This window comes from Leisingera sp. NJS201 (assembly GCF_004535885.1).
Classification (GTDB): domain Bacteria; phylum Pseudomonadota; class Alphaproteobacteria; order Rhodobacterales; family Rhodobacteraceae; genus Leisingera.
The window spans coordinates 2,288,867-2,345,868 of the sequence record NZ_CP038234.1; the positions used below are offsets into that span (position 1 = coordinate 2,288,867).

The 57,002-nt window shown below is 61.5% G+C and carries 46 protein-coding genes, 2 tRNA genes and 9 pseudogenes (2 of these 57 running past the window's edge); 26 read left to right on the forward strand and 31 right to left on the reverse strand.

The annotated features are described in order from the left end of the window. A pseudogene (locus ETW23_RS11275) lies at positions 1–605 on the forward strand (IS3 family transposase); it begins 587 nt to the left of the window's first position. A 196-nt stretch (positions 606–801) separates the two neighbouring features. On the opposite strand, the gene ETW23_RS11280 reads toward ETW23_RS11275, so the two are convergent. Continuing rightward, positions 802–1,931, reverse strand: a protein-coding gene (locus tag ETW23_RS11280) for an IS3 family transposase (RefSeq protein ID WP_134830046.1) whose coding sequence is annotated in 2 segments (ribosomal slippage) — positions 802–1,688 and positions 1,688–1,931 — 1,131 coding nt in all. Because the reading frame shifts where the segments join, the coding sequence is not laid out codon by codon here. 190 nt (positions 1,932–2,121) lie between these two features. Between ETW23_RS11280 and ETW23_RS11285 the strand changes: the two genes are divergently transcribed. Next, complete coding sequence (locus ETW23_RS11285; RefSeq protein ID WP_134830047.1) at positions 2,122–2,451, forward strand: hypothetical protein; 330 nt, start codon at positions 2,122–2,124, stop codon at positions 2,449–2,451. Positions 2,452–2,550: 99 nt separating this feature from the next. Here ETW23_RS11285 and ETW23_RS11290 read toward each other — a convergent pair whose 3' ends face one another. From ETW23_RS11290 to ETW23_RS11300, 3 genes are all read right to left on the reverse strand, one after another. Next, on the reverse strand, positions 2,551–3,492 hold the full coding sequence (locus tag ETW23_RS11290; RefSeq protein ID WP_134830048.1) for a hypothetical protein: 942 nt from the start codon (positions 3,490–3,492) through the stop codon (positions 2,551–2,553). Then, positions 3,492–3,614, reverse strand: coding sequence for a hypothetical protein (locus ETW23_RS26770; RefSeq protein WP_368075831.1), 123 nt, complete (start codon positions 3,612–3,614; stop codon positions 3,492–3,494). Before ETW23_RS26770 ends, ETW23_RS11290 begins: the two co-directional genes overlap by 1 nt. Positions 3,615–3,940: 326 nt before the next feature. Then, positions 3,941–5,260, reverse strand: coding sequence for an ATP-binding protein (locus tag ETW23_RS11300; protein ID WP_129371157.1), 1,320 nt, complete (start codon positions 5,258–5,260; stop codon positions 3,941–3,943). An 83-nt stretch (positions 5,261–5,343) separates the two neighbouring features. Between ETW23_RS11300 and ETW23_RS11305 the strand changes: the two genes are divergently transcribed. Then, entirely contained in the window at positions 5,344–6,261 is a 918-nt protein-coding gene (locus ETW23_RS11305; protein ID WP_134830049.1) for an MBL fold metallo-hydrolase, read from the forward strand. A 69-nt stretch (positions 6,262–6,330) separates the two neighbouring features. Beyond that, positions 6,331–6,405 (forward strand) — tRNA-Asn (locus ETW23_RS11310). A 722-nt stretch (positions 6,406–7,127) separates the two neighbouring features. Here ETW23_RS11310 and ETW23_RS11315 read toward each other — a convergent pair. Both ETW23_RS11315 and ETW23_RS11320 read right to left on the reverse strand, forming a co-directional pair. After that, positions 7,128–7,202: transfer RNA gene (locus ETW23_RS11315), tRNA-Asn, on the reverse strand. Between the two features lie 195 nt (positions 7,203–7,397). Continuing rightward, positions 7,398–8,330: a LysR substrate-binding domain-containing protein gene (locus ETW23_RS11320; protein ID WP_134830050.1), complete on the reverse strand. Its 933-nt coding sequence runs from the start codon at positions 8,328–8,330 to the stop codon at positions 7,398–7,400. 104 nt (positions 8,331–8,434) lie between these two features. On the opposite strand from ETW23_RS11320, the pseudogene ETW23_RS25930 reads away from it, so the two are divergent. The 4 genes and pseudogenes from ETW23_RS25930 to ETW23_RS11340 all read left to right on the forward strand — a co-directional run bounded on the left by ETW23_RS25930 (position 8,435) and on the right by ETW23_RS11340 (position 13,116). Beyond that, a pseudogene (locus ETW23_RS25930) lies at positions 8,435–9,441 on the forward strand (ornithine cyclodeaminase family protein). Position 9,442: 1 nt separating this feature from the next. After that, a complete protein-coding gene (locus ETW23_RS11330) occupies positions 9,443–10,972 on the forward strand; it encodes an aromatic amino acid ammonia-lyase (protein ID WP_134830051.1) in 1,530 nt (509 codons plus the stop codon). 329 nt (positions 10,973–11,301) lie between these two features. Further along, positions 11,302–12,001 (forward strand): annotated as a pseudogene (locus tag ETW23_RS11335) (IS5 family transposase); the annotation flags it as partial. Between the two features lie 66 nt (positions 12,002–12,067). Next, positions 12,068–13,116, forward strand: a pseudogene (locus tag ETW23_RS11340) (IS5 family transposase). 208 nt (positions 13,117–13,324) lie between these two features. On the opposite strand, the gene ETW23_RS11345 reads toward ETW23_RS11340, so the two are convergent. After that, positions 13,325–15,808, reverse strand: a complete 2,484-nt coding sequence (locus ETW23_RS11345) for a PAS domain-containing hybrid sensor histidine kinase/response regulator (protein ID WP_134830052.1) — start codon at positions 15,806–15,808, stop codon at positions 13,325–13,327. Between the two features lie 25 nt (positions 15,809–15,833). Further along, positions 15,834–16,331, reverse strand: coding sequence for a molybdopterin-dependent oxidoreductase (locus tag ETW23_RS11350; protein WP_134830053.1), 498 nt, complete (start codon positions 16,329–16,331; stop codon positions 15,834–15,836). A 322-nt stretch (positions 16,332–16,653) separates the two neighbouring features. On the opposite strand from ETW23_RS11350, the gene ETW23_RS11355 reads away from it, so the two are divergent. Continuing rightward, positions 16,654–17,268, forward strand: a complete 615-nt coding sequence (locus ETW23_RS11355) for a response regulator transcription factor (RefSeq protein ID WP_134831302.1) — start codon at positions 16,654–16,656, stop codon at positions 17,266–17,268. Between the two features lie 36 nt (positions 17,269–17,304). Here ETW23_RS11355 and ETW23_RS11360 read toward each other — a convergent pair whose 3' ends face one another. Beyond that, on the reverse strand, positions 17,305–18,534 hold the full coding sequence (locus ETW23_RS11360; protein WP_134830054.1) for a cytochrome P450: 1,230 nt from the start codon (positions 18,532–18,534) through the stop codon (positions 17,305–17,307). A gap of 163 nt (positions 18,535–18,697) precedes the next feature. On the opposite strand from ETW23_RS11360, the gene ETW23_RS11365 reads away from it, so the two are divergent. The 3 genes from ETW23_RS11365 (at position 18,698) to ETW23_RS11375 (ending at position 19,775) form a co-directional block, all read left to right on the forward strand. Next, positions 18,698–19,027, forward strand: a complete 330-nt coding sequence (locus ETW23_RS11365) for a TfoX/Sxy family protein (RefSeq protein WP_134830055.1) — start codon at positions 18,698–18,700, stop codon at positions 19,025–19,027. Positions 19,028–19,096: 69 nt separating this feature from the next. Further along, a complete protein-coding gene (locus ETW23_RS11370; protein WP_129371167.1) occupies positions 19,097–19,267 on the forward strand; it encodes a YqaE/Pmp3 family membrane protein in 171 nt (56 codons plus the stop codon). Then, positions 19,260–19,775, forward strand: coding sequence for a DUF4112 domain-containing protein (locus tag ETW23_RS11375; RefSeq protein WP_134830056.1), 516 nt, complete (start codon positions 19,260–19,262; stop codon positions 19,773–19,775). The genes ETW23_RS11370 and ETW23_RS11375 overlap by 8 nt, the downstream gene beginning before the upstream one ends. A gap of 53 nt (positions 19,776–19,828) precedes the next feature. Here the strand turns inward: ETW23_RS11375 and ndk are convergent, their stop codons facing one another. Further along, positions 19,829–20,251, reverse strand: a complete 423-nt coding sequence (gene ndk / locus ETW23_RS11380) for a nucleoside-diphosphate kinase (protein ID WP_019298521.1) — start codon at positions 20,249–20,251, stop codon at positions 19,829–19,831. A 271-nt stretch (positions 20,252–20,522) separates the two neighbouring features. Between ndk and ETW23_RS11385 the strand changes: the two genes are divergently transcribed. From ETW23_RS11385 to ETW23_RS11395, 3 genes are read left to right on the forward strand one after another with little or no spacing between them, the layout of a single operon-like run. Next, complete coding sequence (locus ETW23_RS11385; RefSeq protein ID WP_134830057.1) at positions 20,523–22,382, forward strand: ABC-F family ATP-binding cassette domain-containing protein; 1,860 nt, start codon at positions 20,523–20,525, stop codon at positions 22,380–22,382. Then, positions 22,379–22,999 (forward strand): MarC family protein, encoded by a 621-nt coding sequence (locus tag ETW23_RS11390; RefSeq protein ID WP_129371170.1) that lies wholly within the window; start codon positions 22,379–22,381, stop codon positions 22,997–22,999. The genes ETW23_RS11385 and ETW23_RS11390 overlap by 4 nt, the downstream gene beginning before the upstream one ends. A 44-nt stretch (positions 23,000–23,043) precedes the next feature. Continuing rightward, complete coding sequence (locus ETW23_RS11395) at positions 23,044–23,625, forward strand: TIGR02281 family clan AA aspartic protease (RefSeq protein ID WP_129371171.1); 582 nt, start codon at positions 23,044–23,046, stop codon at positions 23,623–23,625. A gap of 106 nt (positions 23,626–23,731) precedes the next feature. Here ETW23_RS11395 and ETW23_RS11400 read toward each other — a convergent pair whose 3' ends face one another. The 3 genes from ETW23_RS11400 to ETW23_RS11410 form a co-directional block, all read right to left on the reverse strand. Further along, positions 23,732–24,283 (reverse strand): CHAP domain-containing protein, encoded by a 552-nt coding sequence (locus ETW23_RS11400; RefSeq protein ID WP_134830058.1) that lies wholly within the window; start codon positions 24,281–24,283, stop codon positions 23,732–23,734. A 159-nt stretch (positions 24,284–24,442) separates the two neighbouring features. Beyond that, entirely contained in the window at positions 24,443–24,901 is a 459-nt protein-coding gene (locus ETW23_RS11405; protein ID WP_134830059.1) for a DNA polymerase III subunit chi, read from the reverse strand. A 6-nt stretch (positions 24,902–24,907) separates the two neighbouring features. Beyond that, positions 24,908–26,383 carry a leucyl aminopeptidase gene (locus tag ETW23_RS11410; RefSeq protein ID WP_134830060.1) on the reverse strand — a complete coding sequence of 492 codons (1,476 nt, stop codon included), beginning with the start codon at positions 26,381–26,383 and terminating at the stop codon, positions 24,908–24,910. A gap of 195 nt (positions 26,384–26,578) precedes the next feature. On the opposite strand from ETW23_RS11410, the gene lptF reads away from it, so the two are divergent. The 6 genes from lptF to rsmA all read left to right on the forward strand — a co-directional run bounded on the left by lptF (position 26,579) and on the right by rsmA (position 34,099). Then, positions 26,579–27,697, forward strand: a complete 1,119-nt coding sequence (gene lptF, locus ETW23_RS11415; RefSeq protein ID WP_134831303.1) for an LPS export ABC transporter permease LptF — start codon at positions 26,579–26,581, stop codon at positions 27,695–27,697. Then, on the forward strand, positions 27,694–28,797 hold the full coding sequence (gene lptG, locus ETW23_RS11420) for an LPS export ABC transporter permease LptG (protein ID WP_129371175.1): 1,104 nt from the start codon (positions 27,694–27,696) through the stop codon (positions 28,795–28,797). Before lptF ends, lptG begins: the two co-directional genes overlap by 4 nt. Next, positions 28,781–30,961 carry an LPS-assembly protein LptD gene (lptD, locus tag ETW23_RS11425; protein ID WP_205879893.1) on the forward strand — a complete coding sequence of 727 codons (2,181 nt, stop codon included), beginning with the start codon at positions 28,781–28,783 and terminating at the stop codon, positions 30,959–30,961. Before lptG ends, lptD begins: the two co-directional genes overlap by 17 nt. Positions 30,962–31,088: 127 nt before the next feature. After that, positions 31,089–32,204, forward strand: a complete 1,116-nt coding sequence (locus tag ETW23_RS11430; RefSeq protein ID WP_254695008.1) for a peptidylprolyl isomerase — start codon at positions 31,089–31,091, stop codon at positions 32,202–32,204. Beyond that, positions 32,201–33,172: a 4-hydroxythreonine-4-phosphate dehydrogenase PdxA gene (gene pdxA, locus ETW23_RS11435; RefSeq protein ID WP_134830061.1), complete on the forward strand. Its 972-nt coding sequence runs from the start codon at positions 32,201–32,203 to the stop codon at positions 33,170–33,172. The genes ETW23_RS11430 and pdxA overlap by 4 nt, the downstream gene beginning before the upstream one ends. 84 nt (positions 33,173–33,256) lie before the next feature. Further along, positions 33,257–34,099 carry a 16S rRNA (adenine(1518)-N(6)/adenine(1519)-N(6))-dimethyltransferase RsmA gene (gene rsmA / locus ETW23_RS11440; protein ID WP_134830062.1) on the forward strand — a complete coding sequence of 281 codons (843 nt, stop codon included), beginning with the start codon at positions 33,257–33,259 and terminating at the stop codon, positions 34,097–34,099. Between the two features lie 182 nt (positions 34,100–34,281). Here rsmA and ETW23_RS11445 read toward each other — a convergent pair whose 3' ends face one another. The 6 genes and pseudogenes from ETW23_RS11445 to prfA form a co-directional block, all read right to left on the reverse strand. Then, positions 34,282–35,757 carry a hypothetical protein gene (locus tag ETW23_RS11445; protein ID WP_134830063.1) on the reverse strand — a complete coding sequence of 492 codons (1,476 nt, stop codon included), beginning with the start codon at positions 35,755–35,757 and terminating at the stop codon, positions 34,282–34,284. 493 nt (positions 35,758–36,250) lie between these two features. Further along, positions 36,251–37,610, reverse strand: a pseudogene (locus ETW23_RS11455) (IS3 family transposase). A gap of 70 nt (positions 37,611–37,680) precedes the next feature. Then, a pseudogene (locus ETW23_RS11460) lies at positions 37,681–38,487 on the reverse strand (transposase); the annotation flags it as partial. A gap of 386 nt (positions 38,488–38,873) precedes the next feature. Continuing rightward, positions 38,874–39,574, reverse strand: a pseudogene (locus tag ETW23_RS11465) (DUF4167 domain-containing protein). Positions 39,575–39,787: 213 nt separating this feature from the next. Then, positions 39,788–40,639 carry a peptide chain release factor N(5)-glutamine methyltransferase gene (gene prmC / locus ETW23_RS11470; RefSeq protein ID WP_205879894.1) on the reverse strand — a complete coding sequence of 284 codons (852 nt, stop codon included), beginning with the start codon at positions 40,637–40,639 and terminating at the stop codon, positions 39,788–39,790. 2 nt (positions 40,640–40,641) lie between these two features. Beyond that, a complete protein-coding gene (gene prfA / locus ETW23_RS11475) occupies positions 40,642–41,697 on the reverse strand; it encodes a peptide chain release factor 1 (RefSeq protein ID WP_134830065.1) in 1,056 nt (351 codons plus the stop codon). Between the two features lie 60 nt (positions 41,698–41,757). On the opposite strand from prfA, the gene ETW23_RS11480 reads away from it, so the two are divergent. Next, complete coding sequence (locus ETW23_RS11480) at positions 41,758–42,057, forward strand: hypothetical protein (RefSeq protein WP_129371182.1); 300 nt, start codon at positions 41,758–41,760, stop codon at positions 42,055–42,057. Positions 42,058–42,292: 235 nt separating this feature from the next. Here the strand turns inward: ETW23_RS11480 and ETW23_RS11485 are convergent, their stop codons facing one another. From ETW23_RS11485 to ETW23_RS11505, 5 genes are all read right to left on the reverse strand, one after another. Then, positions 42,293–42,694, reverse strand: a complete 402-nt coding sequence (locus tag ETW23_RS11485; protein WP_134830066.1) for a hypothetical protein — start codon at positions 42,692–42,694, stop codon at positions 42,293–42,295. A gap of 341 nt (positions 42,695–43,035) precedes the next feature. After that, entirely contained in the window at positions 43,036–43,476 is a 441-nt protein-coding gene (locus ETW23_RS11490; RefSeq protein WP_134830067.1) for a DUF1499 domain-containing protein, read from the reverse strand. A gap of 72 nt (positions 43,477–43,548) precedes the next feature. Further along, positions 43,549–44,496: an agmatinase gene (gene speB / locus ETW23_RS11495; protein WP_129371185.1), complete on the reverse strand. Its 948-nt coding sequence runs from the start codon at positions 44,494–44,496 to the stop codon at positions 43,549–43,551. Continuing rightward, positions 44,489–45,457 carry an agmatinase gene (speB, locus tag ETW23_RS11500; RefSeq protein WP_134830068.1) on the reverse strand — a complete coding sequence of 323 codons (969 nt, stop codon included), beginning with the start codon at positions 45,455–45,457 and terminating at the stop codon, positions 44,489–44,491. Before speB (ETW23_RS11500) ends, speB (ETW23_RS11495) begins: the two co-directional genes overlap by 8 nt. A gap of 78 nt (positions 45,458–45,535) precedes the next feature. Further along, a complete protein-coding gene (locus tag ETW23_RS11505; RefSeq protein WP_134830069.1) occupies positions 45,536–46,702 on the reverse strand; it encodes a M20 aminoacylase family protein in 1,167 nt (388 codons plus the stop codon). A 64-nt stretch (positions 46,703–46,766) separates the two neighbouring features. Between ETW23_RS11505 and mazG the strand changes: the two genes are divergently transcribed. Then, entirely contained in the window at positions 46,767–47,582 is an 816-nt protein-coding gene (gene mazG / locus ETW23_RS11510; protein WP_129371188.1) for a nucleoside triphosphate pyrophosphohydrolase, read from the forward strand. A 72-nt stretch (positions 47,583–47,654) separates the two neighbouring features. Here mazG and ETW23_RS11515 read toward each other — a convergent pair whose 3' ends face one another. Then, positions 47,655–48,209 (reverse strand): hypothetical protein, encoded by a 555-nt coding sequence (locus ETW23_RS11515; protein ID WP_129371189.1) that lies wholly within the window; start codon positions 48,207–48,209, stop codon positions 47,655–47,657. 269 nt (positions 48,210–48,478) lie between these two features. Between ETW23_RS11515 and ETW23_RS11520 the strand changes: the two genes are divergently transcribed. Together ETW23_RS11520 and ETW23_RS11525 are read left to right on the forward strand one after the other, a co-directional pair. Further along, the gene (locus ETW23_RS11520; RefSeq protein WP_134830070.1) at positions 48,479–49,420 is read left to right on the forward strand and encodes a nucleoside hydrolase; all 942 of its coding nucleotides are present in this window, start codon (positions 48,479–48,481) and stop codon (positions 49,418–49,420) included. Then, entirely contained in the window at positions 49,417–49,866 is a 450-nt protein-coding gene (locus ETW23_RS11525) for an N-acetyltransferase (protein ID WP_134830071.1), read from the forward strand. The genes ETW23_RS11520 and ETW23_RS11525 overlap by 4 nt, the downstream gene beginning before the upstream one ends. Positions 49,867–50,425: 559 nt before the next feature. Here ETW23_RS11525 and ETW23_RS11535 read toward each other — a convergent pair. The 5 genes and pseudogenes from ETW23_RS11535 to ETW23_RS11555 all read right to left on the reverse strand — a co-directional run bounded on the left by ETW23_RS11535 (position 50,426) and on the right by ETW23_RS11555 (position 54,465). Continuing rightward, positions 50,426–50,881 carry an MEKHLA domain-containing protein gene (locus ETW23_RS11535; protein WP_247676813.1) on the reverse strand — a complete coding sequence of 152 codons (456 nt, stop codon included), beginning with the start codon at positions 50,879–50,881 and terminating at the stop codon, positions 50,426–50,428. A 50-nt stretch (positions 50,882–50,931) separates the two neighbouring features. Further along, the gene (locus ETW23_RS11540) at positions 50,932–51,420 is read right to left on the reverse strand and encodes a hypothetical protein (RefSeq protein ID WP_134830072.1); all 489 of its coding nucleotides are present in this window, start codon (positions 51,418–51,420) and stop codon (positions 50,932–50,934) included. 74 nt (positions 51,421–51,494) lie between these two features. Continuing rightward, a complete protein-coding gene (eno, locus tag ETW23_RS11545) occupies positions 51,495–52,772 on the reverse strand; it encodes a phosphopyruvate hydratase (protein WP_129371193.1) in 1,278 nt (425 codons plus the stop codon). Positions 52,773–52,956: 184 nt separating this feature from the next. After that, positions 52,957–53,849: pseudogene (locus tag ETW23_RS11550) on the reverse strand (DMT family transporter). A 202-nt stretch (positions 53,850–54,051) separates the two neighbouring features. Further along, the gene (locus ETW23_RS11555) at positions 54,052–54,465 is read right to left on the reverse strand and encodes a Fur family transcriptional regulator (RefSeq protein WP_129371195.1); all 414 of its coding nucleotides are present in this window, start codon (positions 54,463–54,465) and stop codon (positions 54,052–54,054) included. A gap of 349 nt (positions 54,466–54,814) precedes the next feature. Here ETW23_RS11555 and ETW23_RS11560 point away from each other — a divergent pair, with 349 nt between their 5' ends. Then, the gene (locus ETW23_RS11560) at positions 54,815–56,134 is read left to right on the forward strand and encodes a DEAD/DEAH box helicase (RefSeq protein WP_237454670.1); all 1,320 of its coding nucleotides are present in this window, start codon (positions 54,815–54,817) and stop codon (positions 56,132–56,134) included. Positions 56,135–56,424: 290 nt separating this feature from the next. On the opposite strand, the pseudogene ETW23_RS11565 reads toward ETW23_RS11560, so the two are convergent. After that, positions 56,425–57,002, reverse strand: a pseudogene (locus tag ETW23_RS11565) (endonuclease/exonuclease/phosphatase family protein) (it continues 126 nt past the right edge of the window).

Consider the following 57,002-nt stretch of genomic DNA (forward strand, 5'->3'; position numbering starts at 1 on the left):
GCAGCACATGCAAAGCATGTGCGAGAGGGGGCAGGGCTGCGAAGGGGCACAAGACCTACCCCTATCTGCTGCGTGGTCTGCGGGTGGGGCGCCCGAACCAGGTCTGGGCGGCAGACATCACCTATCTGCCAATGCGCAAGGGGTTCCTGTATCTGGTGGCGATCATTGACTGGCACACGCGCAAGGTGCTGGCCTGGCGCATCTCGAACACGCTGGAAGCGGACTTCTGTGTCGAGGCGCTGAACGAGGCCATCCACAAGTTCGGCCCGCCCGAGATCATGAATACAGATCAGGGCAGCCAGTTCACGTCCTTCGCCTGGACGGACAGGCTGTGGCGATCCGGTGTGCGCATCTCGATGGATGGCAAAGGCCGGTTCCTCGATAACATCTTCGTCGAGCGGCTTTGGCGGAGCCTGAAATACGAATGCGTCTACTTGCATGCTTGGGAGACCGGATCAGAGGCGAAGGTCGGCGTCGGAAAGTGGATCGAGTTCTACAACCGAAAACGCCCACATTCCGCCCTTGGCGGCAAACCCCCGGCCGTGGTCTATTGGCCGAGAAAACACAAAACCCAACCCGATCAGCAGGAGCAGAGAGTAGCTTAAATTACGCCAGAACCTGTCCAACAATTGGGGAGTAGCTCAGTACTGCTCGATTTTCTGAAGCTCTGCGACGGCAGTATCCAATTTGGACGTCATCAGCTCCAGTTCTCGCAATTTAAATTCACCCAAAGGAAAACTCCTTTTCTGAACTCAGGCCAGTCTGGACCTGTCGCGTTTTCGTGCCGCCCCAAGTGCTCGTTTAAGCCACTTTCCGTTCAAACGCGACAGGGCTTTTCCAGCCCAATGCTGAGTGACGGCGGCGCGGATTGTAGAAGCCGTTGATGTATTCGAAGATCGCCATTTCAGTCTGCCGCCGTGTTTCCCAAGACCGTCGCCAGATCAACTCAGCCTTGATGGTCTTGAAGAACGTCTCAACAGCGGCGTTGTCATAGCAATTTCCCTTCCCACTCATCGATACCTTGAACCCGTGTTGGCGCAGGATCTTCTGATAGTCGTGAGAACAATATTGCGATCCACGGTCCGTGTGGTGAATGCAGCCCTTCGGCGGTGTCCGGAACGCAGTTGCCATGTTCAACGCACGGATCGCCAGGTCACGTTTCATGCGGTTTCTCACGGCCCAGCCAATGACGCGCCGAGAGTGCAGATCAAGGATCACAGCAAGATACAGCCAACCCTCGCGCGTCCAGATATAACTGATGTCGCCAGCCCATTTCTGGTTGGGTTGGCTGGCTGCGAAGTCCCGGTCCAGCAGGTTTGGCGCAATGTTGAACTTGTGGTCACTATCTGTCGTGCCCTTGTGTTTACGTGTGCGCACAACAGATATGCCGTTCAGGCGCATCAACCTGCCCACACGGCGGTGGCCGACATCCAAACCGATCTCTTTCAGCTCCTCTGTCATGCGCGGGCGACCATAGCTGCCAAGGCTGAGACGGGATTGCTCTTTGATATGGGCCAATGTCACCATATCAGACCGCTGCCTGCGGCTTGCTGGGCGACGACGGAAAGCCCTCAAGCCACGCGTGCTGACTCCGACAACATCGCACAGCCGGTTGGCTGGAAAGTGGCCCCTGTGTTCTTCGACGAACCTAAATCTCATTGCTTTAGGCCCGCAAAGAACTGGGTGGCCTTTTTTAGGATCTCCCTCTCCTCCTTCAAGAGACGGTTCTCACGTCGAAGTCGGTCATTCTCTTGGGCGAGACTCAAATCCTCTTTCGAAACCACGTCAGTATCTCGATGTGCCGTGATCCACTTGTTCAGCGTCGACATTCCGACACCCAAATCGTCAGCCACCTGTTTACGCGTAAGCCCACTGGTCAGCGCGATACGCACCGCATCCTGCCGAAATTCGTCCGTCCGTTTCAGTCCCATAGTCAGTCTCCTTTGTTGCGGTAAATGCTATCAAAGGAGCGGCATCAAACCGCGACAGGTCCATCTGGAGACCTATAAGGCGAAGCTCAAGAACATCGACCTGGAGATTGCGGGCCTCGGCAAGGAGCTGAACAAGCTGCTGGATAAGCAGGGCAAGCTCGACAAGGAGATCGAGAAGAAGCTGGACAAAATGGCCAAGGACCGGGGCTACAAGAGCAAGAAACTGGACGGGCTGTTTACAGCCATGGAAGCGGCCCGCAAGGCCACGGCCAAGCTGATCAAGGATATCGAGGCTTATCATGTCAGCATCAAACCGGCCGAGAAATTCCGCGACAATGCACAGAAGGCCGTTGATGCCTTGCGCCACAAGGACCCGGTCTGGACCAAATGGGCAATCTGGATCGGCAGCCTGGGCCTTACGACCGCAGTGACCAGCATCGCATCGGGCGGAGAAAACCTGATCAAGGCAGCCTCGGCCATTGAACAGGGTTTCACCGCACTGTCCAAGGAACTTGCCTGAACCTGGCAGCACGCTTGCGGGCCGCTGAAGACAGCGGGCCGCAAGCAGCCTGTCCAGACCAGCCCTGGCAAGATATTGCACCCCCAGCCCCGCCCACGGTCATACCCCGCGCTTGCTATTGAGCCAGGCAGTCAGGCCTGCCGTCTCCGCTGCCGTCAGCGCCCTGTTGACCACACCATAGGCGTAAAGCTTTTGGCTGACCGGCAAATCCCGCAGCCCCGCGGCGATGGTCAGACCGCCGCTGATCACCACACCGGTTTCATCTGCGCGCCATTCTGTGGCCTGCGTTCCCAGATCCGGCAGCGGTACCGTCAAACGATCGTCAACCAGGTCGTGTGACAGATACCAGGCGCTGCTGGAGGGCTCCTGCATCAGCAGCGGCCTGAAACTGTCCCCTCCCTCCTGCAACGCATGGAGGCCGGGGACATTGCGCACCGCAACATTGCGCACCGATCCTTGGGTCGCGGGTGTGCCCTCGATCCAGAAGTTGCCGCCGGAACCGTCGCCGCGCAGCAGAACCTCAACCGTGCCATTGGTGACCTGCCAGGGGCCAATCCCTGTATCATCCGCACTGGTCCCCACCCTGGCGCGGAAGCCCCCCGACAGAAAGCCGAAGACTTCGTAAGAGACGAGATACCAGTCCCCCACCGTGATCCCGGCCCCATCCTTGTAGACATAGGACGTGCCGGAACCATCACCGGTGCAAGTAAAGCTGCCGTCGCCGTTGTCCGCGAATTTCCTGGTGGTTGAGAACGGTGCCGCGAACAGCTCCGTCCCCTGCCCGCTGAGGCGCTGCGCCAGCGGCCCGGCGCCCGCAGCGGCCATTACACCCTGTGCGCCATCCAGTATCAGCGCCACCGGATCGCCCGGGCCGGCCACCGGCACCCGGCCTTTGAGGTCCTGGAACATCCTGCCGGTGCTGGACGGATCCCAATAGCCGCCAAGCGCGCCGGGCGCGGCAAACAAGGCAGCGGGCGTGAACGGGTGCTGTGCAGCCGCCAGACCGGTCAGCCTGGTGGCGGAATGCCCCAGCCCCAGCATCAGTACCACCCAGCCACGGATGCGGTCGTACCGGTCGCTTCAATGCCCGCGGCGGAAAACCCGATGGTTTCACCGGCGGTAACCACATAGGTGATGATTGTGCCCGCCTCATCGCGCAGCACCAGATCCCCGAGGCCAGCACCCGCAGCACCCGCGGCCGGACCGGCAGGTCGGTGCCGTCCTGCGGCGTGATCACCATGTGATGAGCAGCAGGGCTTTCCAGCCCGCGGCGGTGGTTGGAAAACGGATCAATCTGAGGCATGAGAGCTCTCCCAACAGTGTTTCTTTCCCGGACAAGCTGCCCGGGGCCCGATTGATAGCTGCAAAGAAAGAAGATTGGGAAAAGCAGGCGTGCGCTTCAGGCCGCCACCGCGCAACACCTGACGGCATTCAGGCGCCCGCCCCGCGCGGCGGCCAGTTCGGTTTAGCGGCCAGTTCGGCTTAGCGGTCAGCGCGCAATTACGATGTCAGCCTTCAGCCCGCCCAGATCCGTGCTTTCGCCCAGCCGCAATGTGCCGCCATGGGCACGTGCTATGTCCGCCACAATCGCCAGCCCCAGACCAACACCAGACCCGCGGTCCTGGTTGCGGGCCGGATCCAGCCGGGTGAAGGGGCGGATGGCATCGCCGCGCTGGCTGGCTGGTATGCCGGGGCCGTCATCCTCGACCCGGATCCGCATGGAGCGTTCGGTCATCGCCACAGAAACCCGCGCTTGGGAGCCATAGCGCACGGCATTGGATATCAGGTTCTCCACTGCCCGCCGCAGCGGCTGGCGGCGCAGCATCACCTCTCCTTCGCCGGACATCTCTCCCAGCGCCACCTGTTTTTCCTGGCGCTGCCAATCGCTGATGATGGTGCGGACCAGCTCTTGCGGGTCCACCGGCTCCGGTTCGCTTATCGTCGCCCCCCGGGAAAAATCCAGAAATGCGTCCAGCAGCGCTTGCATCTCATCCACGTCGCGCAGCATCGGCGCGGCGTCCTCCTCGTCCAGCATCGCCAGCTCCAGCTTCATCCGCGTCAGCGGCGTGCGCAGATCATGGCTAACCCCCGACAGCATCAGCGTGCGCTGCTCGATCTGGCGCTCCAGCCGGGCCCGCATGTCCAGAAAGGCGCTCCCGGCTGCCCGCACCTCCAGCGCGCCGGCGGGCGAATAGGGCACTGCCCGGCCGCGCCCGAAAGCCTCAGCCGCATTGGCCAGCCGCTTGATCGGGCGCAGCTGGTTGCGCATGTAAAGGAAGGAAATCAGCATCATCAGAAAGCCGAACAACAGCATGGTGACAATCAGCTGATGCGGTGCTGCGGCGGTTACCCGGCGGCGGTCAAAGCTGAGTTCCATCAGCCCATGCGCCGAGCCGAAATAGACCTGCACCCTGCGGTCCGCCGGGAACCGCGCCGCGAGAAACCCCGGAAACGTCTTTTCCAGCTCTTCGCGCACCACCCGGCCGGAAAACTCAATCAGGCTGAACTGATCCTCCGGCAGCGGCGCACCGGGCGGCAGAAACCGCGCCTGCATTTTCAGCGGCTGCAGCAGCGGCCCCATCTGCGCCAATGCGGCCTCCTGATCCGGTGCCGTATCCGCCACCTGGCGCAGCAGCTCGAACTCACGCTGGAGGGTTGCCGTCATCTGCACGGTCACATCCTCCAGGTCGCGTTTGATGAACACGACGGACACCACTATTTGCAATGCCACAATGGGCACCACCAGGATCAAAGCCGCACGGGCATAAAGACTGCGCGGCATATATCGTTTGAGCCATTTGAAGAACATGGGCTAAGCCTATAGGGCGGTTGGAAAAGAGGAAAGACGATCCAGGCGCGCACCGGCCAGGAAAACAGCAGCGGAGCAAGACCATGCAGGCACCGGATGAATTCAACCCGCAGGCAGGCCGGGCCGAGGAACTGGAGCCAGGCCTGCGCCGCATCCTGGCACCGAATCCCTCGCCGATGACTTATCGCGGCACCAATACCTATATGATCGGGACCGGCGGCCTGGCCGTCATTGATCCGGGGCCGGACTCTGCGCCGCATCTTGCCGCGATCCTGGCCGCCGTGCAGCCGGGCCAAATGATCACCCACATCATCGTGACCCACAGCCATCTGGACCACTCCCCGCTGTCCCGGGCGCTGGCCCAGGCAACCGGCGCGCCGGTCTATGCCTTTGGCGGCCCCGCAGCCGGGCGCAGCGCAGTCATGTGCCAGCTGGCCGCCGACGGGTTGGCCGGCGGCGGCGAGGGCATCGACAGCGGATTCTCTCCAGACATCACCGTCGGCGACGGCGAAATGATCCGCGGCGACGGCTGGGAACTAGAGGTCATCCACACACCCGGCCACCTTGGCAATCACATTGCGCTGGCTTGGGGCGACGCCTGTTTCACCGCCGATCATGTGATGGGCTGGGCCAGTTCGCTGGTGTCGCCGCCGGATGGCGACCTGACGGAATTCATGGCCTCCTGCCGCCGCCTGCGCCAGCGCGGCTGGCGTGTTTTCCACCCAGGCCACGGCGCCCCGGTCCACGATCCTGCCGGAAGGCTGGACTGGCTGACCGCCCACCGCGAATCCCGCGAGGCCGCAATTCTGGACGCGCTTCAAATTGCGCCGGCCAGCGCAGCCTCTTTGGCCCGGCAGATTTATACCGAGACCCCGCCGGCTTTGCTAAAGGCTGCTGAGCGCAACGTTTTCGCTCACCTTGTTGACCTCACCGGCCGCAAGTTGGCCGCGCCGCAAGGCGTCCTTTCTGCCACCGCTGTATTCGAACAGCGCGGCGGTTGATTTTTTTCGAAAAAGTCCTCCGAACCCTCTGGACGCCTGATCCCGAGGGCGCTATACGGCACGGACCGTTCCGGCGTAGCTCAGCGGTAGAGCAGTTGACTGTTAATCAATTGGTCGTAGGTTCGATCCCTACCGCCGGAGCCAAAGAATTCAAGGACTTAGCGATTGCCCGCTAGGTCCTTTTTCTTTTCAAGCACAGAATAAGCACAGAAAACACTGCCCGGATCGGTGACATCGGATCTTTTGTCATCCATTTGCACATGTACGTCCTAACCATTGGCCTGCAAACGCTTTTTCTCCTCCGCCGCATATTGAAGGAGCGGCTTGCCCTTTTCCTTAGCTGTTGCAAACACGCATGGTTTCGGCACCATCGGCAAAGACCTTGGTGGCTACACCTCTGGGCCGCACGAACGTGTTTTTTGACGAATACTCAGTCATCAGATACTCCCCCGGCCTCCTGTGGCGTCCCCTGGACTGCTTCGGCATCAATCGTGTCGTGTCGCATAGACCATGTAGTCAGGTGATTGGTCGATGGGGTGCGCCGTTTGATCATTGACCTATAAAGCGAGTTGATCGCCGAGATCAGAGGCGTTCTCGACTTTGAGGTTTGCCGTGCTGTTCAAAACCGTGACTGTGACGGCTGCGGTCGCCCCGCCGGTAGAGGCGGAGAACGTCATGGCGTTCCTTTCATGGTGTTGCGCGCCCAAGAGCCAAGCCAGTCGAACCCGCCTTGAGTTTGATCTTCTCAATGCTCCGGCTCCCGCAGGGTGGGGGTAATCGGATGTGACAGAGAATGTGCCCAGAACGACAAAAGCGCCCCGGAATGGAGCGCTTTGTCGTTTAATTCCAACTCCTTAAGGGGAAGTTGGCTCCGGCGGTAGGGATCGAACCTACGACCAATTGATTAACAGTCAACTGCTCTACCGCTGAGCTACGCCGGAATACGAGATGCGGTATAGGAATAACTCCAATGGACGTCCAGAGGGAATTTGCGGTTTTGAACAACTTTTTTCGCCCCCGCTTGAGGGGCCGTTTTTGCCGGGAAGAACCGCAAGTCCTCCAAGGCCTGCCAACCTCCAATCAGCCGCCGGGCAGGCCCCCGAATTGCACGCGCAAGACTGATGCCTGCGGTACGGCTAGTGCGTATCTTCAGGTGCATCCTTCGGGAACAATTCCTCCAAAAACGCCTGCAGCGGCGGGTTCTTTTCAGCCGCACCGGTTTGCTGAGCAGCAGAATGCGGCACGATAGCAAAATAAGCGTACGGCAGCGGCAGGCCAGGTTCACCAACCACGACGCCAAGATTGGCGGGGTGTTTTGCCTGCGCCAGCATCTTTGGCACCAATGCAATGCCTGCCCCCTGTCTGGCGAGTTCCAGGGCAACCGCAGCGCCGCCGACACGCAGGCCTTTGCGCATGTTCGGGTTTCTGGCCAGGCCAGCGGCCCGGAACCAGTTTGCCCAGGTCGGATGCGACGCATACTGCTCTCCCCAATCAGTATGAATCAGCAAAGCGTCCGGCACTGCGGCAATTCCGGATCCCGCCACATGGCAGTCGTAAAACGCTTGTGTGCAAAACGGATGGGCGACGTCTTTGAACAATGGCAGCTGGGTGTGCTGCGGATAAAGATGGCTCTCATACGTAATCCTAAGATCGGTACGCGTATTCAACAGATCGACCGGATCAGCTTCGATCCGCAGCTCGATCCCGGTGCCGGGAAACGCCTCCCGAAAGCGCGAAATGGCGGGGGCAACCCAGTTTTCTGCCAAAGACTGGATTGTGCTGACTGCAAGGCCGGAGCGGGCCTCAGCTTCAATGAGGTTCTCCGTGGCCGTCGATATGACCGTCAATGCTTCGGAAATTGCCGGGTAATAGGTCCGCCCGGCATCGGTCAGCAGCAGACGGTTATTCAACCGGTGAAACAGCGTTTTCCCAAGAAACGCTTCTGCATTCTTGACCTGCATACTGACTGCGGCAGGCGACACGCCAAGTTCGGACGCCGCAGGCGTGAACCCGCCCAAACGCACTGCAGCCTCGAATGCTTTGAGTGCATTCAATGGAGGAAGGAGCATGGAAGCGGCCCTTTTGATTCAGAAAACCTTAGGCCAGCCTCACATTTTTCGATCTGTAAAGACATCACACAAACGCCATCATGCCCAAAACGGGAGTGACAGACATGGCGCGCATAGAGATCGAATACCTGGGACAGCCGGAAGTGGACCGGGTGGCTCTCAGCAATGACGACATACTGGATGCGGTTGAGCAGACTTTGGCTGCAGCCGGCCGGAACAAAACCGTCATCGAACCGCGGATGCATCTGACGCCGGATCCGGCGTTCAACGGGCACTTCAATGTGCTGCGCGGGTATGTGGCGCCGCTGGACTATGCAGGGGTCAAGATCGTGGGGGATTACGTCGACAATTACAAACAGGGCCTGCCGTCAGAGCTGGCGCTTTTGAACCTGTTTTGCCCCAGAACCGGGGCACCGCGCGCCGTGATCGACGCCGCCGGCATTACCGATATGCGCACTGGTGCGCTGACGGCCCTGGGTGCCAAATGGCTGGGGCCGAAGACCCGAAGATCCTGGGCCATGTCGGCGCGCGCGGCACCTCGTACTGGAATGTGCGGCTGCTGGATCATCTGTTCGACTTCGAGGAAATCCGCATCCATTCGCGGCGCCCTGAAAGCCGGGAGGCCTTTGCCGAACGGCTGCGCCAGGATCTGGGCAAAGACGTGACCGTGACCACCAGCTGGCAAAGCTGCCTGGAGGGCGCTGATATTCTGGTCGAGGCAACGCGGCTTAGCACCCCTGCCCCGATGTTTAACCGGGCCTGGGTCAAGCCGGGTGCCTTTGTGGTGCCTTACGGAACCATGAGCACCCTGCCGCTGGATTTCATCGAGGGTTTTGACAAGCTTGTCATGGATGATCTGGGGCAGATGCGTGCCGGGCACCTTGGGGCGCTGAGACCGCACATCGATGCGGGCCTGGTCAGCGAAGAGACGTTTTATGCCGAGATCGGCGAAATCGCTGCAGGATTGAAACCGGGGCGCGAGGCGGACAGCGAAACAATTCTGTTCTGGCACCGCGGCATGTCCACAAGCGATATCGCCCTTGGGGCAAAGATACTGGAGCGCGCCAGAGAACTGGGGATCGTTCAGAACCTGCTTTATCGGGATACCTGACATGAAAACGCTAAGACTGGATGGCACGTCGCTGACGGTTGCGGATCTTGACCGGGCCGCGCATGGGAACTGGCAGCTGGACCTCGCCCCGGAAGGGCTTGCCAGAATGAGCCGGACACATGCGCTGGTCGCGCGGGCCATCGCAGGAAAAACCCCGGTTTACGGCGTGACAACCGGATTGGGCGCGCGGGCGACCGAGGTATTAGGTGCAGACGCACTTGCTGATTTTTCACTGCAGACGCTGCGGGGACGTGCCCATGCCATCGGCCCATTGGCCGCGCCCGAAGTGGTGCGGGCAGGTTTGATCGTCCGGCTGAACACGATGCTTGGCGGTTACAGCGCAGCCCGGCCCGAGGTCGCCCGGCATATTGCCACTTGCCTGAATGCGGGTCTTGTCCCGGTGACCGGCTCCCTTGGGTCAATCGGTGCGGCGGATCTGGTGCTGAATGCCGCAACCGGGCTTGCGCTGATCGGCGAAGGCGAGATGTATGCCAGCAATGGCAGCAATGGCAGCATCGGCCCCAGCGCCGAACTGATGCAAGCTCATGGGATTACGCCCTTAAAGCTGGCACCGCGCGACGGGCTGGCGCTGGCCAATCACTCCTGTGCAACCGCCGCCAGGGCCGCGCTGTCCGTGTCCAAAGCCGCAACCGCCTTTGAAGCGGTGCAGACCTCTGCCGCGATGTCGATGGAAGGGTTCCGGGCGAATACCGGTCCTTTGGACGAAACCATTTTGTCCATTAAACCCCATCCCGGCCATCTGAAGGCAGCATCGGGCCTGCGCAACCGGCTGGCTGACAGTGCGCTGTTTGAAACCGGCCAGGCCCGGCGCCTGCAGGATCCGCTGTCGTTTCGCAATGTTGCGCAGATCCATGGCACCGCCAAAACTGCGCTGGACCGGGCCATGGACTGCGTGCAAATCGAGATCAGCAGTGCCAGCGACAATCCGGTTGCCCTGGCCGAACGCAAAAAATTGGTGTCTTGCGGCGCCTATTTCACATCCGAGATTACCAGTGTTGCCGAAACCCTAAGCCGGTCGTTTGTCCCATTAGCCATGGCACAGCTTGCCCGCGCCGCCAAACTTCTGAATCCCGAATTCAGCGGCTTGCCCAGTTTTCTGGCAATGCCGGACAGCGCCTCCAACGGGTTCGCCCCGGTCATGAAGGTGGCTGAATCCCTGGTCGCCGAGATCGCGCATGCCGCCCAATCGATACCGGTTTGGCCCAGCGTGAATGCAAATGGAGTGGAGGATTGCCTGACAGGTTCCCCGGCAGCCGTCAGCGCGCTGGACAGGATCGCTGACAATGTCTTTCACCTGACGTCGATTGAATTACTGATTGCCTGCCAAGCAATAGAGCTTCGCAAAGGCAGCGGCAATTGCGGCGGGTTTCTCGCTGGTATGAACAATCAGGTCCGAAAGATCTCGCCCGCGCTGCGCGACGACCGGCCGCTTGCCAAAGATATCGAAAACCTGTCAGCCACCCTGAAAGAAAATCGCATCGCTTTCTGCCCCCCTGACGCAAGCGAATGAACACTTCAGATGCGGCGACCTGATTGCAAAGGCACGATCCGGCCGGCAATCAGCCCCGCCCATGCGACACACGTTTTTGGAGTGGTGACTTAAAACATGGCTGAAATCTGCGGGGGCCGCTTTTGCAATTACCCTCGCCGCGGCTGCGCGCTGCAAACGGTATAGTTGTTTTTTTGAAGCCTGAAGCGCGGCAAGGAGTTATTGCCGCGCCTCATTTTTGATCAAGCCCCTACGCGAAAGTAAGGTCGATATTTTCGATATCTGGGGCTCTTGTTGCACAAATCTCCTGAAGGATTCACTGTGTGAATCCAGCATGATAGCTGGAGGGCATGAGCAGTTGGCCACCCACGAAGTACAAGACGAAGAATTGGCCGCCGTGTAACACGGCGTTGAAGCAGCGCGGACCGCTGTTGATTTGGTTTGAGCCCGAGATGATCTGGGTCCCACCGCCGAACGGTAATCGCGGTCGGCAGCAGAGTTTCAGTGATGCGGACATCCAAGCGTGCTGACCTTGAAGGTGCTGTTTGGAATGCCGCTGCGTCAGACGGCCGGGTTCGTTGTGAGCCTGTTGCGCCTGGCCGGATTGGACTGGCCCGCACCCGGTTTCAGCAAATTGAGCCGCCGTCAAAAGACGCTGAACGTGAGCTTGCCCTATCGCGGCGGCAGCGGCCCGCTGAACTTGCTGACCGATAGTACAGGCATCAAGGCCGAGGGCGAATGGAACGCCCGCAAGCCCCCTGTCGCACCTGCTATGCATGTGCTGCCGGGCAGCGGGCCGCTCGAAGCGCCGTATCTGGCGCAAGATACACATCCCTTGCCTGGCAGTCGTTTGCGGCGCAAACGATGAGAAGGGGGATCGATGCGGAAACGCTGGAGGTCCGCGCCGTTGAAGTCACGGCCAGCGATACCGGCGATGCGCCCATGCTGCCGGAATTACTCGACCAAATCCCGCCTGATCAGGACATCGGATCAGTGACCGCAAACGGGGCCTGTGATACGCGCAAATGCCACGGCGTGATTGCCGCTCGCAAGGGCCTTGTTGCAAAAATCGGGCGAGGGATTCACTGCGTGAAACCAGCATGCTAGCTGTGAGCCATGAGCAGTTGGGCCGCTAGGAAGTACAAGACCACGAACCGGCCGGCTTACAATGAGGCACTAAGGCGGCGCGGTTCGCTGACGGTGTGGTTTGATCCCGACATGGTGTGGAGACCTGCGCCGACGGGACGGCAGCCGAGCTTCAGCGATGCCGCAATCCAGACCTGCCTGACGATGAAGGTGCTGTTCGCGATGCCGTTGCGACAGACGGCTGGGTTCGCCGAAAGCCTCCTGCGGCTGGTCGGGCTGGACTGGCCGGTCCCGGACTTCAGCCCCTTGTGCCGTCGCCAGCAGAAGCTGAACGTGGCCATCCCCTACCGTGGAGGGAAAGGCCCGCTGAACCTGTTGATCCCCTCTCGTGACATCACTGCGTGATGCACTGCCGGGCAGCGGACAGCACCGGGATCAAGGCCGAGGGCGAAGGTGAGTGGAATGCCCGAAAGCCCCCCTCTCGCACATGCCATGCATGTGCTGCCGGGCAACGGGTGGCTCCAAGCGGCGCATCTGGCGCAAAATACACATCCCTTGCCCGTCAGGGTCATGCACAGCATGATCCCGAGAGGGGAATTGATGAGGAACGCTGGAAGTTCGGGCGGTTGATGTCACCAGTAGCAATATCGGCGACGCCCCCATACTACCGGAACTGCTGGACCAGACCGGAGCGGATCAGGACATCGCGCCGGTCACAGCCGGCGGGGCCTGCGGCACAAGAAATTGCCACGAGGCAATCGCTGCCCGAAATGCTGCCGCTGTCATACCGCCACGCAAGAACGCAAAGCCGTGGAAGCCCACCAGCGCCGGTGCTGCCGCCCGCAATGATGCGGTCAATGCTTCGCGCTATCTCGACCGAACCATCTGGAAGCGGTGGAGCGGATACCACCGGCGGAGCCGAGTCGAGACCAAGATGACTGTGTGAAACTAATGGGTCAGAGCCTCATGGCCAGGGGCTTCGACCGTCAGGTTGCGGAAATTCAGATCCGCATCGCAGTGCTCAACCGCTATACCGCTATACCGCTCTTGGAATACCCGTCACAGAGCCTGTAGGATAAGCCCCTATAGGGAAAGGGGAAGTACGGTCAAAACCTGATTTGTGCAACAAAGCCAGTAGCCGTAACAGACCGGCCTTCCAATCGCTGCCAAAAGTCGAAAAAAAGAACACCGTAAAAGCGGATCCCAATCTGTTTTCCAGATTAAACTGGAATGGGAGAGGCGCGCCCGGCGGATTCTGCCCCAGCAGCCGCTGGCACGAAAACCGGTTTACACGTGCAAATGCGGGGCCAGAACCAGTGCTGCCCTGGCCCAGGCCTGCTGAAACGGCGCAACCGGAGGCGTTCCCCCTTCTTCCGCCGTCTCGATCGCCAGCATCGCCGCGCGCAGGCCGGACAGGCCCAGAACTGCCGCCGACCCTGCCAGCCGGTGCGCCTCTTTGCGCTGGTCGTCGTCTAGAACCGCGCAATCCTGCAGCCCGTCCTGGAGCTGATTTACCTCGTCGCAAAAGGAAGCCAGAAAGCTGCGTGCCCGGTCTTGCCCAAGGGCTTCAAAAAACTGGTGGATGTCCGACTGCGTTCCGGGCAGCACCTTGACCCCGCTGCCTGCCCGGCGGTCTATCACTTCAGCCAGCTCAGCTTTGTTGGCCGGTTTGGTAAGAACTTCGGCAAACCCGGCATCCAGAATGCGGGCGTGGTCCTCCGCGGCGGCATGCGCGGTGAGCGCCACAATGTCGGTGCCCTCGGCCAGCTGCTGGGCGCGGATCCGGCGCAGCGCCTCGATCCCGTCCACCTGCGGCATGCTGATGTCCATCAGAATCAGATCGAACCGCCCCTCTTCCGCCGCCTGCACAGCCTCGGCACCGCCCGGCACAGCCGTCACCTGATGCCCCTCCTGGCGCAGCATCGTGGCCAGAAGCTCGCGGTTGATGTCGTTATCCTCGGCGATCAGCAGACGGCAGGCGCCGTTCCGGCAGGGTTTGTCCTGTGCTGCCTGGCGCGGCGGCGCCTTGGCCGCTGGTAACGCCAGTGAGATGGTGAACAGGCTGCCCTCACCCAGCTCGCTTTCGCATGCAATCGTACCGCCCATGGCCTGCACCAGGCGCTTGGTGATTGCCAGTCCCAGTCCCGTGCCCTCGCTGCCACGGCCATAGCTGGAATCCAGAGTGATAAAATCTTCGAAAATCCGGTCAAGGTCGCCAGGCGAGATGCCTTGGCCGGTGTCCGCGACATGGAATTCCACCGTTTCCCCGTCCGGCAGCCGCATTACATCCACACTCACCGCGCCATCGCTGGTGAACTTCAAAGCGTTGCCAATCAGGTTCAAAAGCACCTGCTGCACAGCCCGCGGCCGCCCGGCCACCACCGGCTTGCCGCCCAGGCTGCAGTGCAGAGACAGATCGATCCCCCTGCCCTTGGCGCTGGCCTGCTGGCTTTCAATCAGACCGCTGATCAGCTCCTCCAGATCAAAGATCCGCCGTTTCTCAGTTTCGGCGCCGGCCTCCAGCCGCGACAGCTCCAGCACGTCATTCACATGCTGCAGCAGCAAGCCGCCCGAAACCCGCATCGCCTGCAAGTAGCGGCGCTGCTCCGGTGTCGGTCCGGTTCCCTCGATCAGATCGATGGCCCCCAGAACCCCGGTCAGCGGGGTGCGCATCTCGTGGCTCATCACCGTCAACAGGTTTTGCTTGGCGCGCTCGCCGGCCAGCGCGTCGTCCCGCGCCCGCCGCAATTCCTCTTCCGCAGCGATCCGCTCGGAAATGTCGCGCAGGAAGCCGACAAAGACCAGTTCGTTTCCCGACTGGCTGACCGACACAGACAGCTCTACCGGGAACAGCTCGCCGGACTTACGCCGCGCTTCCAGCTGCAGCCGGCCTTTGCCGGCCACCTGCGCCTCACCGGTTTGCAGAAACCGTTTCATGCCGGCCTGATGCGCCTCCTGCAGGTGGTCCGGCACAATCAGGCTGACCATCTGCTGGCCCATGGCCTCAGCCTTGCTGTAGCCGAACACCGTTTCCGCCGCCCCGTTGAAGGCAAGAATGCTGCCGTCCGCACCAACCACCAGGATCGCATCCAGCGAGGAGGCAATCATCGCCTCCATCCGCGCGGCAGAGCGGCTGCGCTCCGCTGCCAGCCTGCGGCCTTTGCGGTAGAGCCGCCCAAGCAGCAGCGCCGCCAGCGCCAGCGCCAGCACCAGGGCCAGCACCACCCAGCCCAGACGCGTCAGGATGGTGAACAGTTTCAGCCGCTTATCCTTGGAATCCTCCACCTGCAGCACGACACCAAACAACGCAAGTTCACGCACATCACCGCTGTTTTGCGCCAGCTCGGCGGCAAGCTCCGGCAGGCTGTCCAGCAACGGCCGGCTGCCACTGTCAATAACCGCCGCCATGCGGTCCAGCCGGTCCTGCATCTGCTGCAGCAGGGCTGCACCTGCCGGGCTTTGGCGCAAATCCTCAAACAGCGGGCTTTCGCGGAACGTGGCAATCCGGCTGTAGTAAACATCGAACTGGCGCCGCAGGCGGCGCAGATCACCAGGCGCGCTGGCCGTCAGAACCGCCGCCTCCAGCTTGAGATGCTCAACTTCGGCCTGGGACAGGTTCCATTGCATATTGTCTGTTGCCGCGGTCGACAGCCCGCCCAGCTGCTGCAGCACCTGATGCCCGAGCCGCACAGACTGCGCAGCCAGCGCTGCTGCAATTGCCAGCACCAGCGCTAAAACCCAGCGCGGCATCGTTGGAAATCCGCGCAGCATCACCTAACTGCTCTCTGCCTGCCATTCACGGCTGAATTACGATCCGGTCCAGTTGCCAAATACTGCGCGAAAAGACTTCTTCGGTGCGGTAGGCCGGGTTGCTGTCATAAGGGTACACCACCCATAGCGGCCCCTTGTTGCGCAAGGACATTTCCGCGCCGTTACGCTCAAAGGCGACAATCGGGCCACCGTCGACCGCATCCGCAACAGGGATTTCCACCGCATAGTCATTCACCGCATACGCTACAAGCCGCCCGCTGCTGACATCCATCCGCCCGACCAGAACAGCCAGCGGCACGCCGGTGAACTGCTGCGGCCCGCTGGTCCAGATGGTCTCCGTCTCAAAGGTGACCGGAGCCAGCGCACGCAGATCCTCAATCGTGTACTGCGCTGCAGGTTCCGCCGCGCCCTCCACTCCGACCGACAGCAGCACCGGTTGCGCTTCATCCGCAAAAACTGCGGTTGCGCACGCCATGACTGCAAGCGAAGCCAAGGCCGCGACCTGCGAAATCAATCCTCTCATTCCAGCACTCCTCATTTGATGCCGTTTCCGTAACAGACAGGCAAAGCATGGCACATCCGCTCCGCCCGAAAACCGGCACCTGAGGATAGGTTCATGACCTTTCGTATAGGGTGCACAACCGCCAGAGTAGCGCCATCAACCCTAATGTTGGCTTACCAGAGGCCGTCGGAACGTCGTAATATCGGTAAAATTTCCAGTACTCGCACAGGAGCAGCAGCAGATGTTCACACCCCAGACCAGTCCGCAATCCAAGGTTGACAGTTTTGAAACCCTTGTCGCTGTAGACTGGGACCGGGAAATAAAGAACAGGTCTAGTGGCTACATGCGCATTTTGCTGGCAGACGATCATGATATGGTCCGCGAAACAATCTCCGCCTACCTCAAATCCGAGGGCGGTGCTGAGGTCGCTTTGGCGACTGATCTGCCTGGTGCGATCTCGCAGATCTGCGAACTGGGCCCCTACGACCTGGTGCTTCTTGACTTCAACATGCCCGGCATGATGGGGCTCGACGGCCTGGCCAAGGCGCTGGAGGCCAATGGCGGCAAGGGCGTGGCCATTCTGTCCGGCAGCGCGCCCGCCCGCACCGCGCAGGAGGCCCTGGATGCCGGCGCCATCGGCTTCATCCCCAAGACCATGGGCGCGCAATCCCTGCTGAATGCCGTGCGCTTCATGAGCGCGGGAGAGATCTATGTGCCTGTAGATCTGATGCGCGAAGACGCCTCGGCAAAAACCCATCCGCTGGCCGAAAAACTCAGCCCGCGTGAACTGGAAGTGCTGAACGGGTTATGCCGCGGCCTGTCGAACAAGGAAATCGCCCGCGAGCTGGAGCTGCAGGAAGTGACGATCAAACTGCATGTGCGCACGCTTTGCCGCAAGCTGGAGGCCAAAAACCGGACCCAGGCCGCGCTGACCGCCAAGGCGGCCGGGCTGTTCTGAGCCGGCCTGCCTGACAGCGCCCCTGTCGACCCTTATTCACTCCATTTCCGCCGGCAGTGCCGCATAGCCGCGAAAGCGGATTCGCCCGCCCGGCACCCGGCCGGGCAACAGGCGATAGCCCGGGAAACGGTGCAGCAGGCGTTCAATGGCGATCCTCCCCTCCAGCCGCGCCAGCGTCAGCCCGACGCAGACATGCGGCCCGCCGGCAAAGGCCAGATGCCGGTTCGGCGTCCGGTTAACATCAAAGACGCCCGGCTTTTCAAACACCTCCGGATCGCGGTTCGCCGCCCCGATCAGCAGATGCAAGTTGGTCCCCGCAGAGACTTTCAGTCCGCCGAATTCCACATCCGCTGTGGTTTCCCGGTTGCCCAGCTGATTGGGCGACCGGAAGCGCAGAACCTCCTCGATGGCAGGTTTGATCAGCTCCGGCTGCTCCAGCAGCCGCTGCTTTTGGTCCGGATGGTCATTCAGCAGCGCCAGCCCGTTGCCGATCAGATTGGTGGTGGTCTCGTGACCTGCATTCAGGATAAAGATGCAATTCTGGATCAGCTCAACCTCGCTGAGGGCGCCATCCGCCCCCTCGCCGTTGATCAGCCGTGTCAGCACGTCGGTCTCAATGTCCCCTGGTTTGGCCCGCCGCCGGGCGATCAAATCCTGCAGGTAGGCCTTGAACTCCTCCACCGCCCGGTGCCCTGCGGCCAGCTGATCAGCATTCAGCGCTGGCTCCAGCGCGCCCAGGATGGCCAGCGACCAGTCACGTAGCGGCGCCCGCTCCGCCATCGGCACGTCCAGCAGATTGCCGATAATCTGGATCGGAATGGAGGCGGCAAAATCCTCGATCAGGTCCACATTGGCTGCGCCCGCCATTCTGTCCAGCAAGCGGTCAACCGTCTCAACCAGCCCCGGTTCCATCCTGGCAATTGCCCGCGGCGTCAGCGCCGAGGTCATGATCCTGCGCACCCGCGTATGCAGCGGCGGATCGGAAAACACTAGGGAAGTGGTGTGATGCTCAAACAATGGCGAACCCGCGCCGAATTTTGGCGCAAAAGCTTTCTTCTTGTCCGAGGAAAACAGCGTGGTGTCCCGGTAAACCCTGTCCAGATCGGCATGGCGGCAGACCAGCAGCGACCCATCCGGCTGCGGCAGCACCGGCGCCTCGCGCAGCAAAGCATCGTAAATGGGAAAGGGATCCTCCAGAAAACCCTCAGGCGGGTTCGCCAGATTAAACTCCTCAATATTCACAGATACTTGCTCTCCGCTGCTCATCCGACACCCTCCCGCTGGCCATTCCGGTCAGGGTTTCTGCAGGAAATGCGACTGTCAATCCGCCATTGCGGCAAGAAACCCAGCGTCAGTACGATGCCCCGCAATATACGGCGACGCCCGATTACAGCGTGACAACGGCACCGGGAACAGATAGAAACAAAACATGAACACACCAATTTCTTCCATCCGAAACCTTGGCCCCGCGTATGAGGAAGCCTGCCACCGGGCCGGCATTTCTTCGGCCGAGGATTTGCGTGCCATCGGCGCTGACGCGGCCTATGCCAAACTTCTGAAAACCGGTACCCGGCCGCATTTCATCGGCTACTACGTGCTGGTGATGGCGCTGCAGGGGCGGCCTTGGAATGATTGCAAAGGCAAGGAAAAAGAAGAGCTTCGCCAGCGCTTTGACGAGATCAAGGCCAGCAGCTTTGACACCCATCAAGCAGCATTCGAGGCAACCTTGGACATGATCGGCGTTGTCGCGCGCAAATAGCTGGATGGAACCAAATGGGGTATCCGGGGGTTGGTTCATCAACGGGACACTAACCAAAGGAGATCCTCGATGGACTTGATCCGGATTATTTTTGCAGTCATTCTGCCGCCGCTTGGCGTGTTTCTGCAGGTCGGCCTGGGCAAGCATTTCTGGCTCAACATCCTGCTGACGATCCTCGGCTATATTCCGGGCATCGTGCACGCTGTCTGGATTATCGCAAAGACGCCTGAACATGCCTGACACCGCGCATCACGAAGACCGCCTGCAATCATTGCAGCGCCTGGCACACCGCATGGACCGGGCATTCCGCATTCCCTTGATCGGAACGCGGATCGGCTGGGACAGCATTCTGGGTCTCATCCCGGGCGTGGGCGACGCGGTGGCGCTGCTGCCTGCGGGCTATATCCTGCTCTCGGGACACCGCATGGGTGCTTCAAAAGGAACGCTGGCGCGCATGGCCGCCAACATCGGCATTGATGCGCTTGTTGGCACGATCCCGCTGGCCGGCGATCTTTTCGACATTGGCTGGAAGGCCAACACCCGCAACGTCGCCTTGCTGCGCCGCCACCTGGAACAATCAGCCGCGCAGGATGAGCCTTTGGCGAAACGTCTTGCGCGGCGCGGCTTTTCCAACCTGATTGCGCCCAAGGACTTGGCTGCCTTCAGCCGCTTCGCCACGCGGAAACGACCCCGCAGACCGCGCAACCGGCAGCACAGCGGGCTTAGAACCACTTTCTCCAACTCATAAAAAAACCGCGCCAGTCGCCCGGCGCGGCCTTCAGTCATCGCTAAGCCTGCGGCTTAGCCGACCAGCTCGAGGCCGGAGAAGAAATAAGCGATCTCAACAGCGGCGGTTTCCGGTGCGTCGGAACCGTGCACGGAGTTTTCGCCAACCGATTCAGCAAATTCGGCGCGGATGGTGCCGGCCGCGGCGTCCGCCGGGTTGGTGGCGCCCATCACTTCGCGGTTTTTGGCAATGGCGTTTTCGCCTTCCAGAACCTGCGCAACGATCGGAGCGGAGGCCATGAATTCGCACAGTTCGTCGTAGAAGGGACGCTCGGCGTGCACTTTGTAGAACTCGCCTGCCTGGGCTTTGGTCAGGTGAATGCGCTTTTGCGCCACAACGCGCAGGCCGGCTTCTTCGAATTTGGCGTTGATTGCGCCGGTCAGATTGCGGCGGGTTGCGTCGGGCTTGATGATCGAGAAAGTGCGTTCCAGTGCCATGGGGCAGACTCCTGTGCTGAAAAGCCGGACATCATGCCCGGCCCGTTACGAATTGCCGCCCCGATAGCATGGCTCTGTGACAGGATAAAGAGGGGATTGCGCAGCTTTGACGCAGCAGCAAGGGCGGCGCGCAGCCCGTTGGCTTTGCCTCCTGAGCCTGCGCCGGTCTTGCCGCGCATCTGCAATAAGCCGGCCACAGCCAGCCACGTCCGGCACCCGCACATGGCCTGCCCCATTGACAAGGGCCAGACAGTACCCCAGTGCAAGGCCCATGTTACGTATCAGCGATATATCCTATGCGGTCGAAGGCCGTCTTTTGTTCGATGGCGCCAGCGCCACGATCCCCACTGGCCACAAGGTTGGATTGGTCGGCCGCAACGGCACCGGCAAAACCACGCTGTTCCGGCTGATCCGCAATGAGCTGTCGCTGGAATCCGGCGCCATTTCACTGCCCAGCAAAGCGCGGATCGGCGGCATTGCCCAGGAAGCGCCATCCTCCAACGTGTCGCTGATCGATACGGTGCTTGCTGCGGACACTGAACGCGCCGAATTGATGGCCGAGTCCGAGACCGCGCAGGATCCCGGACGGATTGCCGAAATTCAAACACGGCTTTCAGATATCGACGCATGGTCGGCCGAGGCACGCGCCGCTGCCATCCTCAAAGGTCTCGGGTTTGATTTTGCCGCCCAGCAACGCCCTTGCTCCGACTATTCGGGTGGCTGGCGGATGCGGGTGGCCCTGGCTGCGGTGCTGTTTTCACAGCCTGACCTCTTGCTGCTGGACGAACCTACCAACTACCTGGACCTTGAGGGCGCGCTGTGGCTTGAGGCCTATCTGGTCAAATACCCGCACACCGTGATCATCATCAGCCACGACCGCGAGCTGCTGAACCGCTCGGTGAACGGCATTCTGCACCTCGAAGAGCTGGGCCTGACCTATTACTCCGGCAACTATGACCAGTTTGCCCGCCAGCGCGCCGCCAACCGGGCCAATCAGGCCGCACAGGCCAAGAAACAGGACGCCCGCCGCGCCCATCTGCAGGCCTTTGTGGACCGGTTCAAAGCCAAGGCGAGCAAAGCCAAACAGGCGCAAAGCCGGGTCAAGATGCTGGAGAAGATGGAGACCATCCGCGCACCCGAAGACGCCGCGCGCACCGTTTTCACCTTCCCCGAACCCGAGGAGCTGTCGCCGCCGATCATCGCGACCGAGGGCGCCTCGGTCGGCTATGACGGCACCCCGATCCTCAGCCGGCTGGATCTGCGCATTGATCAGGACGACCGTATCGCGCTGCTTGGCAAGAACGGAGAGGGCAAATCCACCCTGTCCAAAATGCTGTCAGGCCGTCTGGATGTGATGGCCGGCAAGATGACCCAGTCCGGCAAGCTGCGGATCGGTTTTTTTGCCCAGCATCAGGTGGACGAACTGCACATTGACGAAACGCCGCTGCAGCATTTGCAGCGCGAACGCCCGAACGAAGGCCAGGCCCGCCTGCGCGCCCGGCTGGCCGGGTTCGGACTGGGGTCGGATCAGGCTGATACCGAGGTCGGCCGTCTCTCCGGCGGGCAGAAGGCGCGGTTGTCGCTGCTGCTGGCCACACTGCCCGCTCCGCATCTGCTGATCCTTGATGAACCGACCAACCACCTGGACATCGAAAGCCGCGAGGCGCTGGTCGAAGCGCTGACCGCCTATTCCGGCGCGGTCATTCTGGTCAGCCATGACATGCACCTCCTTAGCCTGGTTGCGGACCGGCTGTGGTTGGTGTCCGGCGGCACAGTGAAACCGTTTGAGGGCGATCTGCCGGCCTACCGCGATCTGCTGCTGACGCGCGACAAACCCGCAGGCAAATCCAAGACCAAGGCCAAGGCCGAAAAACCCAAGCGCCCCAGCCGCGACGCCATTCAGGCCCTGCGCGCCGAGGTCCGCAAAGGTGAGGCGCGCCTGGAGAAAGTCAGCGAAATGCGCGACAAGCTGGCCAAAAAACTGGCAGACCCTGCTCTTTATGACGATGGACGCAAAGACGAAGCCATTGTCTGGCAGCGCAAATATGCCGAAGTCATGGAAGCCCAGGACCGCGCCGAGGAGCTGTGGCTGAAAGCGGTGGAGAAACTCGAAAAAGCAGAGGCGCAATGATCGACACGGCTTTTCTGATTACCTCATTTGTCACGTTGTTTGTCATCGTTGACCCCATCGGCCTGACACCGATCTTTCTGGCGCTGACACAGGGCATGACGCCCGCACAGCGGCGTGCGATTGCCCTGCGTTCGACCATCACTGCGGCAATTCTGCTTGCGCTGTTTACGGCACTTGGCGAAGCGGTGCTTGGCTTTGCAGGCATTTCCATGGCTGCCTTCCGCATTGCCGGGGGTGTGCTGTTGTTCCTCACTGCGCTTGATATGCTGTTTGAACGCCGCAACAAGCGGCGCGAAGACCGCAGCGAAGAGGATGATTTTGACGACCCGTCCATCTTCCCGCTGGCGATCCCGCTGATTGCAGGCCCCGGCTCCATCGCCACTGTCATCCTGCTGGCGGGGCAGCAGCCTGGTATTGCAGGCTTTGCCATGGTGATGGGCGTGGTGGTCGCAGTGCTGGCGATCCTCTTGGTGATGTGCCTGTTTTCCGGCCTGTTCGAACGCTTGCTGGGCAAGACCGGCATCACCGTTGTGACCCGCCTTCTGGGCATGCTGCTGGCGGCGCTTTCTGTCCAGTTCGTGCTCGACGGACTGCGCGCTTTTGGATTTGCAGGCTAGCATAACGCCCCGGCCCGCCTACATTATATTCAGGAGGTGCGCAGATGGGCGAGTTTGAGATCGGGCGGGTTATCTATCTGGTTGTCCTGCTGGTTGCAGTGGGATCCTGGGTCTTTGTGCAGAACCGCCAATCCATCGGCAAGACACTGCAGATGTTTGCGGTCTGGGGATTTATCTTCCTTGGTGTGATCGCCTCTTACGGGCTGTGGGAGGACATTCGCCAAACCGTGCGCCCGCAGCAAAGCGTCGCGGTGGAGGCCGGACGGGTCGAAGTGCCGCGCGCGCCGGACGGGCATTACTATCTGACCCTTGAGGTGAACGGCGCAGCTGTCCCGTTCCTGGTCGACACCGGCGCCAGCGAAGTCGTGCTGAACGCGCGCGATGCAGAGCGTGCCGGCATTGACACCGGCAGCCTCGCCTATCTCGGCCGCGCCCGCACCGCCAATGGTGAGGTGCGCACAGCCTCGGTCTGGATCGAAGAAATGTCGCTGGGCGGCATCACCGACACGGATGTGCGTGTTTGGGTTAACCAGGGCGAGCTGGAGCAATCCCTTTTGGGGATGGGTTACCTGCAGCGCTGGTCCAGCATCGAAATCCGCAATGGCGCGTTGGTGCTGACCCGATGATCATGCGCCTTGCGGCGCAGGCCTCCGGCAGGGGTATTTCGAACCAGAAAGAAGCCAGGGCACCTTTCTTCCTTTGGCCAAGAGGGGCAGCGCCGCTGCGCTGCGATCACCCTTTGTCCGGAACCGGCAGAATGAATCCGTTGATCGGATAGACCCGCCCGTAGGCCCCCGGATTGCTTTCCAAGCGAACGGCGGACCAGTCGTTTGCTGCAGACACGTCAATTACCGCCATGCCCAGCGACACCTTGTTGCGGCGCCAGTTGGCGTGATTGATCCGGATCCGGCGCGAATCCTCCACCTTGGAGACCACTGCCACATGGCCCAGCGGATTGGAGCGGGTCGCCCGGAACGCCATCACCGCGCCGGTTTGCGGCTGCTGGCCGCGGCTGAACTGTCCTTTGGCCTGTGCCCACCAGGTTTTGGCATTGCCGAAAATCTCAATCCCGCTGGCATTACGTGCAAAGGGCACGCACCAGACACGGCTCCCTCTGGATTGCAAAGACTGGACTTCCTGAACCGCGTATTCCAGACGCGCGGCCTCAGCCTCGGCCCGGGCCACCGATCCGCCTTGAATATCACCGCAATTGGCAAGGAACAGCAGCCCCGCCCCAACAAACGGCAGCAGCCGCGCCCGACGGAACGCATGTGATACTTTCATCTGTCCCCCAGTGTCCTGGTCTTTTGTTCTGATCTTTTGACCGGGAGGATTACTGCGGCAGCGCCTTTTGCGCGAGCATTTCCTGCCAAGCTGAAACAAATCTGAAGGATATTGGCAAAATCCCGCCGATACCGCGGGCTAACAGGCCGGTTTCCCGGCCTATTTCTCGGCCTTCTTCTCCCAACGCCCGCCCTCTTCGGACCAGTATTGGGCGGAACAGCCAGCATCTGTCAGTGACTTCCACTGGCTGCGGGCGTGCTGCACAGCTTGCGGATCTGTGCCGTCGAACAGAATACAGACACGGCTCAGCGCCTGCACCTCATCGGCGCTGACTGCGGCGCCATCCACCGCCATCACACAGTCCGGGGTATTGGCGGCCTCAGGCCCGGTGGTCAGCAGAACCGGCTGCAGCGCGTCATGGAGGCCGCCCGCCAGGCCATGGGGCAGAAAGCTGTCCTCTGCCCCCAGCCACAGACGGTCATCCAGCCAGGCCATGCGCTCGGGGTCGCGCCCGCGCACCGCAATGCGCCAGCCCGCCCCGCGCGCCTTGTCCAGAAGAACCGGCAAGGTCTCCTCCAGCGGTCTGCGCGTCAGATGATAGAAATAGGCAGCCCCCATGAACGCTTATTCCGCCTCGAACTTATCCGCGACCAGACGGTTCAGCGCCATCACGCCCCAGCCGGTGGCGCCTTTGGGCGCATAATCCGTATCCGCCTTGACCGAGGCCACACCGGCAATGTCCAGATGGATCCAGGGCATATCGTCCTTGATGAACCTTGCCAGGAACTGCGCCGCGGTGATGGAACCCGCCGGGCGCCCGCCAACGTTTTTCATATCGGCAATGCGCGATTTCAGTTGTTCGTCATAGGCCTTGCCCAGGGGCATCCGCCAGGCGCCTTCGTCCTCGGAGCGCGCGGCCTTCAGGAAGGCATTGCACAGATCGTCATCGTTGGAGAATACACCGGCATTTTCATGCCCGAGGCCAATAATGATCGCGCCGGTCAGGGTCGCCAGATCGATAACACCCGCAGGTTTGAACCGCTCCTGCGCGTACCAAAGCACATCACACAGAACCAGACGGCCCTCAGCGTCGGTGTTGATGATCTCAACCGTGTCGCCCTTCATCGATTTCACCACATCGCCCGGACGGGTGGCATTGCCCGAGGGCATGTTTTCCACGAGGCCGACCAGCCCGACCACATTGGCCTTGGCTTTGCGCAGCGCCAGTGCCTTCATCGTGCCGGCCACAACGCCCGCGCCGCCCATGTCCATGGTCATGTCTTCCATGCCGCCCGCAGGCTTCAGCGAGATGCCGCCGGTATCAAACACCACGCCCTTGCCGACCAGCGCCAGCGGGGCTGCGTCCTTGGCGCCGCCTTTCCAGTGCATCACCGCCACTTTGGAGGGGCTGTCAGAACCTTGGCCAACACACAACAGCGTGCGCATGCCCAGCTTTTCCAGGTCCGCCTCTTCCAGGACCTCAACCTCAAGGCCGATCTCACTCATTTCTTCGATGCGGCGGGCGAATTCGGTGGTGGTCAGCACATTGGCAGGCTCATTGACCAGATCCCGGGTCATGTGAACGCCTTCGGCCACCGCCAGCAACGGTGCGCAGGCGGTCTCCAGATCGGACGGCATCTTGGAAGCGATCACCACCTCGCCTTCAGGCTTGTCTTCGGCGGGGGTCTTATGGTCATCAAAGCCATAGTCGCGCAGCGCCAGCCCCATGGTGAGGTCAGCAGCCTTGTTCATGCTGCCGGCCATCACCGTCAGCCGCTTGCCCGCTGCCGCCTTGGCCAGTTTTGCACCCGCTTGGCGTGCCTCTACCGGAGTCAGCTTGCGCGGCAGAACCAGCACATCCAGTGCCTCGGCCTGCATGCCTGCGGGCCAGCGGAGCGACACCACATCCCCCGCCTTGGCCTTCTTGAAGCCATCCGATTCGATCAGCCGGGCAATTGCGCCCTTGCTCAGCCGGTTGGCGGTGCGCGCGGCCTGATCCATGCTGCCCTCGGGCGTGACCATCACCGCCACACGGCCGGTCATTTCCGGCAGCGCCTTGGGGTCGTATTCGGCAAATCGGATCGGGGTAAGGCTGCTCATTCTCGCGCGCTCCTGCTGGTTTCATATGGTTCTTGGCATAAGAGGTATCCTGCGCAGGGGCGCTTGGCCAGACCCGCCTTTGCACCCGCTGCGGCCGCGATCTGCCGCCGAATGAGGCGCCTTGCGAGAATGCAGTTTTCCCCGCCCGGCAAATCCACTAATGTCGCGCAAAATCACAATGGTCTGGGGGATCGGGTGTCACGCTACGACAGATACGTGCTGTCACAATATCTGCTCTTCTTCGGCTTTTTTGCGCTGATTCTGGTGGCCGTGTTCTGGGTCAACCGGGCTGTTGTGCTGTTTGACCGGCTGATCGGCAATGGTCAGTCGGCCTTGGTGTTCCTCGAGTTCACCGCGCTCACCCTGCCAAACCTCATCCGCATGGTGCTGCCGATTGCCGCCTTTGGCGCCTCGGTCTGGGTAACCAACCGGCTGAACAGCGAAAGCGAGCTGACAGTGCTGCGCGCCACCGGCACCAGCCCCTGGCAGATGGCGCGGCCGGCCCTTGCATTCGGCGTCATCACGGCACTGATGATGTCGGCTCTGACCCACTACCTGCTGCCGGCGTCGATCAGCCAGTTGGAAGTCCGTGAAAGCGAAGTCTCCCGCAACATCACCGCCAAGCTGCTGAGCGAGGGCGATTTCCTGCACCCGGCAGACGGTGTTACCTTCTATATCCGCCAGATCGACCCGGACGGCACCTTGAACGACGTTTTCCTGTCTGACCGCCGCGACCCGGCGACCACGGTGACCTATACCGGCGCCCGCGCCTTTCTGGTACGCGACGAAGGCAGCGCGCATCTGATCATGGTAGAAGGTATGGCACAGCGGCTGGACAATCAGACGCAACGGCTTTCGACCACCTTCTTCTCGGATTTTTCGTATGATATCAGCGCACTGGCCCGGAAGTCTAAAAACCAGTCGCGCAACATCCGTGCGATCCCAAGCCTGGAGCTGATGACCAGCACCCAGGCCGTCACCCGCAATGATGGCTACTCCGCAGGCGCCCAGGCCGAGGAACTGCACCTGCGCTTTGCCCGTGCCCTGGTCTGTGTGGCCGTCGCCCTGATCGGGTTTTCCGCGCTGATGCTGGGAACATTCTCGCGGTTCGGCGTCTGGCGTCAGGCTTTCCTCGCCTTTGTTGTACTGATCTTTGTCGAGGGCTTGCGCGGAGTTGTCTCGGAGCCGGTTCTGCAAAACCCCAGCCTTTGGCCGCTGATTTACCTGCCGACCTTGCTTGGGCTTTTGGTGGCGCTGATCTTCCTGATTTTATCAGTCCGGCCCAAACGGACCCGGGCGGAGGCGCCCGCATGAAGCTTGATCTCTATTATGCGCGCCGCTTTCTGCAGTGGTTCCTGGTGATTGTTGCGGTGCTGATGACACTGGTGGTGCTGATCGACCTGAACGAACAGGTCCGCCGGTTTGAGGCGATCGACCTCAGCCTGCCGCAATTGCTTGGGCTGACCCTGCTGAACGTTCCGGCCGCCCTCAGCGAGTTCCTGCCGCTGATCATGATCCTGTCGACCATCGTGCTGTTTGTCGGCCTTGCCCGCAGCAGCGAGCTGGTGGTGACCCGCGCCATCGGCCGGTCCGGCATCCGCGCGCTTGCGGCACCGGTGCTGGTGGCCGCGGCAATCGGCGCCTTGGCGGTCACCATGCTCAACCCGATCGCTTCGGCCACCGCCAACCGCTATCAGGACCTGGCCGAGACCTATCACAACGGCGGGCCGTCGGCGCTGTCGCTGTCCGGCGAAGGCCTGTGGCTGCGCCAGGGCGGCGCCAGGGGCCAGTCGGTCATCCACGCCAAAGGCTACAGCGGCGACGCGGCGGATATCACTTTGCTTGACGTGTCGATCCACGCCTATACCAGTGCCGGCGGCCTGGTCCGCCGCATCATTGCCGACAGCGCCCGGCTGGAGGGCAGCAACTGGATCCTGTCCAATGCCAAAACCTGGCCGCTGGCGGCCGGCATCAACCCCGATTCCAACGCCGCCCGGCATGACGAGCTGCATTTGCCCACAACACTGACCACCGACCGGATCCGCGATACCCTGGGCACGGCCAGCGGCATCTCGATCTACGATCTGCCCTCCACAATCCGCGAATTGTCTGCCGCAGGTTTTACCACCAAACGCTACGAGGTCCGCTATCAGGCGGAACTGGCCCGCCCCCTGTTTCTTATCGCCATGGTTCTGGTCGGTGCCTCCTTCACCATGCGGCACGCGCGCTTTGGCGGCACCGGCCTGGCGGTGCTGATGGCGGTCCTTTTGGGATTCGGGCTTTATTTCATCCGCAATTTCGCGCAAATCCTTGGCGAGAACGGGCAAATCCCTGTGGCCCTGGCCGCATGGGCGCCGCCCGCCGCCGCGATACTTTTGACCTTGGGACTGCTTCTCCATGCCGAAGACGGGTAAATTGCGCCGCGCACTGCTTCTTTCGGCTGTGCTGCCCTGGCTCGCCCTGACAGCCCCGGCGCCGCAGGCGCAGACCGCGGCGCTGCCTGATCCGGCGCAGCCCGCGATGCTGGTTGCAGATCAGGTCTTCATCACCCCTGACCGCACCCTGGTGGCCGAAGGCAATGTCGAGGCGTTTCAAGGCGATATCCGGCTGCGCGCGCAAAAGATAACGTTTGATCAGACCACCGGCACCCTGCAGATCGAAGGCCCGATCCGCATCGACCAGCAAGGCGATATCACCATACTGGCCACCGCTGCCGAGCTGGACCGGGACCTGCGCAACGGATTGCTGACCGGCGCCCGCATGGTGTTCCAGCAGCAGCTGCAACTGGCCTCGCTTCAAATGACCCGGGTCAGCGGCCGCTACACACAGCTGTACAAGACCGCCGTCACCTCCTGCCATGTGTGCGAGGATGGACGCCCGCCGCTCTGGCAGATCCGGGCTGAGCGGGTGACCCACGACCAGCAGGCACGCCAGCTCTATTTCGAAAGCGCCCAGCTGCGGGTGCTGGACGTGCCGGTGTTCTATTTTCCGGCGATCCGCCTGCCTGATCCTTCACTGGAGCGGGCCAGCGGATTTCTGGTGCCTTCGATACGCTCCACGTCGAATCTCGGCACCGGGGTCAAGGCGCCCTATTTCTTCACGCTTGGCCCGCACCGCGACCTGACACTGGCGCCCTATATCTCGTCCAGCACCCAGACACTGGACGTCCGCTACCGCCAGGCCTTCCGCCGCGGCAGGATCGAATTCAACGGGGCCTACACCCGCGACGATCTGTTTTCCGGCGAAGACCGCGGCTACATCTTTGGCGAAGGCCAGTTCGATCTGCCGCGGGACTTCCGCTTCACCTTTGATGTCAAAGCGGTCTCGGACGACGCCTATCTCGAGGACTACGGCCTGCCGGAACTGGACCGTCTGCGGTCCGAGGCGGTGCTGTCCCGCGCCAAACGCGACAGCCTGTTCCGCGCCTCCCTGACCCATTACAAAACCCTGCGTACCAGCGAAGAGCAGGCGAACATTCCTTCTGGAATCGCGGAAGCCTTCTATCAGACCCGCCATTATCCCGCCCTCACCGGCGGCGAGCTGCGGCTGACCCTGCAGGGCCATGGCCACCGCCGCAGCTCCAGCATCGACGGCACCGCCACTGACAGCAACGGGCGTGACCTTGCGCGGCTCACTGCCGACATCGACTGGCGCCGCAGCTGGCGCCTGGGTTATGGCATCCTGGCGGAATGGGAGCTCGGCGCCGCAGCCGACGCCTTCCGTGCTTATGACGACAGTTTCTTCAACGAAGAGGTCACCCGCCTGACGCCGCGCACCGCGCTGACCCTGCGTCTGCCGATGAGCCGCCGCGAGGCTGGCGGCGCCACCCAGTACCTGGAGCCGATCCTGCAGCTGGGCTGGCGCGACGAGGGCGGCGGCAGCGTGGTCACCGAGGAAAGCCGCTTTGTAGAGTTTGACCAGGGCAATCTGTTGTCACTGTCGCGGTTTCCCTCCACCGACGCCCGCGAGGACGGCCTGACCCTGGTCTACGGCGCCAACTGGGCGCGTTATGCGCCCACTGGCTGGCAGGCCTATGCCACCGTCGGCCAGGTGCTGCGCAGCGACGGCGATGACCGGTTCACCAAAAGCTCCGGCCTCAGCGGCACCTCCTCGGATTTCCTGCTGGCAGGCCAGATCAAATTCGGCGACGGGCTGGCCCTCTCCACCCGCGGCTTGCTGAACGGTTCACTGAACTTCTCCAAGGCAGAACTGCGCGGCGACTGGCGCACCAGCCGCTCCAGCCTCTCCGGCACCTATCTGTGGCTCGGCACCGACCCCGATGAAGACCGGGCCGAGGAAAGTTCGGAGCTGTGGGTCGACGGCAGCTATGATTTCACCCCCAGCTGGTCCGCCAGTGCCCGGCTGCGCTATGATATTTCCGACGCCCGCGCCACCCGTGCAGGTCTCGGCGTGGCCTACAGCAACGAATGCGTGACGGTCGACCTTTCAGTCAACCGCCGCTATACCTCAACAACAAGTGTTGAGCCGACAACCGATTTCGGCTTTACCATCTCGCTCAGCGGATTTTCCGTAAAGAGCGGCAGCAAACAGTACAGGCGGTCATGCAGCAAGACGTGAATACCCGGTTCCCGGCTCCTTTCCTTTCCCGTGCTCTCAAAACCGCAGCCGCGCTGGCGCTGGCCGCGGGCTGTCCTGGACCGGCCTGCCGGCAGGAGCACAAAACCTCTTTGCCCCGGCCATCACCGTGAATGACGAGGTCATCACCCGGTATGAGCTGGAACAGCGCGCCCGCTTCCAATCGGCGCTGCGGGTGCCCGGCGATCCTCTGGCTACCGCCCGCGAAGAGCTGATCAACGACCGGCTCAAACTCGCTGAACTGGAGCAGGCCGGGATCGAACTGGCCGAAGAAGATATCACCGCCGGCATGGAAGAGCTGGCCGCACGCGCCAACCTGTCGCTGAACGAATTTCTCACCGCCTTGCAGCAAAGCGGCGTGGAGCCGCAAACCCTGCGCGATTTCACCAAGGTCGGGCTGGGCTGGCGGGAATACACCCGCGCCCGCTTCCTGTCCCGCGCCCGCCCCACTCCGGAGGAGATTGACCGCGCCATGGGCTCGGCCGGCACCGGCAGCGTCCAGGTTCTGCTCAGCGAATTCATCGTTCCGATCAACGAACAGAACGCAGCGCAGGTCGAAGAGCTGATCGAACAGGTCGCCCGGCTGAAAGGCTACGACAGCTTCTCAGCTGCCGCTGCCCAGTATTCTGCTGCCGCCAGCCGCAACGAGGGCGGACGCCTGCCCTGGATGCCGCTGACCCAGCTGCCGCCGCAGCTGCAAGAGGTTGCGCTGGCGCTGAAACCCGGCGAGATTTCCGAACCGCTGCCGCTGCAAAGTGCTGTAGCCCTGTTCCAGATGCGCGGCGTGCGCGAAGTTGAGGGCGCAGCACCGCGCTTCACCGCGATCGAATACGCTGCCTATCATGTGCCCGGCGGCCGCACGCCCGAAGGGCTTGCCGCGGCGCAAAAGGTGGTGGACAGCGTCGACACCTGCGAAGATTTCTATGGGCTGGCCCAGGGTCAGGACCCCTCGGTGCTGGATGTGCAAAGCCTGCAGCCGTCAGAAATCCCCCGCGATATCGCGCTGGAACTGGCCAAACTGGACCCGGGTGAGACCTCCACTACGCTGACCCGCAACAACGGCCAGACACTGATGGTGCTGATGCTCTGCGGCCGCACTGCCGACCTGGGCGAGGACAGCTCGCGCGAGACCGTGGCCAATGCGCTGACGGCACAGCGGATGGCCTCTCTGGCCGGCAGCTACCTTGAACAGCTGCGCGCCGACGCCCGGATCAACATCAAATGAGCTTATCCGGGCCGATTGCCCTTAGCTGCGGCGAACCCGCAGGCATCGGCCCGGAAATTGCCGTCAAGGCTTGGGACGCACTGCGCAGCTCTTGCCCGTTCTTCTGGATCGGCGACCCGCGCCACCTGCCTGCGGGCACCCCGGTCAAGGAAATCACCGCCCCGGCCGAAGCCGCCACAACAAGTACAGACAGCTTCCCGGTACTGCCTCTCGCCTTCGGCGGCAGCGCAGCCAAGGGCGCTGCCGACCCGGCCAACGCCGCCGGCGTCATCCGGTCCATTGAGACCGCAGTCCAATTGGTCCAGACCGGCAAAGCCGCCGCTGTCTGCACCGCCCCGATCCACAAAAAGGCACTGATTGACGGCGCCGGCTTTGCCTATCCCGGCCACACCGAGTTTCTGGCGTCCCTCGCCGGCCGTAATCGCGTGGTAATGATGCTGGCCAGCGAGCAGCTGCGGGTTGTGCCCGCCACAATCCACATCGCTTTGTCCGAAGTCCCTAAGGTCCTGACACCGGAACTGCTGCGCGAAACCGTTGAGATCACCGCTGCCGGCCTTAGCGGTCAGTTCGGCATCGCAGCGCCCCGCATTGCTGTCGCCGGGCTCAACCCGCATGCAGGCGAAGGCGGCGCCATGGGCCATGAGGAATTGGATTGGATCAACGCCCTGATCCGGCAGATGCAGTCGGAAGGCCTGAATGTCACCGGCCCGCACCCGGCGGACACATTGTTCCATGCGGCCGCCCGCACCCGCTATGACGCGGCGGTCTGCATGTATCACGACCAGGCGCTGATCCCGATCAAGACGCTGGATTTCGACCGCGGCGTCAATGTAACCTTGGGTCTGCCCTTCATCCGCACCTCGCCCGATCACGGCACCGCCTTTGACATCGCAGGCACCGGCCAAGCCAACCCAACCAGCCTGATCGAAGCCCTGAAGCTGGCGCAGCGGATGGCTGCCAGCCCTTGATTCTTCCTCGGACGGCAAATATCCCCGCCGGAGGCATGAAATCTCTGGCGCGCCGCCCGCGCCATGTCCCAAGGTACAGATGATATGAGCGCTATCGATAGCCTTCCTCCCCTGCGTGACGTGATCGCAACGCATCAATTGTCGGCGCGCAAATCACTGGGCCAGAATTTCCTGCTGGACCTGAACCTCACCGCCAAGATCGCCCGCCAAGCCGGTGATCTGACGGGCTGTGATGTGCTGGAAATCGGCCCCGGCCCTGGCGGGTTGACACGCGGCTTGCTGGCCGAAGGCGCCCGGCGGGTGCTGGCAGTAGAGAAAGACAGCCGCTGCCTGCCCGCATTGCAGGAAATCGCAGATGCCTATCCGGGCCGGTTTGACGTCATCAACGGCGACGCGCTGGAGATCGACCCGCTGGCGCATCTGACCCCGCCGATCCGCATCGCCGCCAACCTGCCCTATAACGTCGGCACCGAACTGCTGGTGCGCTGGCTGACACCCAAGGAGTGGCCGCCGTTCTGGCAGAGCCTCACCCTGATGTTCCAGCGCGAGGTGGCCGAGCGTATCGTGGCCCTGCCCGGCTCCAAGGCCTATGGCCGGCTGGCAATCCTGGCGCAATGGCGGGCCGATGCACGCATTGTGCTGTCGTTGCCGCCCGGCGCCTTCACCCCGCCGCCCAAAGTCTCCAGCGCGGTGGTGCATCTGGATGCCCTGCCCGAGCCGCGCTTCCCGGCAGATGCAGCCATCCTGTCGCGTATCGTGGCCACAGCCTTCAACCAGCGCCGCAAAATGCTGCGCTCCTCGCTCAAAGGCGTCTCACCGGTGATCGAGGACCACCTTAACGCTGCCGGCATCCCGCCCACCGAACGCGCTGAACAGGTGAGCCTTGAGGCCTTCTGCGCGCTTGCCCGCGAACTGGCCAAAGCCTGAACAGAAACGGAAAAAACCCCAGGGCAGTCAGCTGGCGCATTCCGGATTTTGGGACATGCAGGGCTCTCTCTCAAAAAAGTTGGAGTCCTGCCTGCCGGCCACCTGTGAACCAAACCAAGCGAACCGGTCAAGATCCCTGAAAAGAGGGAGTTTGACCGAGCCAATGCCCGGCCATTTCAAGTCTATTCGCAGTTTTCTATCAAAAAGACCTGGTGTTTCGAGTTTGCCAGCATAGCAGCCTCGCCAGGCATTTCACCAATGACGCCGATGACCGTTGTCCCGTCTCCCTGAACTTCGTAAAACGACACCAAATCAGTCGAAGCAAAGACAGTTTCCCACCCAGCGGAATGAAGGAAGAAAGTCTCGAGCTTTTGGCTGAATGACAACTCAACTCGTTGTTCAACAGGTTGAGGAAGCGGAATTGGGCGAAGATCGAGATCATCGGTGATTTCGGCCAGCCAGTCCCATGAGCGCATAAAGTAGCGCCCCGCCACCTTGCGCAAAAATGGCTTTCGATCACCTTCGGGCGTGAGTTCGGCAAGATCCCGCAAGGTTTCTCCGTTGAACGCTGCAAACCCGCCGGCGTGGCTAACTATTGTTGCTTGAGTTGGGCCATGAAAGAGGGTGCTTAGAAGTGGCACAGTGTTAGAAAGGCGGGGTTGAGCCTGAAAGCCAGGAACACGCGTGGGTGCGCCCGCAGACATTTCCCAGAGCCCTGGATCGCCGGAAATCTGCCTTGGTGAATCGTTCTCCTGATCTGTCAGCGCCTCGCCGGCCCAAACCAGTATCTTTCCAGACGGCGGGTGAAGAACGACATCGCCGGCGAATTGGTAGTCCAGCTCAGGGGCTACACTGTCCTGTTCGAGCCTACCGACCATCACCCGGTCTTCAAGCATGATCCAAATACTACCCGTTTCCTCTTCGTAACGAACCTGGAAGATGGAAAATGGGGATTGAGAATAAAGGCTGAGGAGATCTTTGATACTGGCAATCAAATGCCATTCTCGGGCATCGCTTCGACGAAACCAGATTTGTCCTTTGACATGTGCAAATACGCCGACGCCTGGAAAATCAATCGGGACACTATCACTTGCGAACCAAGTCGGAGGCACTGTTGCTTCTTCCAACTCACCGGCGACGATCTTGAACAACTTGTCGCCAACAAAGGCATATATCGGGCCGTCGCCCTGGTTTCGTCGGTCGATTGTTCGGTCTTCGTGCTCTCGGCGCCAGTCCGGATGGGAAAAACCGCGTAAGCCTGGCGTGTCAGATATCGGATGCCGAACGAAGGTGCTGGTTTCAGGATCCAGAAGGAACAATGCAGGACGGACATTCGTGTAAGCCCAAGTCGCGTCGTCATTTTGAGAAATGATGGTCGGGAACAGCCGGTTCCAACTGGACATTGGAGCCTCAATGAAGTCTCGGAGCTTACCATCAGAGACCGTCAAGATCGTTTTCGATCCCATCCCGAAATCCAAAAACGGTTGATCGAATCCAGGAACACTCAACATCTTGCTCACAGATGGCAAACCAAGTTCGGAAACTTCCACGGATCTGTCTGCTGGAACTGGCTCCAGGCATAGTGGTTGTGCCACTGCGGTTCCCACCGAGGAAAACATAAAAAGCAGGGAGAATATCTTCTGCAGAAACAATTTCATGTGCAACTCTTCAAATTTTCTTTTCGCGTTTCAAACTTCTTCCAAAGTGGTGTCCCATGATACAGCCAAGGTCTATACAGGACCCGCCTTGGATCAGGTGTCGCCCTGGACGTCGCGGTCAATTTGCTTGCATCCGCTCCCAACCTCAACGCCGGAGTGCTCATCTTAGGAGCCAGCGTGCGCTGTTTAGGAACTTGGATCTTCGCCTTTGATCCTGGCCGGCGGATCGACTGCAGTCCTTCCGCGACCTTCGTTTGGTTTGGATCCCTTGCTGAAAGGCTGATGTGAGGTCGCTCCTCGAACCAATTGTAGTAGATCCGATAGATGTTCAGGAACGCCACCAGGACAGCCGGATTGCAGGTGGCCCCATTGATGTAGCTCGGTCCGTTCCGTGCCGATTTCCCACCAGCACGTTTGGTAGGACTTACGCGTTCCCGGATTGAATTCATGAATGAAGAGACTGGGTGGATTGTTGCTTTGAGATACCTTCGCGCTAGGGGTAATCCCCCGTTTTTGCGGGGCTTGGTCGTAGAATTTTCGCGGCCATCTTCAGTTTCTGTGCAGGTGTCATCCCGCCGTTGCCTATGTTCGGGCGTTCATGGTTGTAGGACCAGAGCCACTCGGTGGCAATCTGCTGGACCTCTTCGATGCTTTCGAAAATGTATAAGTCCAGCCATTCGTGGCGGACCGTCCGGTTGTAGCGCTCGACATAGGCACTCTGCTGAGGCTTTCCGGGCTGGATGTATGCCAAGGCAATGCCCCGGTTCTCCGCCCATTCCATGAGGGTGCCACTGACGTATTCCGGACCGTTATCGACTCGAATTCTCCCAGGCGCACCACGCCATTCGATGATCTGGTTCAGGGCTCGAAAAACCCGTTCCGCAGGCAGTGAAAAGTCGATCTCAATGCCCAGTCCTTCGCGGTTGATGTCGTCCAGAACGTTCAGCAGCCGGAATTGCCGTCCATCCCCCAGCCTGTCGGCCATGAAGTCCCCTATCGGCGATGCTGGCATCGCCTGCCGGGCAGGGATCGACCAGACCTCATTCGGGGCGTCAGGCACAGCCAGTTCGTCCGGCTTTTCCCGCTTCAGACGCTTGCGCGGCGTTCGCCATTGGGCTTGAACCAATGGCGCCTCAATGGCTCACTCCGAAGGTTCAACTCCAGCTCACGGTATATCCGGTAGACACGCTTGTGGTTCCACCTGTGACCCTGCACGTTGCGCAGATACAGGAAACACAGGCCAAAGCCCCAGGTCTTCCTTGCAGCTGTCAGGCCGAGGAGCAGGCCGGCGATTTGCTCGTTCTCCCCGTCCAGCTTCGGGCTGTACCGATAGCACGTCTCGCTGACATCGAATGCCCGGCATGCCAGCGCAATGCTAACGCCCTTCATCGCCACCGCTTTCACGGCCAACTCTCGGCGTTGTCCCTCTCGGGACATTGCTTCGCAATGCCCTGCCGGGCAGTGGATGGCCGGATCGTTCGATCCTTCTCTCGAACCAGTGGCGTTGAGGATCTCACTTATCCGAGCGCCTCCTTCAGCAGGTCGTTCTGCATGCTGACGTCGGCGTACATGCGCTTCAGCCGCCGGTTCTCCTCGGCCATCGCGCTCGCCATTGTCCTCGGGCCAATGGCGGACAAGGCTCGCTCTCGCTGATGAGGCTGGCGTCCATGCCGCCGTACTTCGCACGCCATTTGTAAAGCGTGGCGCTGGTTCGGCGGGGAATTGATCCACTGGATCAATTCCTATTCCACCTCACTCCCGTGCTCGCGGCACAGCTCGGCGGCAGGCACACCGCCCTCCATTTGGCGCAGCACACCCATGATCTGGGCCTCGCTGAATCGTGTCTTCTTCATCGGAATCTCCTCGTTCATCCCGCCGAGAAAATTCTACTTCCGCATCCGCTTAAGATCGGGGGGATTACCCATCGGTTCGATGATGCACAAAGTCATACGACCAGACATGGTTGCGATACTCTGGCCGTAATCGAATGCATGAACCGTCCACTGCCCGGCAGGGCATTGCGAAGCAATGTCCCGAGAGGGTTCAGCCAGAGCCGCCCTTTCTTGGGCTGCTTCATTGGCACTTTAAGCCCCTCACGCCTCCATCGGCGTTCAACACGCTTGTCGTTCACCCGTTGCCCGGCAGGCGATTGCGAAGCAATCTGCCGGGAGGGGCAGCCCGCATCTCGCAGCAAAGCCGCAATCCGGCGATAACCGTAGCGGCCATATTGCCTGGTCAATTCAATCATGTCGGCAACCAGCCGGTCTTCATCGGCACGGCCCCTCGGAGCTTTGCGCTGCGTCGAACGATTCTGACGCAACACTCGGCAGGCCCGCCGCTCTGAGATGTGGAGCTGACTTTGCACATGGTCAATGCAAGCACGGCGACGCGAAGGGCTCAGGGGCTCCGCCCGTTCAGGCCTGAATTGATCCACAGGATCAATTCCTAGACGGCCATCACTCCCCGTGCGGCCTCCGATAGGATCAGCTTGTCCAGCGTCAGGTCGGACACGGCTCGGCGCAAGCGATCATTCTCTTTCTGGAGCCGTTTGAGTTCTTTCAGTTGCTCGGGTTCCATGCCGCCATATTGCTTACGCCAGCGGTAAAACGTCTGCTCGGTTATCTGCACCTGGCGGATGGCATCAACACGCGGCATCCCTTGGCCGCATAGCACCTCAACCTGCCGTAACTTCGTGACAATCTCTTCCGGCTTGTGTCGCTTTATTCCCATATTCGATCCTCCGTTTCCTAACTGTACGGGCGGACCAATTCAGTGGGGGAGGATCAGGGGTAGATTTGGGGAAGAGATAAACTGGGCACAGACTCTGCCACGACACAGCCTTTCGTTCTGTTTCGCTTCGACAAGTCGCCCTCCGCCAGGCAAGGCGGATATTGGCCAAACTATCGCAATCCGAAGGCCAACCCGCAATTTTTCCGAGATGTGTATCTCCGGGACTTTTCTCCAGGTTGTTGTGATGATCGCTACCAGAAAATCACCTTAAAAATCAAACCCCTGCCGAGAAAAATCTCGACAGGGGCTATGTTTGTGTCCCGATATCCGGAATGCGCCAGCAGTCAGCGCCGGGAGTCTTTTTTGATTGCCGGATCCGGCGCTGATTACTCAGCCGCCTCTGCCGGGCCTTCTTCGGCCTTCGGCTTGGGCTTGGTGCGCGGACGGGCTGGTTTCTTCGGCGCCGGTGCCTCGCCGCCTTCACTTGCTGCAGGCGCATCGGCAGCCTTGGCCGCGGGTTTGCGCGGGCGGGGCTTGCGGGCCGGAGCCTTTTTGGCGGGTGCTTCAGCCGGCGCCTCAGCAGATGCTGCCGACTGGCTTTCCGGTGTTTCCACCAGGCCGCTGTCGCCGCCATTGCCATTGTCGCCGCGCGGGTCGATCACCTCGGGCTGCGGGGCCGCTGCCGGATCAGCTGCGGGCGGTGCCGCTGCGGGGATGCCGCTGCGGCAGCCGCAGCTTCCCGCTCCTGGCGTTCCAGCCGCTCGGTGCGTTCGCGGTCGCGCTCGGCCTGGCGTTCGCGGTTCTGCCGCTCCTGCTCATCGCGGCGGGCATCGATTTCGCGCTGTGCTTCATTGAGCAGCCGCAGATAATGCTCTGCATGCTGCTGGAAATTCTCTGCCGCAACCCGGTCATTGCTCAGCTGCGCGTCCCGCGCCAGCTGATTGTATTTGTCAATGATCTGCTGCGGGGTTCCGCGCACCTTGCCTTCGGGACCGGAGCTGTCGAACACCCGGTTGACAACATTGACGCCATTCGGGCGATTCCGGTTGTTCGACTTGGAACGTGAACGTGATTTTGACGATCTCATATGCCTAGCGTAAGCCTTGAGTTAATGCGCCGTAGACCCTGTTCTACGCGTCTTAGCGCCGGATCATTAGCTTTTTTGGGCTTGATGCCGCGGGAAGGCTTGGAAAGCGTTCTCCTGAAGCGGCTCCTCTTGAGTAACCATGTTACGAAGCCCCAGACAAGGGGCACAACAGTGTTTTCTTTGATTTTTCTTCCGAAATTGTGAATCTTCGCGTTAAAAGCGGTGTTTTGCGCCGGAATGCGCCCGTACCACCCGGTCCCGGCCGTCCAAATCCGGCAGCACAGCAATGCCGCTTAACCCTGCCATTTCCAGCAGCGCGCCGACCGCCTGCCCCTGCGTCGGGCCGATTTCCAACAGCACCCGCCCGCCCGGCGCCAGATGCGCCGCAGCCTGCGCAGCTATCCTCCGGTAGGCGCCCAGCCCGTCGCCGCCATCTGTCAGTGCAATGCCCGGCTCATGCCCGCGCACCTCTGCGGACAGCCCGTCCATCTCGTCCAGCGCAATATAAGGCGGGTTGGATACGATCAGATCAAACGTCCCCCCGACACTCGCAAACCAGTCCGACTGCTGAATATCCGCCCGCGCTTCAACCCGGTGCAAAACGGCATTGGCGCTGGCCTGCAGGCAGGCCGCCTCGCTGATGTCCACCCCCAGGCCGGTGGCCTCCTGCCGCTCAGCCAGCAGCGTCACCAGAATACAGCCCGAGCCAACGCCTAAGTCCAGCACCCGCGCGTATGGTTCCGCCAGCGCGGCCTCTATCAGGATCTCTGTTTCGGGGCGCGGATCCAGAACATCGCGCGACACTTTGAAACGGCGGCCATAGAATTCCCGCTCGCCGATCAGATGCGAGACCGGCACCCGCACCGCCCTAAGCGAAATCAGCTGCTCATACCGTTCTGCCACTTCCTGCGCCAGCTCCTCGGGCGCGATCAGCGTCACCCGGCTGGCTTCGATCCGCGCCGCATGGGCCAGCAGCACCCGCGCATCCCGCGCCGGGTCATGAACCCCGGCCGCGCGCAGCCGGGACGCCGCTGCTGCCATCGCCTGTGCCGCGGTTTCTGCCATGCTCACTGCCCCATCTCGGCCAGAAGCCGCGCCTGATTGTCTGCAGTCAGCGCATCGACAATCTCATCCAGATCGCCTCCCATCACCTGATCCAGCTTGTAAAGCGTCAGGTTGATGCGGTGATCGGTCATCCGCCCTTGCGGAAAATTATAGGTGCGGATGCGCTCCGACCGGTCGCCCGAGCCCACCTGGCTTGCCCGGTCCGCAGACCGCTCATTGTCGATCCGCTGCCGTTCCAGATCATAGAGCCGGGTTTTCAGCACCTGCATGGCAATTTCGCGGTTTCGGTGCTGGGATTTCTCTGACGACGTCACGATCAGCCCGGTCGGCAGGTGGGTGATTCGGACAGCCGAGTCGGTGGTGTTCACATGCTGCCCGCCCGCACCTGAGGCCCGCATGGTATCAATACGGATGTCGTTGGCATCAATATGAATGTCCACATCCTCGGCCTCCGGCAGCACCGCCACAGTGGCCGCCGAGGTATGAATGCGCCCTCCGCTTTCTGTGGCTGGCACCCGCTGCACCCGGTGGACGCCGGATTCATATTTCAGCCGGGCAAAGACATTCTCGCCCTTGATATGCGCCACCACTTCCTTGATGCCGCCCAGCTCGGTCGCCTGTTCCTCGATGATCTCGACTTTCCAGCCCTGCGCCTCGGCATAACGCTGGTACATCCGCAGCAGATCGCCCGCAAACAGCGCCGCCTCGTCACCGCCGGTGCCGGGCCGGATTTCCAGCATCGCAGGGCGGCCATCGGCGGCGTCCTTGGGCAGCAAGGCCAGCTGCAGCGCCTGCTCAGCTTCGGGGATTGCCGCCTTCAGCGCCGGGATCTCTTCCTCGGCCAAATCCTTCATGTCCGGATCACCCAGCATCAGCTCGGCTTCCTCCAGATCGCTCAGCAGCTTGCGGTAGGCCGTCACCTGCTCCGCCACCGGGCGCAGTCCGGAATATTCCTTGGCCAGCGCCGCAATGTCCCCGCCCCCGGCACCATCCGCCATTGCGGCTTCAAGATACTGAAACCGCTGCAGGATCTGTTCCAGCCGCTCTTCGGGGACCATGGGCGCGCCTATTCTTGTTCATGTTTTGGCCAAATCTTGTCTCTGTGATATGCTAGAGCCATGAAACATGCCAGTGCCCTTGTCGTTTCCATTCTAATGGCTGCCTCCGGCAGTGCCTGGGCTGATGTGACCGGGCCGGGCGGCAAAACCATCGACTGCTACTGCACCGACAAGTCCGGCAGCCGCGTCGAGCTGGGCGAGCTGCGCTGCCTGCAGGTCGACGGGCGCATGTTCATGGCGCAATGCCAAATGTCGCTGAACGTGCCGATGTGGCGCGAGGTGCAAAGCAGCTGCCTGTCGGCGTCGCTGGGGGCAAACTCCGGTTCTTCGGACGCGCCATCAGACCTGCCGCGGCTCTGAGCCGCCCCGCCGGCTGTTCCGCTGCCCCTGCAACGTGAATACAAGTGTCCGACAAAGACGTCTTCATTAAGCTGGGCAGCCCGGGCATTCGCTAACCTTCACCCGGGCCGCAGCCACGCTTGATCAAGTAGTTACGCGACAGCTCATCTTTGTTGAGTTCACGGCAGAGCGTCTTATGACCGCCCCCCTACGCTCAGCCCCTGCCGCGTGGCACGCGGAAGGGATGCCTGCGCCATCAATCCACAAACGGGGTGGAGCCGTCCCAAGCCGAACTGCTCGCCACTGGCGCCACTGCCGCCGCCGGGGCGGGCTGCGCGGTGACGATGTAGTCTTGCCCCACGCCTGCGACGGGGAAGCCATCGCCTCCGGATGCGCAAGTGCCGGAGAAAATCTTGTAGTCCGGTGCAGTTGGCAACACCCTCACATTGATTTCCGCAACAGATCCATTACCGCATATCTGGCCAGAGACCTGTGTTCTGATCTCTTGCGCCGTCCAACTGGCACCGGCACTGCCGCTGAAGCGGCCATTTCCATCCTTGTCGAATCGCAATTCATTGCTGGCAGGCGCGCCGCCGCAGGCCGCCAGCAGCGCACAACAGGCAAAGTACAGAACAGGTTTGGAAAAACTTAAGGCCACGAAATATTCTCCATGTTTTTTAAAAACAGCGCTTTAGGTCAGCGCATGCGAATAACATCTGCTTTGGAAGATGCCACAAACCACACCCAACAAACACCCTGCCGGGTCAAGGGTGGCGCAGCCACCGCGCGCCAGCGCGGCTTGCCCTTGACGCGGCAGGAACAAACACAATCGAAAGGGCGTCTTCAGGGGCAGTCCTGCCCCTGAAGCGCTTCTCAGCAAAAACCGTGGCTCATCGGCCATGGGCCGATGAGCCTGCGCCGCGCTTTGCGTGGCGCCCGGCCCAACTGTGAGGGGCTTTTCCCAAAAGCCCGCGAACAGGCGGGAGCACACCCAGGGTGTTACTCTCCAGCAGCAGCAGCCTGCGGATCCTCCGCCATCTCCGCCAGCCAGGTGTTGATCCGCTCCTTGTTGGCGCCCAGATCCGACCGCCCGAACCGCAGCCGCGCATAGACCTTCAGCAGATCCCCGTCCTGTGCTGCAGTGGTGTAATCCGGAAACCCCAGCACCTGGGTGCGGGTGATATAGGTCACCATTCCATCTGCCGGCCCGCCTGCCAGCACGCTGGTGCGCGGGGCGTGGCTGGCGATGCGATGGAACCGCTCCAGCCCGTCCGGCCCCGAGCGCACCACCCGGAACACGCCGCCGCGGAACTCCTTGTCTTCAGTGAACTCCGGCTGAGTGTTCCAATCCAGCGGATCGCTTGGCGCCAGCCGGACAAAGCCCAAGACAGCAATGCCTGCCGCCAATACCAGCCAGGCAAACAGCATCAGCCGCCTCATTGCGGTTTCAAGGTCAACCCTTGCCTCCTCCCTTTGCGGCCCTCCCCCGGCCTGACGTGCAGGCCGGACCGCTTATTTTGTCGTCACCCCCGGCAGCACGCACAGCAGCTCATAGAGCAGATTGGCACCCACCAAAGCCGTGTTGCCCGAGGGATCATACGGCGGCGACACCTCCACCAGGTCGCAGCCCACGATGTTCACCCCCTTCAGCGACCGGATCAGCTCCAGCGCCTGCGGCGTGGTCAGCCCGCCGATTTCCGGCGTGCCGGTTCCCGGTGCATAAGCCGGGTCCAGACTATCGATATCATAAGACACATAAACCGGCCTATTGCCGATATCGCGGCGAATTTCCGCACCCATCTGATGCAGCTGCCGCCCCCACAGCTCCGCCGCGGGAAAATGCTGAAAACCCCAGCTTTGCGCCTCGGTAAAATCGCTGGCGGCGTAACCTGTGCCGCGGATACCGATCTGATAAGTCTTGTCCGGGACAATCAGCCCTTCTTCAAAGGCGCGGCGGAACACGGTGCCATGGGTTTCGCGCTCACCGAACATCTCGTCGTTCACATCCGCATGGGCATCCACATGCACCAGCGCCACGGGGCCGTATTTCTTGGCAATCGCCCGCAGAATCGGCAGGGTGATCGAATGATCGCCGCCCATTGCCACCGGGATCACGCCGCCGGACAGGATCGCCTCATAGCTTTCCTGAATGATGCGCAGCGATTCCGGCAGCGAAAACGTGTTGATCGCCAGATCACCGATATCGCCAATGTTCAGACTGTCAAACGGCGCAGCACCTGTCGCCATGTTATAAGGCCGCAGCATCGCGCTTTCGGCCCGGATCTGCTTAGGGCCGAAACGGGTGCCCGACCGCCAGGAGGTGCCAATGTCCATTGGAACCCCCAGAACGGCCACATCCAGGCCCTCCAGAGAGGTTGCCTGCGGCAGCCGCATAAAAGTGTTGGGACCGGAGAACCGGGCCAGGTCATTGCCGCTGATCGGTTGATTGAAGTCAGTCATTGTCTCTCATGTTCCAGCCCAGTAGGCAGATGATTTCCGTCGCCACATGTGCCCCGGCAATAGCAGTTGCGCCAGTTGTGTCAAAGGGGGGAGAAACCTCGACCACGTCACCGCCCTTGATATTGATGCCGGCAATCTCCCGCAGGATGCGCGCCGCTTGCGCCGAGGTCAGCCCGCCCCAGACCGGCGTGCCGGTGCCGGGCGCATAAGCCGGGTCCAGGCAGTCGATGTCAAATGTCAGGTAAGCCGGGCGGTCGCCCAGGATCGCCTTGATCCGCTTCGCGGTCTCCACCGGGCCGATCTCATGCACTGTGGGGGCGTCAATGATGTTGACGCCCAGCGTATCGTCATTTGTGGTGCGGATCCCCACCTGAACGGATGTTGCAGGGTCAACGATCCCCAATTTCACCGCCTTATAGAACATGGTGCCGTGATCCACCCGGTCCATGTTGTCATCCGGCCAGGTGTCGGTATGGGCATCAAACTGCAGCAGCGAGATCGGCCCGTATTTCTCGGCATAAGCTTTCAGGATGGGAAAACTGATGTAGTGATCGCCGCCCAGCACAACCGATGCCGTGTCCTGTGCCAGAATGCCCCGGATATGCTCCGTCAGGGCGGTGGGAAATCCCGGCACATTGGCATGATCAAATGCCAGGTCGCCATAGTCGGCAATCGCCAGAGTGCTTAAGGGTTTATGCGGCCAGCCATAAGGTTCATCCGGGCTTTGCAAGGTAGAGGCCTCGCGGATCGCCCGCGGCCCCAGCCGCGTGCCGGGCCGGTTGGTCACCGCCTGGTCAAACGGCACGCCGGTGACGGCAATATCCACGCCGGTCAGGTCCTTGGTGTATTTACGGCGCAAAAATGACACCGCCCCGCCAAAGGTGATCTCAAAACTCAAACCCTTCATGTCCTCGCGGGTGAAGGCGTGATCGATCATGTGTTTTGCGTCTTCCAGTGCCATGGCGATGCATCCCTGTCCTTCGGCTTCAGCTTTTGATCAAATACCCGCTTTGCAGGCCCCTGTCATCTGCGCAGGCCCTTACCCGCCCACCGGCTGCGCCCGCTCCACCAGCCGGGCAAAGAACGACGCCCCGACCGGTGCGATCGCGTCGTTGAAATCATACTTGGGGTGATGCAGCCCCGCACTGCTGCCCTGCCCCAGAAACAGGTAGGAGCCGGGCCGCGCCTGCAGCATATAGGCAAAATCCTCCGCCCCCATCTCGCGGCCGCCATCAGGCACAACATTGCCCTCGCCCGCGATCTCCTTGGCAACCTCCACCGCAAATGCGGTCTTCTCCGCATCGTTGAATGTGGCCGGATACCCGATCTCATAGTCCAGTTCCGCCTCAACACCGTAACTGGCAGCCTGCCCCGCCACGATCTCCTTCATCCGCCGCCTCACCATCTTCTGCACCTCCGGGTTAAAGGTGCGCACGGTGCCGTTGATATAGGCGGTATCCGGGATCACATTATCGACAGTGCCGGTATGGATTTGGGTGACCGAGACCACCAGATCCTCCAGCGTGTGATGGTTCCGCGACACGATGGTCTGGATCGCCTGCGCCATACCGCAGGCCGCCATCACCGGATCACGGGTTTCATGCGGCATCGCACCATGGCCGCCCTGCCCCTGAATGTGAATGTGAAACGTATCCACCGCCGCCATCAGCGCCCCGGGCGTGGTCAGGAAATGCCCCGCCGGCAGCCCCGGCGCATTGTGCAGCGCATAGACCTCGCCGATATTAAACCGCTCCATGATGCCCTCTTCGACCATGATGCGCGCGCCGCCGATCGCCTCCTCGGCGGGTTGAAAGATCAGCGCCGCCCGGCCCTTGAAGTTACGCGTCTCCGCCAGGTATTTCGCCGCCCCCAGCAGCATGGCGGTATGCCCGTCATGGCCGCAGGCATGCATGTTGCCCGCATGACCCGAGGCGTAATCCACCCCAGTCTCCTCCGGGATCGGCAAAGCGTCCATATCAGCCCGCAAGCCGATGGTCGGACCATCCCCCTGCCCGTTGATGATCGCCACCATGCCGGTCTGCGCGATCCCCTCATGCAGCTCATCAACCCCGATTTCCCGCAACCGCTCCGCCACAAAGGCGGCGGTCTTGGGCAGGTCCAGCGCCAGCTCGGGGATCTGATGCAGATGCCGCCGCCAGGCCTTCATCTCCTCGGCGTAATCGGCAATACGGTTCACAACGGGCATTGGGGTGGACTCCTGCAGCAGACTCGGGATTGATGCATCAGACACTGGAACAAGAGCCGCCGCAATGCCCCAAACAGACCTGATTCACGATGAGACCGCAGGCATCGAACGCCTGCTTGAAATCATGGCGCGCCTGCGCGATCCCCAGACCGGCTGCCCCTGGGACGTCGAACAGGATTTTGCCAGCATCGCCCCCTATACCATTGAAGAGGCTTACGAAGTTGCCGATGCAATCGACCGCGGAGCCTGGGATGAGCTGAAGGGCGAACTCGGTGATCTGCTGTTCCAATCCGTCTTCCACGCCCAGATGGCGCAGGAGGCAGGTCACTTCACTTTTCAGGACGTGGTCCGGACCATGTCGGACAAGATGGTCTCACGCCATCCGCATGTGTTCGGGGATGAAAACCGCGAGAAATCCGCCGAACAGCAAACCCGGGATTGGGAAGCGATCAAGGCAGCTGAGCGCGCCGGAAAGGAACAGAAAGGCACCCTGGATGGCGTCGCCGTGGGCCTGCCTGCCCTCTTGCGTGCCTATAAACTGCAAAAACGCGCCGCGCGCGTCGGCTTTGACTGGCCCTCTGCCGACAATGTCATCGCCAAGATCACCGAGGAATGCGCCGAACTGGTCGAGGCCCGCGACACCCTCACTCAGACAGAAGTCGAAGAAGAATTCGGCGACCTGATGTTTGTGATGGCCAATCTGGGCCGCCATCTGGGGGTTGAGCCCGAAGCCGCCCTGCGCGCCGCCAACGCCAAATTCACCCGCCGGTTCGAAGGCGTCGAAGCCAAGCTAACCGCCCGCGGCAAACGCCCCGAGGACAGCGATCTGGCCGAAATGGACGACCTCTGGGACGCGGTCAAGGCAGATGAACGTGCCTGAGCGCGCATCTTTCATTCATCTTTCTCCAAATACTCATATCCCGGCGGCGCAGCCGCCGGGCAGCCAAAGGCTTCAGGCCAGGCCGGCCTTTTTCAGGTTTCCCATGATGGTCTTGAAGTCCTGAATGATCTTTTCCTTCTTCATCAGATCTTTCCACAGCTTCTCGCCGGTCTTCTTGTCGCCAACAGCGATATTGACCATCACATCCTTCAGCTTTTTCACATCGGTGATGCCCAGCAGCTTGGCCGCCTTCTTGGGATCGCCCATCCGGTTTTCGGCCACGTATTTCTTGTATTCATCGCTGCCGGTGAAGCCCATCACATCCTTGTTCAGCATCAGGACGACTTCTTTTTTGCCGGTCTCGATGATCTTCTTCCAATCGCCGCTCTTGAAGTCCTTCTTCTCCGCCAGAAGCTTGGCCGCATTGTAGGTCTTCGAGGTGATATTGACCGGCTCCTTGCCCTTTTTCTGATCCATATAGCGGGCCCACAGCGATTCCGGGTTGCCCTTGTTCTGCGTGAACATGAACTCATTCAGACAGTAACGCCGCTTGCAGTACTCCATGTAAGAAGCGGTCATCTTCTTGTCCTTCAGAATGTCGCCGACAACTTTGGGATCATTGCTCATGTCTCTTATTCCTCATGAAAATCAAAATACATCTTCCGGCAAAACACCGCAGAACCAATACTTCCCGTCTCCGGGCTTCAAAAGCCGCTGCGCATCCGGGACCATCCCGCCCCGCCTGACGCTGCGTCAAGCAACCATAGAAAGCAAACGCCGCAACGGCAAACTTCCGTCGCAGAAAATGTCCGGAAATTTGCACCGCCGGTGCGGCAGCGGTTCAATCCCGGCTAAACTGCGCGTAGTCTCATGGCTCACCAGCAGCGGAGAGTGCCATGGCACCGAGAAAAATCATCATCGACACCGATCCCGGACAGGATGATGCAGTGGCCATCCTGCTGGCGCTGGCCAGCCCCGAAGACCTGGATCTGCTTGGCATCACCTGTGTCGCAGGCAATGTGCCGCTTGCGCTTACCAGCAAGAACGCCCGAATTGCCTGCGAAGCTGCAGGCAAGACGCATGTGCCGGTTTACGCGGGCAGCAAGGCGCCGCTTTGCCGGCCGCTGATCACCGCCGAACATGTGCACGGCCAAACCGGCCTCGACGGGCCAACGCTGTGGGAGCCGGACATGCCGCTTGCCGAAGGGCACGGCGTCGATTTCATCATCGACACCCTGCGCCGGGAGCCTGCAGGCACTGTCACCCTCTGCACGCTGGGGCCGCTCACGAACATTGCCGCCGCCTTCAACCGGGCGCCCGACATCATTGAACGGGTGCAGGACGTCGTGATGATGGGCGGCGCTTATTTCGAGGTCGGCAACATAACCCCGGCGGCTGAATTCAACATTTACGTCGACCCGGAAGCCGCTGAAATCCTGTTCAGATCCGGCGCGCCGATCACCGTGATGCCGCTGGACGTGACGCATAAGGTGCTGGCCACCCAACCCCGCGTCGAAGCAATCCGCGCCCTCAATTCCCGCGTGGGCAGCTTCACCGCAGATATGCTCGATTTTTTCGAACGCTTCGATGTGGAAAAATACGGCTCCGAAGGCGGCCCGCTGCATGACCCCTGTGTCATTGCCTGGCTGTTGCAGCCCGGCCTGTTCGCCGGCCGTCATGTGAATGTCGAGATCGAAACACGTTCCGAACTCACCCTTGGCATGACCGTCGCCGACTGGTGGGGCGTCACCGGCCGAAAACCCAACGCCCTGTTTATCGGCGATGCCGACGCGGACGGTTTCTTTAAACTCCTGACCGAAAGGCTCGCCCGACTATGAGCGCCGCCCTGCATCTTGCCAAGCCTGAACACCTGGACCGGGTGCTGGCGCTGGTTGCCGCTTTCCATGCCGAATCCGGCCTGGAGACAACCGAGGACCACCGCCGCGCCGGGGTAGAGCCGCTGCTGAACGGGCACCCTTACGGCGCGGTCTACCTGATCGGCCCGACCCGCGCGCCGATCGGCTATATCGTCATCACCTTTGGCTGGTCGGTGGAATTCGGCGGCATGGACGGCTTTGTGGATGAACTGTACATCCGCTCCGCGGTGCGCGGCCGCGGCGTTGCCACCGAGGTGCTGACCGAACTGCCGAAAACCCTGGCCACGGCTGGATTGCGTGCCCTGCATCTGGAGGTGGACCGTGAAAACGAGACCGCCCGGCGGCTCTATCTGCGCACCCGGTTTAAGCCGCGCGACAGCTACATGCTGATGACCAAGGAGATGTAAGCCAAAAGGCACAGCCGTCAAGCTGCGCCTTCTGACCAGCTCTCCCCCAAAGAGCCTGTTCTATCGCTGCCGGAATGGCAGTTGGAGCTGCGGCAGGCACGGTGGCAATTCAAAACAGCCAGACAAAACAATGTGCCAGTTCGCGCGGTGATGGAACCTCACGCACCGCGGCGGACTAAATGTGCCGCCGCACTCTCCTTAGGTCTGACGCTCCGCCCCCGGCCAGGGCGCCAGCCATCCGGTCCTGAATTCCCGGATGGTAGATGAAACCGGCCGTTGCACTCACAACTTCTGACCGGATCCGGCGGTGCAGCGGCGTCCCCGCCAAGCGGGAAGTATTCCGGGCTGCTGCACCCTGGTAGTATTGAAAGACCCGCTGGAATTGCCAATTTGCGAAAACCTTGTTTTGGCATGCTGGTCTCTCCTCTCCCGCGGTAACACCCGGACCGCGTAAGACTAAGGTAACATGTCCGTGAAAGCCCGTCTGTGAACCGGGCCACACAACCGCGGGCCCTGTTTTCCGTTCACCTTCTGCATCCTGCCCTGACTGCGGGCGGAGCTAGAGAAAAGCAAAGTCGCGGAACGTCGCCGCCTCACCCAGTTTACCCCCATCCGCCCCCAGCAAGGGCCAGATGATGGCATTGCGGATCTCGAACCGCCGCCCCAGGGCACTGATCCGCACGCCTGTGTAATTGCTGATAAAGCCCTTTGCGCGCATCTCAGCGAACATCGCGTCCCGCTGGCCGCGGTGTGCAGGCTCCGCCGTCAGCCGCGACGGCATGGCTGTCAGCTGCTCCCAGCCCATCTCCCACAAGCGCTGCGCCGCCAGATTGCCATAGGTCAGCACCGGATCGGCGGCAGTGTTGTGCGACAGCACCGGGAAAGGCGCACGGTACAGCGCCTCGGCATCCGCCCCCTCCAGCAGCGGGCGGTCGGTGGCCTGGGCAAAGGACGTCAGCAGCAGGTCCGCGTGGGCGGTTTGATAGCTGTTTTCCGGAGAGGGTGTCTGCATCATTTATTTTTGTCCTCTGCCGGTTCCGCCGTGGCTGCATGCGGGAAAGCCAATCACGCGGCTGCGTATCTGACCAATGGCAATTGAGCAGAAGCGGTGTTCTTTTCCTGCATCACCCGCAGCTGCCGCAAAGACACCGGGCGCTGGCTCGCAAAGTTGGTGTTCTCATTCAAATGGGTACGGACACACGCCTCCGGCCCGTTGTAAACGATTTCGGCCTTCAGCTTTTTATAGTCAAGCAACAGGACAATAAGAAAATCGGCACCAGTGTTATGCGGTCGAAAATGTGCCGCTCCTTTAGGGTCCCCAGTTGCCTTGATCTGAACAGTCCTTCCGTCGGCTATCGTCGCATCGATACCCGGACTATTGTTGGCCGTGATTTTGAGACCAAAGGCGCGGGAGGCGATTGCTTCTCCGATGTCGCCTACAAGCTTGCCATCCAGAGTAAACTTCAAACCTGAACCCGCGAATTCATCTTCCAGCTTTGCCCGTGCTTCGAACAGAGTTTTCACCGCTTCAGGCAGGTTCAAAAATACGCCCATCGAAATGACTCCTCGAAAGAAAGAAGGGCTGATTGACACCAGCCCTTCCGGATCATTCTTCGTAATGGAGGCGCTCAGCGCTTCAGGATCGAACGGCCTGCGTATTCGGCCACTTCGCCCAGCATTTCCTCAATCCGGATCAGCTGGTTGTACTTGGCGAGCCGGTCAGAGCGCGCCAGCGAGCCGGTCTTGATCTGGCCGCAGTTGGTGGCGACGGCGAGGTCGGCAATGGTCGCGTCCTCGGTCTCGCCCGAACGGTGCGACATCACGTTGGTGTAGCGCGCACGATGCGCCATATCGACCGCCTTCAGGGTCTCGGTCAGGGTGCCGATCTGGTTCACCTTCACCAGCATCGAGTTGGCGCAGCCGCGCTCGATGCCCTCGGCCAGGCGCGCCGGGTTGGTCACAAACAGGTCGTCGCCCACCAGCTGCACCTTGTCGCCGATCTCCTGGGTCAGGGCCTTCCAGCCGTCCCAGTCGTCTTCGCCCATGCCGTCTTCGATCGAAATGATCGGATAGTCGTTCACCAGCGCCGCCAGGTAGGCCACGTTTTCCTCGGACGACAGGGTTTTGCCTTCGCCGGACAGCACGTATTTACCGTCCTTGTAATACTCGGTCGCCGCGCAATCCAGCGCCAGATGGATTTCCTCACCCGGCTTATAGCCTGCCTTCTCGATAGATTTCAGAACGAAATCAAGCGCTTCGCGGGTGGAGGCAATGTTGGGGGCAAAGCCGCCCTCGTCGCCGATACCGGTCGAAAGACCCGCCGCCGACAGCTCTTTCTTCAGGGTGTGGAACACTTCGGACCCCATGCGGACCGCGTCGCGGATGTTCTCCGCAGCCACCGGCATGATCATGAATTCCTGAATGTCGATCGGGTTGTCGGCGTGCTCACCGCCGTTGATGATGTTCATCATCGGCACCGGCAGCACCCGCGCCGAAGTGCCGCCGATATAGCGGTACAGCGGCTGGGTGGTGAAATCGGCCGCAGCCTTGGCCACCGCCATCGACACGCCCAGGATCGCGTTGGCGCCCAGGCGGGCTTTGTTCTCGGTGCCGTCCAGCTCGATCATCGCCATATCCACGGCGACCTGCTCGCAGGCGTCAAAGCCGACCAGCTCCTCGGCGATCTCGCCGTTCACTGCGGCGACCGCTTCCAGCACGCCTTTTCCGAGGTAACGGGATTTGTCGCCGTCGCGCTTCTCTACTGCCTCATAGGCGCCGGTCGAGGCGCCCGAAGGCACGGCGGCGCGGCCCATTGTGCCGTCTTCCAGGATCACGTCGACCTCAACCGTCGGGTTGCCCCGGCTGTCGAGAATCTCACGGGCGTGAATGTCGATAATGGTGCTCATCTGTCCATCCTTGGTTTGGCCTGAAAGCGGCGCGTTCTGTTGGCAGCGTCATACCAGCCGCGGCGGAAATGTAAACCGGGCTCGTTATCGCTAACACACATGAAAGCGGCGGTTTAGGGCTAACATTGCTCTGTTTGCGCCAACAGGGTTGAACAATTGCACACCGCGCTGCCGGCCTGAGACCTCAGGCCGCAGCAGCCGCCGCGCGCCGCGCCCGCCGGGCCAGCCGCTGCTCCCGGACAAAGGTATAAAGACCGGATGCGATAATCAGCGCCGACCCTGCCAAGGTCAGCGTATCGGGGCGCTCGCCAAAGACGATGACGCCTGCAAGGATCGAAAACAGCAGCCTTGTATAGCGGAACGGCGTCACCGCCGAAGCATCGCCAACCCGCGTCGCCGTCACGATGCCGTAATAGCCCAGCACCCCGAACAGCACACCGCCGGCCATCATCATCCACTCGCCTCCCGCCAGCGCCTGCGCATCGCCCGGCGTGAAGATCAGCAGCAAAACCCCGCCGGGATGACCGCCATAAATGCCTGAAAACTCAACACCGTTGATGGCACACCGCTGTCCATTGTGCGGGTCATCAGATCGCGCGCCGCAACCCCCAGCACTGCCACCACAACCAGCAGCGCCGCTGGCTCAAACCCGTCCAGCCCGGGCCGGATGATCAGCAGAACGCCAGCAAAGCCCACGCAGATCGCCAGCCAGCGCCGCCAGCCCACGTCCTCCTTCAGAAACAGCGCCGCGCCCATGGTGATCACCAAAGGCGTTGCCTGAAACACTGCGGCCACGGTCGAGATATCCACCAGCGCCAAAGCCGAGGCAAACCCCATCGCCGACACCGCTTCCATGGCGGCCCGCATCACCGGCTTTTTGCGCCAGGCCCGCGCCGCCATCAGCCGGTGCCCTTGCATCTTGGCCATGACCGCAAAGACAAGCCCGCTGCCCAGCCCCAGAAAAACCAGGATCTGCCCCACCGGCAAAGTGGCCGACAGACGCTTGATGAACATGTCTTCAAGCGTGAAAAAAGCCATTGAGGCAATGACCAGCAGAATACCATGCAGGTTGTTCATAAGCGCGCGTCCCGTATCCCGGTCCGGCAGTACGCCGGACCATCCGGGCAAAGAACATCAGCGCCCCGGCGCAGGCAACTCCGTTTGCGACCCGGTGTCATGACAAGACGTGAGCACAGATATCAATTTCCGTGATGCGCCGCGCGGCCCAGGCCGCCGGCGCAACCGGAGTTCTGCAAAATAATGCGGGCCGGGGCGGATGCTACTCCGCCTTGCGCGGCACCCCGTACAGCTCCAGCTTATGCCCGCGCAGCTCATAGCCCAGCTTGCGGGCGATACGCTCCTGCAGCTCCTCGATCTCCGGGTCGCAGAACTCAATCACCTCGCCGGTGTTCATATCGATCAGATGGTCGTGGTGATCCCGCTCGGCATCCTCGTACCGCGCGCGCCCGTCGCCGAACTCCAGCCGTTCCAGAATGCCCGCCTCCTCGAACAGCTTCACCGTGCGATAGACGGTGGCGATGGAAATCGCCGCATCCATCGCACTGGCGCGGGCATACAGCTCCTCTACATCCGGGTGATCGCCGCTGTCCTGCAGCACCTGGGCAATCACCCGGCGCTGGCCGGTCATGCGCAGGCCCTTGGCTTCGCAACGGGCGATAATCGGCTTTGGCATCGAAGGTCCTCGCGGTTTTCTGGCTTTCCTCTTTAGCGGATGCAATCTGCGTCGAAAACAGGCTTTTCGCCGGCATCAACGGTTGACAATGCGCTTATCCACAGCCATTTGACGCCCAGGCATCCCTCCCTGCCGCGTGAGCAGAGACCAAGACCGGCCGCACCGCATGTGCGTGACAAGACACCCGGGTCAAGTGATATGCCGACATTCCCAAAATCACGCGTGGGGATTGCAGAGGCCAGCGGCCTGGCATCCGGCCAGCGCGCGCCCGAGGTCCCTGCCCCGCAAGAAACCGCTGTTTTGCAGCGGATCCGGCCCGTGCTGACGCAGGGCTGTGAAAGGACGATACGTGACTGAATTTTCGACCATGGGGCTTCCTGAAAAGCTCCTCACCCGGCTCCAGGACCTGGGCCTTAATGATCCCACCCCGATCCAGGCCCGCGCCATTCCGCATGCGCTGAACGGCCAGGACGTTCTGGGTCTCGCGCAGACCGGCACCGGCAAGACCGCCGCATTTGGCGTGCCGCTGATCGCGCAGATGATGCAATACGGCCGCAAGCCCGCTGCCAACACCGTGCGCGGCCTGGTGCTGGCGCCGACCCGCGAACTGGCAAACCAGATCGCAGCGACCCTGAAAGGCCTCACCGAAAACACCCCGATGAAGGTCGGCCTGGTTGTCGGCGGCGTTTCCATCAATCCGCAGATCTCCCGCATTGCCAAGGGCACCGACATTCTGGTCGCCACCCCGGGCCGCCTGATTGACATCCTCGATCGCGGCGCACTGGATCTTGGCTCCTGCGACTTCCTGGTGCTGGACGAGGCCGACCAGATGCTGGACCTCGGCTTCATCCACACTCTGCGCAAGATCGCAGCCCTGCTGCCGGCCGAGCGCCAGACCATGCTGTTCTCGGCCACCATGCCCAAGCAGATGAACGAGATCGCCAACTCCTACCTGCAAAGCCCGGTCCGTATCGAAGTCTCGCCTCCGGGCAAAGCCGCCGACAAAGTCACCCAATCGGTGCATTTCATCGCCAAGGCCGAAAAGCTGAGCCTGCTCAAAGAGCTGCTGGCCGACCACAAGGACGAGCGCGCACTGGTCTTCGGCCGCACCAAACACGGCATGGAAAAGCTGATGAAGGTGCTGGACAAGGCAGGCTTTGCCGCCGCTGCCATTCACGGCAACAAATCCCAGGGCCAGCGCGAGCGCGCCCTTGCCGCCTTTAAATCCGGCGACATCAAGGTTCTGGTCGCCACCGATGTGGCCGCCCGAGGGCTGGACATTCCGGACGTGAAACACGTCTACAACTACGAGCTGCCCAATGTGCCGGACGCCTATGTGCACCGTATCGGCCGCACCGCGCGCGCGGGCAAGGATGGCGCTGCCATCGCCTTTTGCTCACCGGATGAAATGGAAGAGCTGAAAGCGATCCAGAAGGTGATGAAAACCACCATCCCCGTCGCCTCGGGCCGCGCCTGGGAGGCTTTGCCGGATCCGGCAGCGGCCGGTAAACCCGGCGGCCGTCCTGGCGCACGCCGCGGCGGCGGCGGTTTCGGCGGCGGCAAACCCGGCGGCCAGCGCCGCCGCGGCGGCGGTGGCTCGGGCGGCCAAGGCAAGCCCCAGGGCGCAAGCAACGGCCAGCGCGGCGGTCAAAAACAGCGCGCGCGCTAAGCCTGCCCGCGCAGCTCCGGGTCGAGGACGCTACCGCCCCAGCGCGTCAGCGCTGTTCATCCTTGCCCCGGAACAGCAAAGCATCAGCCACACTCAAACAGTCATCTTCAGGGGCAAACTGCCCCTGAAGCAGTTCCCTGCAGTAGAAACCTGCAGGAAACTGTCCGGGGGACAGTTCCGGCTGCAAACATCCGCCCCTCCCCTGCGTTGCGCAGCAACGCCCGGCCCAAGGCCGCCAAGGGGCTTCAGGCACAGCCTGACGCCCCTGCGGGCGCGGGAGCGCTCCCGCTTCACACCGCCTGCAAATCCGCCCAGACCGGCAAATGGTCCGAGGCAATATGCGCAGGCCGTGCCCCATGCACCCCATGCGCAACGGCTTTCAACCGCTTGCAATACGCAATCCGATCCAGTGCCCCCAGGGGCCGCAGCGCCGGAAAGCTCGCCTTGGGCGGCAGGAAAGTCAGCGCCGGTGTGATATGCTCCAGCACCGCCCCCGCGACCACTCATTGAAATCCCCCGCCAGCACCACCGCGCTGTCCTCGCGCTTTGCCGCATGGGCCAAGGCACACATCTGTTCACGCCGCGCCCGTCCTGTCAGCCCCAGATGCGCGCCAATCACCCGCACCGGCCCCAAAACCGTCTTCAGCTGAACCCAGACCGCGCCGCGCGGCTCCAGCCCCGGCAAAACGATATGGCCTTTGGCCTGCAGCACCACGCCATTCCGGAACAGCACCGCATTGCCGTGCCAGCCCAGGGACCCCGCGCCGCCCAGGTCCGCCGCCTGCCAGCCGGTTTCCGCGACCAGAAAATGCGGCAGCGCCGCGGGCCGCGGCGGCAGGCGCTTGTCGGCCTCCTGCAGCACCACCAC

Bases quoted from the DNA above. Each gene is read 5' to 3' on its own strand.
- ETW23_RS11285 (WP_134830047.1), top strand. From the start codon at position 2,122: ATGGCCAAGGACCGGGGCTACAAGAGCAAGAAACTGGACGGGCTGTTT.
- ETW23_RS11290 (WP_134830048.1), bottom strand. From the start codon at position 3,492: ATGCTGGGGCTGGGGCATTCCGCCACCAGGCTGACCGGTCTGGCGGCT.
- ETW23_RS11300 (WP_129371157.1), bottom strand. From the start codon at position 5,260: ATGTTCTTCAAATGGCTCAAACGATATATGCCGCGCAGTCTTTATGCC.
- ETW23_RS11305 (WP_134830049.1), top strand. From the start codon at position 5,344: ATGCAGGCACCGGATGAATTCAACCCGCAGGCAGGCCGGGCCGAGGAA.
- ETW23_RS11320 (WP_134830050.1), bottom strand. From the start codon at position 8,330: ATGCTCCTTCCTCCATTGAATGCACTCAAAGCATTCGAGGCTGCAGTG.
- ETW23_RS11330 (WP_134830051.1), top strand. From the start codon at position 9,443: ATGAAAACGCTAAGACTGGATGGCACGTCGCTGACGGTTGCGGATCTT.
- ETW23_RS11345 (WP_134830052.1), bottom strand. From the start codon at position 15,808: ATGCTGCGCGGATTTCCAACGATGCCGCGCTGGGTTTTAGCGCTGGTG.
- ETW23_RS11350 (WP_134830053.1), bottom strand. From the start codon at position 16,331: ATGAGAGGATTGATTTCGCAGGTCGCGGCCTTGGCTTCGCTTGCAGTC.
- ETW23_RS11355 (WP_134831302.1), top strand. From the start codon at position 16,654: ATGCGCATTTTGCTGGCAGACGATCATGATATGGTCCGCGAAACAATC.
- ETW23_RS11360 (WP_134830054.1), bottom strand. From the start codon at position 18,534: ATGAGCAGCGGAGAGCAAGTATCTGTGAATATTGAGGAGTTTAATCTG.
- ETW23_RS11365 (WP_134830055.1), top strand. From the start codon at position 18,698: ATGAACACACCAATTTCTTCCATCCGAAACCTTGGCCCCGCGTATGAG.
- ETW23_RS11370 (WP_129371167.1), top strand. From the start codon at position 19,097: ATGGACTTGATCCGGATTATTTTTGCAGTCATTCTGCCGCCGCTTGGC.
- ETW23_RS11375 (WP_134830056.1), top strand. From the start codon at position 19,260: ATGCCTGACACCGCGCATCACGAAGACCGCCTGCAATCATTGCAGCGC.
- ndk (WP_019298521.1), bottom strand. From the start codon at position 20,251: ATGGCACTGGAACGCACTTTCTCGATCATCAAGCCCGACGCAACCCGC.
- ETW23_RS11385 (WP_134830057.1), top strand. From the start codon at position 20,523: ATGTTACGTATCAGCGATATATCCTATGCGGTCGAAGGCCGTCTTTTG.
- ETW23_RS11390 (WP_129371170.1), top strand. From the start codon at position 22,379: ATGATCGACACGGCTTTTCTGATTACCTCATTTGTCACGTTGTTTGTC.
- ETW23_RS11395 (WP_129371171.1), top strand. From the start codon at position 23,044: ATGGGCGAGTTTGAGATCGGGCGGGTTATCTATCTGGTTGTCCTGCTG.
- ETW23_RS11400 (WP_134830058.1), bottom strand. From the start codon at position 24,283: ATGAAAGTATCACATGCGTTCCGTCGGGCGCGGCTGCTGCCGTTTGTT.
- ETW23_RS11405 (WP_134830059.1), bottom strand. From the start codon at position 24,901: ATGGGGGCTGCCTATTTCTATCATCTGACGCGCAGACCGCTGGAGGAG.
- ETW23_RS11410 (WP_134830060.1), bottom strand. From the start codon at position 26,383: ATGAGCAGCCTTACCCCGATCCGATTTGCCGAATACGACCCCAAGGCG.
- lptG (WP_129371175.1), top strand. From the start codon at position 27,694: ATGAAGCTTGATCTCTATTATGCGCGCCGCTTTCTGCAGTGGTTCCTG.
- lptD (WP_205879893.1), top strand. From the start codon at position 28,781: ATGCCGAAGACGGGTAAATTGCGCCGCGCACTGCTTCTTTCGGCTGTG.
- pdxA (WP_134830061.1), top strand. From the start codon at position 32,201: ATGAGCTTATCCGGGCCGATTGCCCTTAGCTGCGGCGAACCCGCAGGC.
- rsmA (WP_134830062.1), top strand. From the start codon at position 33,257: ATGAGCGCTATCGATAGCCTTCCTCCCCTGCGTGACGTGATCGCAACG.
- ETW23_RS11445 (WP_134830063.1), bottom strand. From the start codon at position 35,757: ATGAAATTGTTTCTGCAGAAGATATTCTCCCTGCTTTTTATGTTTTCC.
- prmC (WP_205879894.1), bottom strand. From the start codon at position 40,639: ATGGCAGAAACCGCGGCACAGGCGATGGCAGCAGCGGCGTCCCGGCTG.
- prfA (WP_134830065.1), bottom strand. From the start codon at position 41,697: ATGGTCCCCGAAGAGCGGCTGGAACAGATCCTGCAGCGGTTTCAGTAT.
- ETW23_RS11480 (WP_129371182.1), top strand. From the start codon at position 41,758: ATGAAACATGCCAGTGCCCTTGTCGTTTCCATTCTAATGGCTGCCTCC.
- ETW23_RS11490 (WP_134830067.1), bottom strand. From the start codon at position 43,476: ATGAGGCGGCTGATGCTGTTTGCCTGGCTGGTATTGGCGGCAGGCATT.
- speB (WP_129371185.1), bottom strand. From the start codon at position 44,496: ATGACTGACTTCAATCAACCGATCAGCGGCAATGACCTGGCCCGGTTC.
- speB (WP_134830068.1), bottom strand. From the start codon at position 45,457: ATGGCACTGGAAGACGCAAAACACATGATCGATCACGCCTTCACCCGC.
- ETW23_RS11505 (WP_134830069.1), bottom strand. From the start codon at position 46,702: ATGCCCGTTGTGAACCGTATTGCCGATTACGCCGAGGAGATGAAGGCC.
- mazG (WP_129371188.1), top strand. From the start codon at position 46,767: ATGCCCCAAACAGACCTGATTCACGATGAGACCGCAGGCATCGAACGC.
- ETW23_RS11515 (WP_129371189.1), bottom strand. From the start codon at position 48,209: ATGAGCAATGATCCCAAAGTTGTCGGCGACATTCTGAAGGACAAGAAG.
- ETW23_RS11520 (WP_134830070.1), top strand. From the start codon at position 48,479: ATGGCACCGAGAAAAATCATCATCGACACCGATCCCGGACAGGATGAT.
- ETW23_RS11525 (WP_134830071.1), top strand. From the start codon at position 49,417: ATGAGCGCCGCCCTGCATCTTGCCAAGCCTGAACACCTGGACCGGGTG.
- ETW23_RS11535 (WP_247676813.1), bottom strand. From the start codon at position 50,881: ATGATGCAGACACCCTCTCCGGAAAACAGCTATCAAACCGCCCACGCG.
- ETW23_RS11540 (WP_134830072.1), bottom strand. From the start codon at position 51,420: ATGGGCGTATTTTTGAACCTGCCTGAAGCGGTGAAAACTCTGTTCGAA.
- eno (WP_129371193.1), bottom strand. From the start codon at position 52,772: ATGAGCACCATTATCGACATTCACGCCCGTGAGATTCTCGACAGCCGG.
- ETW23_RS11555 (WP_129371195.1), bottom strand. From the start codon at position 54,465: ATGCCAAAGCCGATTATCGCCCGTTGCGAAGCCAAGGGCCTGCGCATG.